This is a genomic window from Roseovarius sp. YIN77, from assembly GCF_057219155.1.
This window is the reverse complement of the sequence record NZ_JBXVVI010000001.1, coordinates 285,844-343,514: the sequence shown is the minus strand read 5'-3', so window position 1 is coordinate 343,514 and position 57,671 is coordinate 285,844. Positions and strand designations below refer to the sequence as shown.

General features: G+C 52.6%; 52 protein-coding genes and 2 tRNA genes (2 of these 54 only partly in view). 24 read left to right on the top strand and 30 right to left on the bottom strand.

Annotated features, from left to right (window positions below; translation table 11 throughout):
• The 3 genes from plsX to AC2D8P_RS01640 form a co-directional block, all read right to left on the bottom strand.
• On the bottom strand, window positions 1–141 hold the 5' end (the start) of the coding sequence (gene plsX / locus AC2D8P_RS01650; RefSeq protein WP_484699877.1) for a phosphate acyltransferase PlsX. Its footprint begins 981 nt before the window's first position; only the first 141 of its 1,122 coding nucleotides appear in the window; its start codon is at window positions 139–141; the stop codon falls past the left edge of the window.
• Between the two features lie 46 nt (window positions 142–187).
• Window positions 188–397: a 50S ribosomal protein L32 gene (rpmF, locus tag AC2D8P_RS01645; protein WP_484699876.1), complete on the bottom strand. Its 210-nt coding sequence runs from the start codon at window positions 395–397 to the stop codon at window positions 188–190.
• A gap of 169 nt (window positions 398–566) precedes the next feature.
• Window positions 567–1,115, bottom strand: coding sequence for a YceD family protein (locus AC2D8P_RS01640; RefSeq protein WP_484699875.1), 549 nt, complete (start codon window positions 1,113–1,115; stop codon window positions 567–569).
• Window positions 1,116–1,201: 86 nt separating this feature from the next.
• On the opposite strand from AC2D8P_RS01640, the gene AC2D8P_RS01635 reads away from it, so the two are divergent.
• The 3 genes from AC2D8P_RS01635 (at window position 1,202) to AC2D8P_RS01625 (ending at window position 4,401) form a co-directional block, all read left to right on the top strand.
• Window positions 1,202–1,660, top strand: a complete 459-nt coding sequence (locus AC2D8P_RS01635; protein ID WP_484699873.1) for an outer membrane protein assembly factor BamE — start codon at window positions 1,202–1,204, stop codon at window positions 1,658–1,660.
• Window positions 1,661–1,768: 108 nt separating this feature from the next.
• A complete protein-coding gene (locus tag AC2D8P_RS01630) occupies window positions 1,769–2,524 on the top strand; it encodes a GNAT family N-acetyltransferase (RefSeq protein ID WP_484699872.1) in 756 nt (251 codons plus the stop codon).
• A 59-nt stretch (window positions 2,525–2,583) separates the two neighbouring features.
• Window positions 2,584–4,401 carry an ABC-F family ATP-binding cassette domain-containing protein gene (locus tag AC2D8P_RS01625; RefSeq protein ID WP_484699870.1) on the top strand — a complete coding sequence of 606 codons (1,818 nt, stop codon included), beginning with the start codon at window positions 2,584–2,586 and terminating at the stop codon, window positions 4,399–4,401.
• 4 nt (window positions 4,402–4,405) lie between these two features.
• Here AC2D8P_RS01625 and AC2D8P_RS01620 read toward each other — a convergent pair whose 3' ends face one another.
• Window positions 4,406–6,874, bottom strand: coding sequence for a penicillin acylase family protein (locus AC2D8P_RS01620; RefSeq protein ID WP_484699868.1), 2,469 nt, complete (start codon window positions 6,872–6,874; stop codon window positions 4,406–4,408).
• 82 nt (window positions 6,875–6,956) lie between these two features.
• Between AC2D8P_RS01620 and AC2D8P_RS01615 the strand changes: the two genes are divergently transcribed.
• Complete coding sequence (locus tag AC2D8P_RS01615) at window positions 6,957–7,829, top strand: NAD(P)-dependent oxidoreductase (protein WP_484699867.1); 873 nt, start codon at window positions 6,957–6,959, stop codon at window positions 7,827–7,829.
• A 55-nt stretch (window positions 7,830–7,884) separates the two neighbouring features.
• Here AC2D8P_RS01615 and AC2D8P_RS01610 read toward each other — a convergent pair whose 3' ends face one another.
• Together AC2D8P_RS01610 and hemB are read right to left on the bottom strand one after the other, a co-directional pair.
• Window positions 7,885–8,442: a lipid-binding SYLF domain-containing protein gene (locus AC2D8P_RS01610; protein WP_484699866.1), complete on the bottom strand. Its 558-nt coding sequence runs from the start codon at window positions 8,440–8,442 to the stop codon at window positions 7,885–7,887.
• A gap of 144 nt (window positions 8,443–8,586) precedes the next feature.
• Window positions 8,587–9,585 carry a porphobilinogen synthase gene (hemB, locus tag AC2D8P_RS01605; RefSeq protein ID WP_484699864.1) on the bottom strand — a complete coding sequence of 333 codons (999 nt, stop codon included), beginning with the start codon at window positions 9,583–9,585 and terminating at the stop codon, window positions 8,587–8,589.
• Between the two features lie 226 nt (window positions 9,586–9,811).
• On the opposite strand from hemB, the gene AC2D8P_RS01600 reads away from it, so the two are divergent.
• On the top strand, window positions 9,812–10,222 hold the full coding sequence (locus AC2D8P_RS01600; protein WP_484699863.1) for a component of SufBCD complex: 411 nt from the start codon (window positions 9,812–9,814) through the stop codon (window positions 10,220–10,222).
• Window positions 10,223–10,234: 12 nt separating this feature from the next.
• On the top strand, window positions 10,235–13,687 hold the full coding sequence (gene mfd / locus AC2D8P_RS01595; RefSeq protein WP_484699862.1) for a transcription-repair coupling factor: 3,453 nt from the start codon (window positions 10,235–10,237) through the stop codon (window positions 13,685–13,687).
• Window positions 13,688–13,735: 48 nt separating this feature from the next.
• Here mfd and AC2D8P_RS01590 read toward each other — a convergent pair whose 3' ends face one another.
• From AC2D8P_RS01590 to AC2D8P_RS01580, 3 genes are read right to left on the bottom strand one after another with little or no spacing between them, the layout of a single operon-like run.
• A complete protein-coding gene (locus AC2D8P_RS01590; RefSeq protein WP_484699860.1) occupies window positions 13,736–14,962 on the bottom strand; it encodes a multidrug effflux MFS transporter in 1,227 nt (408 codons plus the stop codon).
• Between the two features lie 56 nt (window positions 14,963–15,018).
• On the bottom strand, window positions 15,019–15,663 hold the full coding sequence (locus AC2D8P_RS01585) for a DsbA family oxidoreductase (RefSeq protein WP_484699859.1): 645 nt from the start codon (window positions 15,661–15,663) through the stop codon (window positions 15,019–15,021).
• Window positions 15,650–17,131: a class I adenylate-forming enzyme family protein gene (locus AC2D8P_RS01580; RefSeq protein ID WP_484700578.1), complete on the bottom strand. Its 1,482-nt coding sequence runs from the start codon at window positions 17,129–17,131 to the stop codon at window positions 15,650–15,652. Before AC2D8P_RS01580 ends, AC2D8P_RS01585 begins: the two co-directional genes overlap by 14 nt.
• A gap of 119 nt (window positions 17,132–17,250) precedes the next feature.
• Between AC2D8P_RS01580 and AC2D8P_RS01575 the strand changes: the two genes are divergently transcribed.
• Window positions 17,251–17,865, top strand: coding sequence for a helix-turn-helix domain-containing protein (locus tag AC2D8P_RS01575; protein ID WP_484699857.1), 615 nt, complete (start codon window positions 17,251–17,253; stop codon window positions 17,863–17,865).
• 2 nt (window positions 17,866–17,867) lie between these two features.
• Here AC2D8P_RS01575 and AC2D8P_RS01570 read toward each other — a convergent pair whose 3' ends face one another.
• Window positions 17,868–19,631 carry an extracellular solute-binding protein gene (locus AC2D8P_RS01570; protein WP_484699855.1) on the bottom strand — a complete coding sequence of 588 codons (1,764 nt, stop codon included), beginning with the start codon at window positions 19,629–19,631 and terminating at the stop codon, window positions 17,868–17,870.
• 344 nt (window positions 19,632–19,975) lie between these two features.
• Here AC2D8P_RS01570 and AC2D8P_RS01565 point away from each other — a divergent pair, with 344 nt between their 5' ends.
• A complete protein-coding gene (locus tag AC2D8P_RS01565; RefSeq protein WP_484699854.1) occupies window positions 19,976–20,749 on the top strand; it encodes a 3-hydroxybutyrate dehydrogenase in 774 nt (257 codons plus the stop codon).
• A 7-nt stretch (window positions 20,750–20,756) separates the two neighbouring features.
• Here the strand turns inward: AC2D8P_RS01565 and AC2D8P_RS01560 are convergent, their stop codons facing one another.
• The 4 genes from AC2D8P_RS01560 to AC2D8P_RS01545 all read right to left on the bottom strand — a co-directional run bounded on the left by AC2D8P_RS01560 (window position 20,757) and on the right by AC2D8P_RS01545 (window position 23,751).
• On the bottom strand, window positions 20,757–21,473 hold the full coding sequence (locus AC2D8P_RS01560; protein WP_484699852.1) for a DUF502 domain-containing protein: 717 nt from the start codon (window positions 21,471–21,473) through the stop codon (window positions 20,757–20,759).
• Window positions 21,474–21,552: 79 nt separating this feature from the next.
• Window positions 21,553–22,464 carry a pseudouridine-5'-phosphate glycosidase gene (locus AC2D8P_RS01555; RefSeq protein WP_484699850.1) on the bottom strand — a complete coding sequence of 304 codons (912 nt, stop codon included), beginning with the start codon at window positions 22,462–22,464 and terminating at the stop codon, window positions 21,553–21,555.
• A complete protein-coding gene (locus AC2D8P_RS01550) occupies window positions 22,461–23,354 on the bottom strand; it encodes a PfkB family carbohydrate kinase (RefSeq protein WP_484700576.1) in 894 nt (297 codons plus the stop codon). The genes AC2D8P_RS01555 and AC2D8P_RS01550 overlap by 4 nt, the downstream gene beginning before the upstream one ends.
• 55 nt (window positions 23,355–23,409) lie before the next feature.
• Entirely contained in the window at window positions 23,410–23,751 is a 342-nt protein-coding gene (locus tag AC2D8P_RS01545; protein ID WP_484699848.1) for a cupin domain-containing protein, read from the bottom strand.
• Window positions 23,752–23,980: 229 nt separating this feature from the next.
• Here AC2D8P_RS01545 and rpsB point away from each other — a divergent pair, with 229 nt between their 5' ends.
• Together rpsB and tsf are read left to right on the top strand one after the other, a co-directional pair.
• Window positions 23,981–24,751 carry a 30S ribosomal protein S2 gene (gene rpsB / locus AC2D8P_RS01540; RefSeq protein WP_484699846.1) on the top strand — a complete coding sequence of 257 codons (771 nt, stop codon included), beginning with the start codon at window positions 23,981–23,983 and terminating at the stop codon, window positions 24,749–24,751.
• Window positions 24,752–24,826: 75 nt separating this feature from the next.
• Window positions 24,827–25,702, top strand: a complete 876-nt coding sequence (gene tsf, locus AC2D8P_RS01535) for a translation elongation factor Ts (protein ID WP_484699844.1) — start codon at window positions 24,827–24,829, stop codon at window positions 25,700–25,702.
• A gap of 322 nt (window positions 25,703–26,024) precedes the next feature.
• Here tsf and AC2D8P_RS01530 read toward each other — a convergent pair whose 3' ends face one another.
• Window positions 26,025–26,714: a helix-turn-helix transcriptional regulator gene (locus AC2D8P_RS01530; RefSeq protein ID WP_484699842.1), complete on the bottom strand. Its 690-nt coding sequence runs from the start codon at window positions 26,712–26,714 to the stop codon at window positions 26,025–26,027.
• A 331-nt stretch (window positions 26,715–27,045) separates the two neighbouring features.
• Here AC2D8P_RS01530 and AC2D8P_RS01525 point away from each other — a divergent pair, with 331 nt between their 5' ends.
• From AC2D8P_RS01525 to AC2D8P_RS01510, 4 genes are all read left to right on the top strand, one after another.
• Window positions 27,046–27,342: a virulence factor gene (locus tag AC2D8P_RS01525; protein ID WP_484699841.1), complete on the top strand. Its 297-nt coding sequence runs from the start codon at window positions 27,046–27,048 to the stop codon at window positions 27,340–27,342.
• 24 nt (window positions 27,343–27,366) lie between these two features.
• The gene (locus tag AC2D8P_RS01520) at window positions 27,367–28,299 is read left to right on the top strand and encodes a methylenetetrahydrofolate reductase (RefSeq protein ID WP_484699840.1); all 933 of its coding nucleotides are present in this window, start codon (window positions 27,367–27,369) and stop codon (window positions 28,297–28,299) included.
• Window positions 28,300–28,331: 32 nt separating this feature from the next.
• Window positions 28,332–29,285: a methyltetrahydrofolate cobalamin methyltransferase gene (locus tag AC2D8P_RS01515; RefSeq protein WP_484699838.1), complete on the top strand. Its 954-nt coding sequence runs from the start codon at window positions 28,332–28,334 to the stop codon at window positions 29,283–29,285.
• 130 nt (window positions 29,286–29,415) lie between these two features.
• On the top strand, window positions 29,416–30,030 hold the full coding sequence (locus AC2D8P_RS01510) for a DUF6778 family protein (RefSeq protein WP_484699836.1): 615 nt from the start codon (window positions 29,416–29,418) through the stop codon (window positions 30,028–30,030).
• Between the two features lie 88 nt (window positions 30,031–30,118).
• Here AC2D8P_RS01510 and AC2D8P_RS01505 read toward each other — a convergent pair whose 3' ends face one another.
• Window positions 30,119–30,670, bottom strand: a complete 552-nt coding sequence (locus AC2D8P_RS01505; RefSeq protein ID WP_484699835.1) for a cytochrome P460 family protein — start codon at window positions 30,668–30,670, stop codon at window positions 30,119–30,121.
• A gap of 155 nt (window positions 30,671–30,825) precedes the next feature.
• Here AC2D8P_RS01505 and AC2D8P_RS01500 point away from each other — a divergent pair, with 155 nt between their 5' ends.
• The 4 genes from AC2D8P_RS01500 (at window position 30,826) to AC2D8P_RS01485 (ending at window position 34,198) form a co-directional block, all read left to right on the top strand.
• Window positions 30,826–31,551 carry a c-type cytochrome gene (locus AC2D8P_RS01500; protein WP_484699833.1) on the top strand — a complete coding sequence of 242 codons (726 nt, stop codon included), beginning with the start codon at window positions 30,826–30,828 and terminating at the stop codon, window positions 31,549–31,551.
• Between the two features lie 138 nt (window positions 31,552–31,689).
• Entirely contained in the window at window positions 31,690–33,741 is a 2,052-nt protein-coding gene (locus AC2D8P_RS01495) for an ASKHA domain-containing protein (protein WP_484699831.1), read from the top strand.
• 68 nt (window positions 33,742–33,809) lie between these two features.
• Window positions 33,810–33,883, top strand: a tRNA-Gly gene (locus tag AC2D8P_RS01490).
• 102 nt (window positions 33,884–33,985) lie between these two features.
• Window positions 33,986–34,198 carry a hypothetical protein gene (locus AC2D8P_RS01485; RefSeq protein ID WP_484699829.1) on the top strand — a complete coding sequence of 71 codons (213 nt, stop codon included), beginning with the start codon at window positions 33,986–33,988 and terminating at the stop codon, window positions 34,196–34,198.
• Window positions 34,199–34,209: 11 nt separating this feature from the next.
• Here the strand turns inward: AC2D8P_RS01485 and pgi are convergent, their stop codons facing one another.
• The 6 genes from pgi to AC2D8P_RS01455 all read right to left on the bottom strand — a co-directional run bounded on the left by pgi (window position 34,210) and on the right by AC2D8P_RS01455 (window position 40,410).
• A complete protein-coding gene (pgi, locus tag AC2D8P_RS01480) occupies window positions 34,210–35,820 on the bottom strand; it encodes a glucose-6-phosphate isomerase (protein WP_484699827.1) in 1,611 nt (536 codons plus the stop codon).
• Window positions 35,820–36,494: a 6-phosphogluconolactonase gene (gene pgl, locus AC2D8P_RS01475; protein WP_484699825.1), complete on the bottom strand. Its 675-nt coding sequence runs from the start codon at window positions 36,492–36,494 to the stop codon at window positions 35,820–35,822. Before pgl ends, pgi begins: the two co-directional genes overlap by 1 nt.
• Entirely contained in the window at window positions 36,491–37,945 is a 1,455-nt protein-coding gene (gene zwf, locus AC2D8P_RS01470) for a glucose-6-phosphate dehydrogenase (RefSeq protein WP_484699823.1), read from the bottom strand. Before zwf ends, pgl begins: the two co-directional genes overlap by 4 nt.
• 153 nt (window positions 37,946–38,098) lie before the next feature.
• Window positions 38,099–38,683, bottom strand: coding sequence for an HNH endonuclease (locus tag AC2D8P_RS01465; RefSeq protein WP_484699821.1), 585 nt, complete (start codon window positions 38,681–38,683; stop codon window positions 38,099–38,101).
• Window positions 38,684–39,115: 432 nt separating this feature from the next.
• A complete protein-coding gene (locus tag AC2D8P_RS01460; protein WP_484699819.1) occupies window positions 39,116–39,784 on the bottom strand; it encodes an alpha/beta hydrolase in 669 nt (222 codons plus the stop codon).
• Complete coding sequence (locus tag AC2D8P_RS01455) at window positions 39,781–40,410, bottom strand: DNA-3-methyladenine glycosylase family protein (protein WP_484699817.1); 630 nt, start codon at window positions 40,408–40,410, stop codon at window positions 39,781–39,783. Before AC2D8P_RS01455 ends, AC2D8P_RS01460 begins: the two co-directional genes overlap by 4 nt.
• 103 nt (window positions 40,411–40,513) lie before the next feature.
• Here AC2D8P_RS01455 and AC2D8P_RS01450 point away from each other — a divergent pair, with 103 nt between their 5' ends.
• Window positions 40,514–41,743 carry an MFS transporter gene (locus tag AC2D8P_RS01450; RefSeq protein ID WP_484699815.1) on the top strand — a complete coding sequence of 410 codons (1,230 nt, stop codon included), beginning with the start codon at window positions 40,514–40,516 and terminating at the stop codon, window positions 41,741–41,743.
• Here the strand turns inward: AC2D8P_RS01450 and AC2D8P_RS01445 are convergent, their stop codons facing one another.
• From AC2D8P_RS01445 to cysS, 3 genes are read right to left on the bottom strand one after another with little or no spacing between them, the layout of a single operon-like run.
• Complete coding sequence (locus AC2D8P_RS01445; protein WP_484699813.1) at window positions 41,744–42,508, bottom strand: squalene/phytoene synthase family protein; 765 nt, start codon at window positions 42,506–42,508, stop codon at window positions 41,744–41,746.
• Window positions 42,505–44,124 carry a citramalate synthase gene (cimA, locus tag AC2D8P_RS01440; RefSeq protein WP_484699811.1) on the bottom strand — a complete coding sequence of 540 codons (1,620 nt, stop codon included), beginning with the start codon at window positions 44,122–44,124 and terminating at the stop codon, window positions 42,505–42,507. Before cimA ends, AC2D8P_RS01445 begins: the two co-directional genes overlap by 4 nt.
• Window positions 44,121–45,521, bottom strand: a complete 1,401-nt coding sequence (gene cysS / locus AC2D8P_RS01435) for a cysteine--tRNA ligase (protein WP_484699809.1) — start codon at window positions 45,519–45,521, stop codon at window positions 44,121–44,123. The genes cimA and cysS overlap by 4 nt, the downstream gene beginning before the upstream one ends.
• A gap of 224 nt (window positions 45,522–45,745) precedes the next feature.
• On the opposite strand from cysS, the gene AC2D8P_RS01430 reads away from it, so the two are divergent.
• The gene (locus AC2D8P_RS01430) at window positions 45,746–46,564 is read left to right on the top strand and encodes an isocitrate lyase/PEP mutase family protein (RefSeq protein WP_484699807.1); all 819 of its coding nucleotides are present in this window, start codon (window positions 45,746–45,748) and stop codon (window positions 46,562–46,564) included.
• Here AC2D8P_RS01430 and AC2D8P_RS01425 read toward each other — a convergent pair whose 3' ends face one another.
• Window positions 46,565–48,982, bottom strand: coding sequence for a GcvT family protein (locus AC2D8P_RS01425; RefSeq protein ID WP_484699805.1), 2,418 nt, complete (start codon window positions 48,980–48,982; stop codon window positions 46,565–46,567). It abuts the gene before it with no gap.
• Window positions 48,983–49,194: 212 nt separating this feature from the next.
• Here AC2D8P_RS01425 and AC2D8P_RS01420 point away from each other — a divergent pair, with 212 nt between their 5' ends.
• Together AC2D8P_RS01420 and argE are read left to right on the top strand one after the other, a co-directional pair.
• Complete coding sequence (locus tag AC2D8P_RS01420; protein ID WP_484699803.1) at window positions 49,195–51,606, top strand: GcvT family protein; 2,412 nt, start codon at window positions 49,195–49,197, stop codon at window positions 51,604–51,606.
• Between the two features lie 65 nt (window positions 51,607–51,671).
• Entirely contained in the window at window positions 51,672–52,835 is a 1,164-nt protein-coding gene (argE, locus tag AC2D8P_RS01415; protein WP_484699801.1) for an acetylornithine deacetylase, read from the top strand.
• A 208-nt stretch (window positions 52,836–53,043) separates the two neighbouring features.
• On the opposite strand, the gene AC2D8P_RS01410 is transcribed toward argE, so the two are convergent.
• The 4 genes from AC2D8P_RS01410 to AC2D8P_RS01395 all read right to left on the bottom strand — a co-directional run bounded on the left by AC2D8P_RS01410 (window position 53,044) and on the right by AC2D8P_RS01395 (window position 56,484).
• Window positions 53,044–53,295, bottom strand: a complete 252-nt coding sequence (locus tag AC2D8P_RS01410) for a type II toxin-antitoxin system HicB family antitoxin (RefSeq protein WP_484699799.1) — start codon at window positions 53,293–53,295, stop codon at window positions 53,044–53,046.
• 18 nt (window positions 53,296–53,313) lie between these two features.
• Window positions 53,314–54,012 (bottom strand): MAE_28990/MAE_18760 family HEPN-like nuclease, encoded by a 699-nt coding sequence (locus tag AC2D8P_RS01405; RefSeq protein ID WP_484699797.1) that lies wholly within the window; start codon window positions 54,010–54,012, stop codon window positions 53,314–53,316.
• Between the two features lies 1 nt (window position 54,013).
• Window positions 54,014–55,087 (bottom strand): GmrSD restriction endonuclease domain-containing protein, encoded by a 1,074-nt coding sequence (locus tag AC2D8P_RS01400; RefSeq protein ID WP_484699795.1) that lies wholly within the window; start codon window positions 55,085–55,087, stop codon window positions 54,014–54,016.
• Between the two features lie 1,310 nt (window positions 55,088–56,397).
• Window positions 56,398–56,484, bottom strand: a tRNA-Leu gene (locus AC2D8P_RS01395).
• Window positions 56,485–56,985: 501 nt separating this feature from the next.
• On the opposite strand from AC2D8P_RS01395, the gene AC2D8P_RS01390 reads away from it, so the two are divergent.
• Together AC2D8P_RS01390 and AC2D8P_RS01385 are read left to right on the top strand one after the other, a co-directional pair.
• A complete protein-coding gene (locus tag AC2D8P_RS01390; protein WP_484699792.1) occupies window positions 56,986–57,564 on the top strand; it encodes a YqaA family protein in 579 nt (192 codons plus the stop codon).
• Window positions 57,561–57,671, top strand: the beginning of a protein-coding gene (locus AC2D8P_RS01385) for a disulfide bond formation protein B (protein WP_484699790.1). 357 nt of this gene lie beyond the right edge of the window; the window shows 111 of its 468 coding nt (coding positions 1–111); the start codon lies at window positions 57,561–57,563; its stop codon lies off the right edge, out of view. Before AC2D8P_RS01390 ends, AC2D8P_RS01385 begins: the two co-directional genes overlap by 4 nt.

The following is a 57,671-nucleotide window of genomic DNA, read 5'->3' as shown; positions in this document are numbered from 1 at the left end:
GATATTCGGGTTCTTGGCCTGGGACTTTGCCAGGCCAGAGACAACAGCAGAGGGGCCGAGATCGCCACCCATTGCATCGACAGAGATGATTACGCGCCCGGCGGGTGTGTGTTCAGTCTCGTGCGATGTATCTGCTACCATATCAGGTTTTGTCAGATCAGAGAATTAATCCGAGATCCGAAGACGCTTATGCAGCGTCTTCGTCATCCAGATCGATTTCATCAGCCTGCGCAACAACCTCGCGGTCGTCGTAATGACCACAGGATGCACAAACGTGATGCGAGCGTTTCAGCTCGCCACAGTTTGGGCATTCAGCCGGGTTACCGGCGACGAGTGCGTCATGCGAACGGCGCTGATTGCGGCGCGACTTCGTTACTTTGTTTTGCTGGACAGCCATGTCTCAACCTCGATTTGCGAGGGGCCAATCTTGCTAAGCCCCTGATTTCCTTTGACGACCCGCCGAAAAATATACGATATCCCGCAGGCGAATTGTATCTGTAAACGAGGGCGGGAAAATACTCAGATTCCAGCCCTGTGCAAGCCCTTTCTTGGCCCATTGTAACGGATTACTCACCCTTTCCCAATTTGTCGCGCAACGCGGCCAAAGATGCAAATGGTTTTGCGTCTTCGTCTGTCATTGCCTCTTGGTCAGGTTCGGTAAAATAACGGTTTTCCAGCGTTACATTTTCGGCCCGAGGATAGTCGGGCAGGGCAAGGGCCAAAGCCTCAAACATCACGAGGCCGACGTCGATAAATTCCTGCAAAAGATCGACGGTGTCGTCTTCGGGCATCTCAACTTCTTCTTCGGTTGGCTCCCCCAGGGTTCGAACAAATTTGCGATCGACCTTGGTATCCAAACGCGTCACGACGGGTTCAAGCGTAACCACGCAATTTTGCACAACCGTGGCCCCAAGATTGGCGGTCAGCTGCCAATCAGATTTACCAGCCGGGGATAAGGCCCCCTGAAATCGCAGTTTTCTGACCCCGGGAATGCCCAAGTCCGCTGCAATCGCTTCCCGCGTTGCATCGTCAGGTTCCAGCAGAAACTGCTTGGCCTTTCGCCCGGGCAGATCCGCAACCCGGTACGGGCATGAATAGATTGGGAGATCGGGCATTTGTGGCCAGTTCCTTCCTTGAACCGAAAGCAATCCTTCTATAATCGGATTAGAAGGCAATGGTGAGAGTGGCAAGAGGCTGTGCAATGTTAAACTATTCTAGCGTCCGAAAATTCATTGCCTTTGTTATGCTATCCGCATTCCTGACGGCATGTTCCGCAACGGTCAGAACCCATGGCTACGTTCCTTTGGACTCTGATCTGAAGAATGTGATCGTCGGCGTGGACACCCAGACAACTCTGGAAGATACGATCGGCCTGCCAACAGCAACCGGCATTTTGCAGGAAAGCGATTGGTATTATGTCGAAAGCGAATGGCGTCGGTTTGCCTGGAAAGCCCCCAAAGAAGTGAACCGAGAGGTCGTGGCCATTCGATTCGATGACGACGGTGTTGTGGAAAATATCGAACGTTTCGGATTGGAGGATGGCCGGGTCGTCGTATTGTCGCGCCGCGTCACCGACAGCAATATCCGAGGAATCGGCTTCTTGCGTCAGCTTCTGGGCAATATTGGTGTCATTAATACTGACGAGCTGTTTGGCAATTAATCATCATGTGACGCAGCGTTTTGTTGTGGGCGGGCTTCAACTGTCACCAGACTGACATAGATATCTTCTACGTTCGAGTTTGGGCTTATGGCGGCGCGGAGCACAGAAATGATTCTGCTTCACAAAGGACAGTATGTGGCGCGGTTGGCGGAAACCGCCAGTGATTTGCGCCAAGCGCAGGAACTGCGGTTCAAGTGCTTTTTCCCCGATGAATTTAAGGGTGGCGAGATAGGGCTCGATCAGGATGTCTACGACGGCCTTTGTCAGCATATCTTGATAGAGCACACGGAAAGCGCAGAGATTGTTTGCTGCTTTCGGTTAATGCACTTGGAAAATGGTCGGAATATAGATCAATGTTATTCGGCCCAGTATTACGAGTTGGGCAATTTGAAAAACATGGATGACCCCGTCGTTGAAATGGGGCGGTTCTGCATTGATCCGGACCACCATGATCCAGATATCTTGCGTATCGCCTGGGCCGCGACGACCCTGTATGTCGATCAGGTCAAAGCCAGCCTGTTGTTTGGCTGTTCATCCTTCAAAGGAATGCGTACGGAAACCTATACGGATGCTTTCGCACTGCTGAGGGATCGATATCTGGCGCCGAAAAACTGGATGCCCAAGGTGAAAGCCCCGAAAGTGTTCCGGTTTGCCCAACATTTACGAAAAAAACCGGATATGAAACAGGCGATGAAGGTTATGCCGCCGCTTTTGAAAAGCTATCTGTTGATGGGTGGGTGGGTCAGCAACCACGCGGTGGTGGATCCAAAGATGAACACCTTGCATGTCTTTACGGGGTTGGAGGTCAAGGCGATCTCTGCAAGCCGAAAACGGCTTTTGCGCAGTATCGCGACGCAGGGATGATTCCGGCTGTTTACTGCTAAGGATTGACCAGCGGTAAAATGGGATGTAGCCCGCGTTTCATGGCACGCACTCCTTTGCTTCAAATCACCAATATTTCGCTGACTTTCGGGGGCGACCCGATCTTCTCGGGCCTCGATTTCGTTGTGCAACCCGGCGATCGTGTGGCCCTTGTCGGGCGTAACGGGTCCGGCAAATCGACACTGATGAAGATCATGGCAGGGTTGGTTGAACCGGACAAAGGGGACAGGATTCTCTCGCCCGGTGTAACTGTCGGATATATGCAGCAACATCCTGATTTGTCCGGATTTCAGACACTTGGCGAATTTTCTTCAAGTGAGCTGCCAGAGGGGGAAGATTACCGTGTCGCCATAGCCGCCGAAGGGTTGAAGTTTAATCCTGACACGCCGGTCAGTACTGCCTCAGGCGGTGAACGCCGCAGGGCTGCTTTGGCAAAGCTATTAGCCGAAGCACCTGAACTGATGTTGTTGGACGAACCCACCAACCATTTGGATATCGAAGCCATCCAATGGTTAGAGGATCAGCTGAAAAATACAAAATCCGGCTTTATCCTGATCAGCCACGACCGGGCGTTTTTAAACACACTGACACGCGCAATGTTGTGGGTGGATCGCGGGCAGGTGCGCCGCAAGGAAAGTGGTTTTGACCAATTTGAAGCCTGGCGCGACAAGATGTGGCAGGAAGAAGATGACCAGCGTCACAAGTTAAATCGCAAGATCAAGGCAGAGGCGCGTTGGGCGGTTGAGGGCATCAGTGCCCGGCGAAAACGCAATCAGGGGCGTTTGCGGGCGCTTCAGGACATGCGGCAGGAACGCGCACAGCAGATAAAGCGTCAGGGTGCGGCGGCCATGGCGTTGGAGGCGGCCCCAAAGTCGGGGCGTTTGGTTGTTGAGGCAAATTCGATCAGCAAAACATTCAACGACACACCAATTCTGAAACCCTTTAGCATCCGCATAAATAGGGGCGATCGGGTTGGCATTGTTGGGCCGAATGGGTCTGGGAAGACGACACTGCTAAAAATGCTGATCGGAGAGCTTGAACCCGATGCGGGCAGCATCCGTTTGGGAACCAATCTTGATCTGTCCTATTTCGACCAAAACCGCGCCAAACTAGATCCGGATATGAGCTTGTGGGAAAGCCTGACAGGGGACCCGGATATGCGTGTTTCCGGTCAGGCCGATCAGATCATGGTGCGCGGCACACCCAAACACGTGGTTGGGTATTTGAAAGAATTTTTGTTTGACGATCAACAGGCCCGCGCCCCGGTCCGGTCCCTGTCAGGTGGGGAAAAGGCGCGTTTGCTGTTGGCCAAGTTGATGGCAAAGCCGTCAAATCTGTTGATTCTTGATGAACCAACAAATGATTTGGATGTTGAAACGCTAGACCTGCTGCAGGACCTGTTGGGGGAATATGACGGCACCGTAATCCTTGTCAGCCATGATCGTGATTTTCTGGACCGCGCTGTCGCCACCACCATCGCGATGGAGGGGCAGGGCGCCGCCACGGTCTATGCCGGCGGATGGAGCGATTATCAGGCCCAGAGACCAAAAGCAGAAACGCCTGGGCCAACCCCAACTGTTCAGGGCAAACCCAAGGCTCAGACCGCGAAACAAACGACAAAGCTAAGTTTCAAAGATCAACATCGTCTGGAACAATTGCCTTCGGTCATCGAAAGATTAGAGATAGAGATCCAGAAACTGGAAACACTGTTGGGCGATCCGGATTTGTTTGCGCGGGAACCTGCGAAGTTCAGCAAGGCCAGCGATGCTCTGCTACAACGGCAATCGGCCTTGTCTGATGCAGAGACAGAGTGGCTGGAACTGGAAGAAAAAGCTGCCGCTTTGCAAAGCAGCGGCTAAGCGTTCATTCTGCCCCAGCCGGGGTTAAAACGTTGATCCCCGCAGCGGCAGCACGGGCCAGTTCCGGGTCAAGCGACATCGGGATGTATTCGCCCCGGCGCCACAGTTCCGATTGATCGTCATAATAGCGCGACAACGGATGGCCCGATTGACCGGTGGCGATGATAAAAACAGAGCTGTCGGGGTCTGCCATATCATAGACACCTCGATACCCGGCCGCGTGAATGTTTACAAAGGGATCCTGATCAGTCGCAGCAGTTTGCCCGCGCATCAGCGTGTTGTCCCCACCACTGGTCGATTGGCGGATGTTTACAAACCAGCTGAGCAAGGGAATTTCGCCTAGAACCTCGTGATTATGGGCGGCATTATGCGCGTCACCCCAACGCAGTGCTTCTAACCTTGTGCCATAGGTTTCCTCGATCCACAGCAACGCATCGTCCAACGATAGGCTGGCCATTGTGGCACAGGTTTCTACCGGGGTTGACTGGATGACGTCGCACCAGGCAGAGGCCCCGTCAACGTCGCGGAAGACCCGTTCAATGAACAACGGCTCGACATGGGTGATGCTGTTGGACAATGGGCCCAGATCATCGCGGATCAGGCGTTTTTGCAAGGCGCGCATCCAGGCGGAATAAATCAGGGGTTCCGGCAAATGTTCGTTCATTTCGCCATTCCATTCTGCCAGCATGGCGAGCGCTTGTTGGCGTCGTCCTTCATGCGTGTCGCCCGGCGCAGATTCCCCAGTGAACCACAGGTCAGCGGCGATCAGAGGCAAAAGCGTGCGCGCAGAGGTGCTGATCGTGTCCAATTGCGCCTCGATAAAACTATCACGTGTATGGACTTGCCGCGATTGCATCAAATGTCGCCAGCGCTGAATACGTTGCGTGTCGCCCCATTTGAAACTCATGTGATAGGGAAAGGGCCGATGGATGACTTTGTTGTTGGTATTGCCGAGAATCCCACCTACGGGATCCACAAATTCAGGGTTGCTGTTGTATCGCAACCGACCGCTCCAGCGGTTTTCCGTCAGCCATCCGGGGCTTGGCAGGCGCCCCTGGCTTTGATGTCGCGCAGACCGCTGAGGAAATGCGCCCAAAGTCTTCATCGCGATGCGGGTCTTGTCGACAAACACCACATTGACCGAGGGCGCAATCACACCGTCGCCAGCAGCAATTGACTCCTTGATGCTGTTTGACCGCATCTGTTTTAAAACGGCGCTGACGGTGGTGTCGTTTGGCGACAGGGCGGTCCATGAAATGGTCATCACGTGCCCGCCAGGAGTTATCTGGTTCAAACCATAAAGATCTGCGGGAAGGACGGGGCCATTTTCCGTCCATCTTAGGGTAATCTTGATGGGTTCTGCATCTTTGATCTGAATGACCGAGTCGCGTGTTTCGAATTCGCGGAAACCGGTCGGGGTTCGGTAGGTATTCGGATTGTCCCTCCCCAGCTCTTCGATATGAAGATCAAGATTGTCCAGATATGACGCCGTCAAACCCCAGGCCATTGTGTCGCTGCGCCCGGACAATATCAAAGGCGAGCCTGGGATCGTGCTACCAATCATGCCCCGATCACCCATCTGCAGACGCGCGAGATACCAAATCGACGGGGCTGTCAGGCCTAAATGCGGATCATTGGCCAGCAAAGCCCCCGAAGTCGTGGATCGTTTTGCACCTGCAGCCCAAACATTTGACGCCCCGGCGAATGCATATGTTTTCAATGGGTTCAATGGCGACGTGTCAGTGGGTATTGCAGCAAAACTTGGGCGGGTTCCCGGAACGATAGAGGCATATTCAGGCAGTTCCGCCACACCAGACCCCGGCGCCATGGGCAGGATATCTGCCAACCGCTCACGCGGCAGGGCAAGCGACAGGCGGGCACGCAAAATCTCGCCCTCCAGATGCGGCGTTAATCGCAATGACATCAATTTGACGATGGCGATGGAATCTGCGGGCTGCCATGCGTTTATCTGCCCACCGTACAAAAATAACTCAGGCGCGCCGCGTCCTCTGGCCCCTTCGTTCACCTGATCGATCCAGGCATTCACCCCAGCCGCATAGGCGTTCAAAAATCGGATGGCGGTTTCGTCCTGTGCGGCCACGGATTGGCGGGCGGTTGTGTATAAATCCAATCGGCGTAGGGTTTCGTCGATCTTGATGGTACGCGGGCCAAACAGTTCGGACTGGCGCCCCTGTGCCGTGCGGCGCAACATTGTCATCTGCCACAAACGATCCTGCGCATGGGCAAAGCCCAAACCAAAAAACGCATCTTCGTCATTTTGCGCAAAGATATGCGGAACGGCGGTATTGGAGCGCACGATTTCAACGGCGCTTTCGATGCCTGAAACCGTATAATCCTGATCGTAGTCAGGGATCGAACGGGAGGCGAGATAATAGACAAGCCCAGCGCTGAGCCCCACCAACAGGATCGCGCCAAGAAATAACCAGGTTAACCAACGAAATAACTGCGCCACATGGACCCCCGTGGTTGACGCCAAATCTTCGTACCTTCATTACGGGTGTTGAGAAAAATTCGCAATCGGATGGGTGGAGCAGATGAAGAAACTCGCATTTTTAGGCCTTGGCGTTATGGGATTTCCGATGGCTGGGCATCTGCAAAAGGCCGGATATTCAGTAACTGTTTACAATCGCACCTCGGCAAAGGCAGAAAACTGGGTGGCGCAACATGGCGGTGCGTGGGCTTCCACCCCCAAAGAGGCGGCACAAGGGGCTGATATCGTTTTTTCATGTGTCGGTAATGATGATGATCTGCGTTCTGTCTGCACTGGCGAGGATGGGGCCTTTGCCGGTATGAAAAGCGGTGCGATACTTGTGGATCACACCACCGTGTCTGATGCCGTCACCAAGGAACTGTACGACATTGCCAAGGGGCAAGGGTTGTCGTTTATTGATGCGCCGATTTCCGGTGGTCAGGCCGGTGCCGAAAATGCTGTTCTGTCGATCATGTGCGGCGGGGATGAAGATGTGTTCGCCCAAGCCGAGCCAGTGATGAACACCTATGCCCGCATTTGCCGCAGAATCGGCGAAAGCGGCGCCGGACAGCTGACCAAAATGTGCAATCAGATTGCTATTGCTGGTCTGGTTCAGGGCCTGTCAGAGGCATTGCATTTTGCCGAGAAGGCCGGGTTGGATGGCCGGTCAGTGGTGGAGGTGATCAGCCAGGGTGCGGCTGGCAGCTGGCAGATGGCAAACCGCTATGAAACCATGATTGACGATCATTTTGAACACGGCTTTGCCGTGGATTGGATGCGCAAGGATTTGGGTATTTGCCTGTCTTCCGCCGATGTAAACGGGGCCAGCCTACCTGTTACGGCTTTGGTAGATCAGTTTTATAAAGACGTGCAGAAAATGGGCGGTGGGCGTTGGGATACATCCAGCCTGTTCAAAAGGTTGCGTGCCTTGGATTAAGAAAAGAAAGGGCGGCCAAATTGGCCGCCCATCGCATTCGAATTCCTGTTCCGATTTACGGGATGATACGGGTGTATTTGGTGCCCTCAAGCGTGGCGCCCACATGCAGACCCGCCTGACCAAAGATGACGGCAATCACAGGTGACAAAACGTTTGTCGTATCGGCGCTGATGTTACCGCCCTGATCAATAGCAACATATTCGATGTCCCCGCCGGCGGCCCAACCAGCGCTGGCCCGGAAATCATTCATTGCCTCTTCGGTCATGAAAAACAAAACATGGGCGAATTGCTGTGCGCCGATTTGCAGGCCGATACTGGCAGAGGCTGCAGAATAATAATCAACGCTGATATTATTGATTTGCAATGCGCCACGGCCATAGGACCCACCCAGACCAAATCCGGCCTCTGTGATCAGCGGCATCACCAGAACACCCGCGGCCTTGCTGGCCAGATCGCGTGTGCCGGGATAGTTTTCATACATATGGGAAAGGGTTGCGGCGACGCGGGCGTCGATCTCTGCTCCACCCAGACTGCCAACACCGTTTCCGCATGCTGATAACATGGTGAGTGCACCCGCACTGACGAGGATACCGCGACGTGAAATACTGCTCATAATTTTGTACCTTATTTGCCTGACTTACAGATCTCTTTGGATCTTTGCGCAGAGTTTACGACATATCGTTTCCAATGTCATGCCAATTGCGCCAGCAAGGGCGCGCTCGGCAACATAAATCCAAGTTCAATGCAAATTTTGTGATCAGCCATTGAGCAGTGTGGCAACATCCGGGGCAAAATAGGTTAGAACCCCATCACAGCCAGCACGCTTGAAGGCAATCAGGCTTTCCAGCATGGCCTTTTTCCCGTCGATCCAGCCATTTGCGGCGGCGGCCTGAATCATCGCGTATTCGCCCGAGACTTGATAGGCAAATGTCGGGGCGCCAAATTCATCCTTCACCCGTCGGCAGATATCCAGATAGGGCATACCGGGTTTAACCATTACCATATCGGCGCCCTCTGACAGATCGCGGGCGATCATGCGCAACGCCTCATCCGAATTGGCCGGGTCCATCTGATAGGTGGATTTATCACCCGTCAATGCGCCAGTGGCCCCAACAGCATCGCGGAACGGTCCATAAAAGGCGCTGGCGTATTTGGCGGCATAAGACATGATCGACACATTGGTGTGATTGTTGCTTTCTAATGCCTCCCGAATGGCCAGAATGCGCCCATCCATCATGTCCGAGGGGCCAAGGATATCCGCACCGGCCTGCGCCTGAGCCAACGCCTGTTTGACCAGCGCGTCGACGGTTTCGTCATTCACGACCTCGCCACCCCTGACAATGCCGTCATGTCCCAGTGCATTATATGGATCCAACGCGATATCCGTCATGACCAGAATATCCGGCACAGCGTCTTTGATGGCGCGGGTCGCACGGTTTGACAGATTGTCTGGATTCCACGCCTCTTCGCAGGTTTCGGTTTTAAGCGCAGGATCTGTATACGGAAACAGGCAAATCGCTGGGATTCCCAATGATTGTGCATGCTTTGCCAGTTCAGGTAAAAGATCGACAGAAAGCCTTTCAACCCCGGGCATCGATGGAACGGTTTGCCGTTCTGACACACCATCACAGACAAATACTGGCCAGATCAGATCGGACGGGGTCAACGTATGTTCGCTCACCAGCGCCCGAATGGCAGGTTTGCGCCGCAAGCGTCGCGGGCGCGACAATGGGAATTTACCAAGGGTAGGGCGCATTTGTGACCTCTTTCCGCGATGTGCATGCGTTGCACGGATTGCGCTTTTACGTAAGCTGGCATATCGGTGAAAGACGCGCAATTAAGTAAGCTGAATTTTTGAGGAGAAGCGGTTGGACTGGCGACTGATCGTATTTGAGACGATCGATATGCGATCATTCTCAAACCTGTGGTACTGGATTGCGCTTACCGTGATGTGGTCATCTCTTAGCCATTGGGTGATGGGAGTGCCTTATGATCTGGTGCTCAGGGCACGCCGCGATGGTGGGCAGACGATGGAAGATCTGGAAACCCTGACGCGCGTAAACTGCAATCGTTTTCTTTTCATGGTTCGGGTGTCCGGGCCTTGGATTATGGGGTTGAGTTTCTTCACACTCACGAGCTTGGTGATTTTGGGTTTTGTGTACGAAATGGAATTTGCGCAGGCCGTTTTTTTGCTTGCGTTTCCGATGTTGCTCGTCGGTCTGTTGTGCTTGAGGTCCGCCTTGGAACTCGAAGCGCACCCAAAAGAGGGAATAGCGCTGTGTAATCGGCTAAGGCTTCATCGCATCATGACTCAGTTAATCGGCGTTGTGTCCGTCTTTACCACCGCGATGTGGGGCGTCTATCAGAACCTGAATCTTGGCGCTTTGGGCTGATAGGGATTTCAAATGTCTCAAACCCGATTAATCGCCGGAGGCGTACCCGAAGGATTTGATGCCCGATTTATCTTGAAAGAACTGGAAAAAACCGGTGGTCCTGTTGTGCATATCGCGCGGGATGACAAGCGGATGGCGGCCATGGCTGCCGCGATGCGGTTTTTTGACCCCGATTTGCAGGTGCGTCAGTTTCCCGGTTGGGATTGTTTGCCCTATGACCGGGTATCGCCCAACCCAGATATCTCCGCCCAGCGCATGTCGCTTTTGTCAGAGATAGCCGGGCGTACGCCCCGTGGAAAAGATGATCGGACGTTATATCTGACGACCCTGAACGCCGCGACGCAAAAACTGCCTGCGCGAACGGTGTTGAAAGGCGCGGTCTGGTCAGCGCGGGTAGGCGAGCGCATTAACGAAGATCAGCTGCGTACCTTCTTGGTGCGGATGGGGTATGTGCAAACTCCCACTGTGATGGAATCTGGTGATTTTGCCATTCGCGGCGGTATCATCGATGTATTCCCACCTGGCCATGACAGCCCGATCCGGTTGGATTTGTTTGGCGATGTTCTGGATGGCGCCCGACGGTTTGACCCTGCCACACAAAGAACAACCGAAAAATTGGACAATGTTGAACTGACGCCTGTGTCAGAGGTTATACTGGATCAGCCTGCAATCACCCGGTTTCGGCAGAACTATCGTATCGCCTTTGGCGCGGCGGGAAGTGATGATCCCCTCTATGAGGCCGTCAGTGCAGGCCGAAAGATACAAGGCGTCGAACATTGGCTGCCATTTTTTCATGAAGATCTCGAAACTCTGTTCGATTATCTTCCGGATGCGACGGTCGTCTTGGATGATCAGGTCACGCCGCAACGTTTGGCCCGGTGGGCATCTATCGACGATCAATACGAAACCCGCACTGTCGCAATGCAGTCGCGAAACCGACTGGATACAGTCTACAAACCTGTGCCGCCTGATCAGCTGTATTTGAATGACAAAGCTTGGGAAGCGGCGATTACCGACAAACGCGTTATCCAATTGTCGACCCTGCCGCAGTCAACCGGGTTTGGTGTCATTGATGCCGGTGGTCGAATTGGGCGCAATTTTGCCCCGGAACGGCAGCAAGAAAGCATCAGCCTGTTTGGCGCGCTCAAGGATCACATCTTAAGCCAAAACAAAAACGGGCCAGTGATCATTGCCAGCTATTCCGACGGTGCGCGGGAACGCCTGCATAGCTTGCTGACGGATGAAGGTTTGAAATCAACGCATCTGATTGACGATTATCGGGATGTTCCTGACGCTGCCGGGGGTGTTTATCTGGCAGTTTGGCCGCTGGATCACGGTTTTACCGATGCGGCCCTGACAGTGATTTCAGAACAGGATGTGCTGGGGGATCGTCTGGTCCGCCCGGTCAAACGCAAACGCCGCGCAGAAAACTTCCTGACAGAGGCGCAGAGCCTATCGACCGGTGATCTGGTCGTGCATGTCGATCATGGTGTTGGCCGCTTCAAAGGGTTGGAAACGGTTTCAGCGATGGGTGCCCCCCACGAATGTATCGCGCTGGAATATGCAGGCGGTGATCGCCTGTTCCTGCCCGTGGAAAACATCGAACTGCTCACCAAGTTTGGACATGACGAAGGGTTGCTGGATCGTTTGGGCGGCGGGGCCTGGCAGGCGAAAAAGGCCAAGCTGAAGGAGCGCATTCGTCAGATCGCTGACAAGCTGATCCGAATTGCCGCTGAACGTGCCCTAAGATCGGGACAGATCATGGAACCCCCTGATGGCATCTGGGAGGCGTTCTCTGCACGCTTTCCTTATCAGGAAACCGACGATCAACTTTCGGCGATCGAGGATGTTTTGGGCGATCTTGCCTCTGGCCAGCCGATGGATCGCCTAATTTGCGGTGACGTCGGCTTTGGCAAAACAGAGGTCGCAATGCGCGCGGCTTTTATCGCCGCTATGTCCGGGGTGCAGGTGGCGGTGGTCGCGCCAACGACTTTGCTGTCGCGCCAACATTACAACAGCTTTGCCGAGCGCTTTCGTGGCTTCCCGGTCGAGGTGCGACAACTGTCGCGTTTTGTCGGCCAGAAAGAGGCGTCAGCCACACGGGCAGGATTGGCAGACGGAACGGTGGATATAGTCATCGGTACCCATGCTGTTTTGGCGAAAAACATCCGCTTCAAATCGCTGGGTCTATTGATCATCGACGAAGAACAACATTTTGGCGTGTCGCACAAAGAACGCCTGAAGCAACTAAGGTCGAACGTTCATGTTCTGACCCTGACAGCAACGCCAATTCCGCGGACGCTGCAGCTGTCGCTGTCGGGTGTGCGGGATCTGTCCATCATCGGCACCCCGCCGATCGATCGCCTGTCGATCCGTACCTATATCTCGGAGTTTGACGCCGTCACGATCAGAGAGGCGCTGTTGCGCGAACATTATCGCGGCGGGCAGAGCTTTTACGTCGTTCCCCGGATCAAAGATCTGCGAGAGATTGAGGAATTTCTGGAAAGCCACGTGCCTGAAATCAGCTTTGTTACAGCGCACGGTCAGCTGGCAGCGGGCGATCTGGATGAACGTATGAACGCGTTTTATGATGGCAAATATGATGTGTTGCTGGCGACAACGATTGTCGAATCCGGTCTGGATATCCCAACTGCCAACACCATGGTGGTGCACCGGGCCGATATGTTCGGATTGGCGCAATTGTATCAAATCCGGGGCAGGGTAGGGCGATCAAAAACCCGCGCCTATGCCTATCTGACGACAAAGCCGCGCACGCCCCTGACGCCAAATGCTGAAAAGCGTCTGCGTGTTCTGGGAAGTTTGGATACGCTCGGGGCTGGCTTTACGCTGGCCAGCCAAGATTTGGATATTCGAGGTGCGGGCAACATCATCGGAGAAGAGCAATCCGGCCAGATGCGTGAAGTTGGCTATGAGCTTTACCAAACAATGTTGGAAGAGGCTGTTGCCAAAATTCGCGCCGGTGAAATGGAAGGATTGCCAGATGATGATCAATGGTCCCCGCAAATCAATCTGGGCGTGCCCGTTCTGATCCCAGAAAATTACGTGCCCGATCTTGATGTGCGACTGGGGCTTTACCGGCGCCTGTCAAACCTGACGACGAAAGTTGAACTAGAAGGTTTTGCCGCCGAACTGATCGATCGTTTTGGAAAGTTGCCGAAAGAAGTGAATACATTGCTGCTGGTCGTGCGGATCAAGGCCATGTGCAAGCGGGCCGGAATTGCCAAACTGGATGGTGGGCCCAAGGGGGCTACGATCCAGTTTCACAATGATAAGTTCGTAAATCCTGCGGGATTGGTGGAATTCATTCAGGATCAAAGAGAACTGGCCAAGGTGCGCGATAACAAAATCATCGTGCGACGCGATTGGAAAAAAGCCAGCGACAAGATCAAGGGTGCGTTTGCCATCGCGCGCGATCTGGCAGAGAAAGCTGTGCAGAAGAAATAGTAATACTCCGAGCAGTTAACGGATGTGCGGGATCACAAAGTTACGTGATCAAAACTCTTCATGCTCTATGGCGCGACGTTCCAGATGGCGTATCCGGTAGACCAGCAAACACCCGATGCCGCAACACACAGCGATGCCGATTGTCAGGGGCAAAGGGGAGCCGTTGAAGGCAAGCCCGATTGGAACGGCGATAGCAACAGACAGCACATTGGACACCCCCCCGATAATTGAGGCCGCCATTCCGGCAATATGACCCATTGGTTCCATCGCCAAAGCGTTTAAGTTGCCAATGGTCAGCCCGATCATGAAAAAGACCGACGTGGACCAGAAAAAGTAAGAATACAAATGCCACCCATCGGGGATCAAATTCCACGTAATGCTGATGGCCATAGCCGTAGATAACACCAACTGCCCGCCCAATGCGAAGGAAACCAACACACGCATGCCCAGCCGTTCCACAAGCACCGCGTTGATAAGGCTGGAACTGGCGGCAATAACGGCCGTCAACCCAAACCACAGGTGAAATGTTTCCCGTTGATCAAAGACAACATCGTAGATCTGCTGAGTGGATGACAAAAGCGCCATCAGCATGCCGAAAACCAGCGTAATGACCAATGTGCAGACCAAAAACATCTCATTCCGCATCGCATCCAAAAACGTGACCTGCATGTAGGATAATCGGAACGGGATACGCGAATTTTCAGGCAAAGTTTCGGGCTGGCGCACCATCAACCAAAATGTTGTCAGACAAGCGAATACCACGAAGGAAACGAAAATCATGCGCCAATCGAAATAGTGCATGATCAACGCCCCGACAGAGGGGGCAATGGCGGGTACCAGGGAAAACACAAGCATGGTGAACGACATAAGCTTTGCCATTTTGCGGCCGTGATACAAATCCCGGATGATTGCCATGCCGATAACACGTGGCCCGGCCACACCGAGCCCTTGTAAAACCCGCGCGATCAACATCAGCTCTAGTGTCTTGGCGGCCCAGGCCAGAACCGACGCCGCGATGTAAAGAACGGCCCCAACAAACAACACCGGTTTTCGACCAAATGAGTCTGACAAGGGGCCGGTGAAGAACGTTCCAACGCCCATCCCCAGGATAAAACTGGTGATAATCAGCTGAGCCTTATTCAAATTCCCGGGGGACAGTTCGGCGCGGATTTCAGGCAATGCAGGCAGCATCGCATCAATAGAAAACGCGATCATGGCAAATAGCATTGCCATCAATGTCACAAATTCAAAGGTGGGTAGTCTGCGAATGTTCATGACGCAGTAAGATCCCAAAATCTTTAAGTTGAAATGTACGCCTTAAACCCACGCGTTCAGGTGTCGTGATTTATTTGTTCTGTAAGCTCTTTAATGACCTTTTGCCACAGTTCCGGGGGTTGCGCACCGGTGATGACATGCTGATTTGCTATTACGAAACACGGCACGCCTGTCACACCTCGTTCTCGCGCATGTGCATCACGCGCCCGTATGTCATCAAAGTCGGCATCCCCTGACAGAAGATGGGCAATCATTGCACGATCCAGTCCGGCCTCTCCGGCGACATTTACAAGCACGTCAATATCCCCCAAATCGCGCCCATCTTTGAAATACGCGCGAAACATGGCTGACACGACTGGTGTTTGGCGGCCTTCCAACCCGGCCCAATGGATCAGTCGATGCGCATTCATCGTGTTTGGTGTTGTTTTGATTTCTTCAAAATCAATCTCCAGCCCCGCCTTTACAGCGTGCTCCGCAATCTGGGAATAAACGCGAATTGCGTTGTCCTTGCCGCCAAATTTCCATTCTAGATAGGCGCGACGATCCATGCCTTCTGCATGCATGTCCGGGTTTAATTGAAACGGATGCCATTCTATCGAAAACGGGTGATCTGGTGCCGCTTCCAGTGCCCGGTCCAGATAGGCCTTTCCGATGTAACACCACGGGCAGATCGGATCGGAGATTATATCAAGTTTTATCATCATGTTCCTTGGCTATCCGGCGCAGTTCCTGACGCTGTATTTTGCCGTTTGCGTTTCGCGGCAATTGGTCAAGACGAATATACAGTCGTGGATGCTTATATGGTGCAAGCTTGTTGGTTATTTTGTTTCGTATTTGAATTTCATCCAAGTCAAAAGCCGAAACATAGAATGCAGAAATCACCTTTACGTCAGCCTTGATCTCCACCTCGGTGACGGCACAATCGTCAATTCCGTCGCAGGACAGCAGGGCTTTCTCAACCTCGCGCGGCGACAGACGAATGCCGCCGGGGTTCATCATATCGTCTGACCGACCCTCGTAAATCACGTATCCTTCATCCGTGATGTGTCCCAAATCTCCGGTCAGAAACCATCTGTTGGTGATCGGTTTGGATGGCTTTTCATCTTTGCTTAGGTACCCGAGCATAAGGCCGGGATCATCTTCGTGTATGGCGATTGTTCCAGTTTCGCCCAAAGCCACCGATTTCCCCGCCTCATCAAGGATGGCAATCCGGCGCCCGGGTTGCGGATAACCGATACTATCGGGGGGCGACGGGCGGGCAGGGCAACTGGATATAAATGTGGAACATTCCGACATGCCAAAGGCCTCGTAAACCGGTGTGCCGGTGGCAGATCCCCAACGATTTCTGATGGTTTCCGGCATCTTTTCACCCGCGGATAATCCATGTCGCAAGCTGGGGCAGGTGATGTTGCCATCGTTTTTCAGAAGCTTTCTGTAGATGGCGGGGGCGGCGGCAAACAAGGTGGCTTTGCTTTGGATGATCAAAGGCGCCAAATCTTCCGGTTTGCTGCCGGGTTCCGGGATGATTGCGGTTGCCCCGATCGACCAGGGATCCATCAATCCGGTGCCCAAGGTGAAGGTCCAGTTAAATGCCCCGGCATGAAACATCCTGTCGGTTTGTCGTAATCCATACCAACCGTCCCACATTAGGCGTCTTGCCCGGATTACGCGGTGGGCATGACACACGGCGCGTGGTTTGCCCGATGACCCGGACGTGTAGACAATATAAGCCAGCCTGTCTGGATCACCCATCTGATAATTGGGGAGGGCCAGATGAGCACATTCAGCGAGTTGCTGATCTGTTAAGGTTTCGACCCCCAAAGATCGCCCCTGTTCTGGCGTTCGAAGTGAAGACACCATCAGAGCTGGGGAAAGTTCCTCTACTATGTTTTTCAATTCTGCATCCGTGAGGGCAGCAGAGGTGACCACAGGAACCAGATCAGCCGCAAGGCAAGCAAGAAAAGTGATGGGAAAGGCCGCGATGTTGCCAAGTGATAATATGATCTTGTCACCTGGTTGACACCCCCGGCCAAGCAAAGACGAAGAAGTTGTTAAAACAGCTGTCTCAAGATCCGAGTACGTCCAGTCTTGTTGCACGCTTTTGCCAACAATCTGCAAGGCGATCTTGTCCGGCAAATCTTTTGCATGGCACAAAACAGTGGCCGCCATGTTCATATATGTGGACGGTTTGTACGCCAATGTACCCAATCCCCGCGTTAACATCGCAATTGGGTAAACTCACAATCACTGAGTTGCAAGAAGCACAATTTGCTGCATATAAGCAGGGTATGGACAAGACTAGCCTGATAAAAATTGCCCGCGAGAATGGAGAAGCCGCCTCTGTCGAGGCGCTGAACCTTGGTCAACGCGTTCGTGAATTGCGAAAAGCGCAAGGGTGGACTTTGGAGCAAGCCTCCAAACAAGCAGGTCTGGCGCGCTCGACACTATCAAAGATCGAAAATGAGCAGATGTCACCGACATTTGACGCGCTTAGAAAGCTGGCAACCGGGTTTCAGATTTCTGTGCCTCAGCTGTTTACGCCACCGTCAAAGGATCAAGTGGTTGGTCGCATGGATGTGACAAAGGCGGGCGAGGGCAAGACAATGCCAACGTCAACCTACGAACACGACCTGCTGGCGTCTAACCTGTCCAAAAAGCACATGCTGCCCTATCGCACCCGTGTACGGGCGCGTTCCACGGATGAATTTGATGGCTGGGTGCGCCACGATGGCGAAGAATTTTTGTATGTTCTGACGGGCGAAGTCCGGCTTTATACAGAGTTTTATGCCCCAATGGACATGAAACGAGGCGACAGCGCCTATTATGACGCCACCATGGGGCACAACGTCATTTCAACCAGTCAGGATGATGCCACGATCCTGTGGGTAACATCGCTGTTCTGAGCTCACTCTTCCCACCACCAGACATCCGGGTGAAACCCGATCCAATCACCATAGATTGGCAAATCCGGTGAAAAGTGAAGGTGTCTGGAATGCGCGATACGTGACACAGGGCTGTACCATATCGGAACAACGTAACGACCAGTCGTAAGCACGCGATCCAATGCGCGTGTTGCGTTCAGAAACTCATCCGTCGATTTTGCAGATAACAAAGTGGCAATCATCGCATCCACAGCGGGGGATTGAACCCCCATCCAATTGCGCGAACCGGGCTGTTGGGCAGAGTCACTTCCCCAATATAGATATTGTTCGTTCCCAGGGCTTAACGACACACCCCGGGAATAATAAGCCATATCAAAATCGTAGTTCTGCGTTCTTTCCTTGTACTGCGCGGAATCGATCACCGTGATCTCGGCAGAAATGCCCGCACGTGCCAGGGCTGCGGAGTAGATATCGATAATCGACTGCACCTCGCTGGAGCCTGTCTGCAGCACGATTTCAAACCGCAAAGGCTCTCCATTGCTGTTTCGCATCAAGCCGTCTGTCAGTTCCCATCCTGCAGATGACAACTGTTTTAACGCACGGCTAAGATCACGCCTGTTGCGTTCTGATTTTTGACCGGCGGGCAGGGTATAAGTATCCAACGCATCTGGCGTTAGGTCACCCGCGAAGGGGGTAAGCAGATTTCTAACCGCTTCAGATGCAGGCCCATCGTTCATCGACAGCAGGGAGTTTGAAAAATAGGACGTGATGCGCGGGGCACTTCCGCCATTTAACGTCGCATTGATAAATTCGTAGTTGAACAAATGGATCATTGCATCGCGAACGCGCCAATCCTGAAAAACAGGGCGACGGGTGTTCATCACCAACCCGGTGATGCCTGTTGGGCGTTCATGGGGAAATTCGCTTTTTACAACCTCACCAGATGTGACAAGGTCGAAATCATACCGCGTATCCCATTTCACCTGATTGGTTTCACGAAGCGTCGTGATCTCCCCGGCTTTGAAGGCCTCGAACATGACATCCGCATCGGTAAAAAACTCCAACCTGATTTCATCCAGGTTGTTTGTGCCTTGTCGAAATGGCAGATCGCGACCCCAATAATTGGGATTGCGCGTCAGTGTCACAAACCGCCCCGGATCAAAATCGCTGATCACATAGGGGGCCGTGGACAGAGGGATATTGTTCAGCCCACTATTGGTGAAATCCACATCCTGCCATTGGTCCTTTTTCAGAATTGGGCGCAGGCCAAATATCAGGGCCAGTTCTGGTTCTGGTTCGTGAAAGGTAAACCGGATACTGCGTTCACCGGTGATCTCTGCTGAACGTACTTTTTCCCATGACCTCAGATATCTGGGATGGCCTTGGGTGCCCAATGTTTCATAAGACCATAAAACATCTTCGATGGTTACGGGGGTGCCATCGGAAAACTCCGCTTCTTTACGCAGAACGAATTCAACCCATTCCCGATTCGGCCCAGTCTCTACCGTTTCGGCCAACAACCCGTAGAGCGAGAATGGTTCATCCCAGTTTCGCCCCATCAGGCTTTCATATGCCAGATAGCGAAGCTGCCAGGGAACGCGCCCTTTCAATATGTGAGGGTTCAGAGAATCAAAGCTCCCCACCTCGCCCGTCACAATGCGCCCACCCGTGGGTGCATTGGGGTTCACATAAGGTAGAGACACAAAATCAGGTGGTAGGGAAGGGTCCCCATACATAGCTATGCCGTGCATAGGCTGGGCCTGCACATCCAGGGCAGGGACAAACATTAATGCTGCAACGAAGAACAATCCTATAGATCGGAGTATTTTTGAATTCATGGCTGCAACAATCCTGCTCTTATTTTTATGGTTCTGGCGGCCATGCTACCCATGGTTTTGTGCTAATTCAAACTTTTAGCTTGGAAGGCGCAAGCAGTTTGCGTATAAAGAGGGCACTGCTCGATAGGTTTCTTGCCTGTATGAAACCTGCCTCAATAACTCAACGCCGGCTTCGTGCCGGCGTTTTTTTTGTGCTTGGTGTTTGTTCTCTTGTCGCGGTTCCTCAATCGGCTCTGGCCATTGTTTCTGCAATTCTTATAGTTCGCTCAGAGAGTAATTCGGGCAGGCGAGATATGGAACTGAGTGGAAAGACAGCCGTTGTAACAGGGTCAACTTCTGGTATCGGACTGGGGGTCGCGACCGCCTTGGCAAAGTCCGGCGCCAATGTGGTTTTGAATTCATTTACCGACGCCCCTGATGATCACAACCTCGCACGCTCTTTATCCGATCAATATGGGGTCAGCGCACGATATATCCAGGCAGATATGTCTGACGGCGTTGCCTGCCGTGCGCTGATAGAACAGGCTGGTGCTTGCGATATCTTGGTCAATAATGCTGGTATTCAGTACGTGGCCCCGATTGACGAATTTCCCGTCGAAAAATGGGACGCGATTATCGCGATCAACATGAGCTCTGCATTTCATACTACTGCTGCGGCACTGCCGATGATGCGCGCGGCGGGGTGGGGGCGTGTGATCAACATTGCGTCGGCCCATGGATTGACAGCGTCACCATACAAATCGGCCTATATTTCCGCAAAACACGGGGTCGTAGGCATGACAAAAACCGTGGCGCTGGAAACCGCCGAAGAGCCAATCACATGCAACGCCATTTGCCCGGCCTATGTTTTGACCCCATTGGTCGAAAAACAGATCCCGAACACGATGAAAGAGTACCAAATGGAACGGGACGAGGTGATCCGAAACGTGTTGCTCGCACGTCAGCCATCAAAGGAATTTGTGACCATCGAACAGGTTGCGGGTACTTCGCTGTTCTTATGTTCAGAGGCCGCAGATCAGATCACAGGCACAACGATCAGTGTCGATGGGGGGTGGACCGCTCTGTGATGATTGATCAGTCTTTTGTGGGCTTGGTCTGTTCCAGCTTTGCCTCTAAGGCAGCCGCAGCATCCTGACCATTTGGATAGACAAGACCTGCTGAAATAACCAGCTTGGCCGCATCCTCGACAGTCATTTTCAGGACGACAATATCAGATCTTGGGACAAACAACAGAAAACCAGATGTCGGGTTTGGTGTGGTTGGCAAAAAGACCGATACGATATCTTCATCGCGTGGAATTCGACCAGAGATTTCGCCTTTGGCATTGGTAGAGATGAATGCGATCGCCCACAGGCCTTTTCGGGGATACTCGATCAGACAAGCATGTTCAAAACTGGTTTCGGACTGGCTGAAAACTGTTTCAGCGATTTGTTTCAGGCCACCATATACAGAACGGACAACAGGCATCCGCTGCACCAGTGATTCCGCATAGCTGAGCAACGATCGGCCCATCAGGCCCTTGGCCATCCAGCCGACAAAAATCGTGAATATCAGGAAGATCGCAACGCCGACACCGCGCAGATTGATACCGATGTAATGTTCGGGGCGGAATTTCCACGGGATCAGCGGCAGTACCCAACTATCAATCCAACCGGTGAGCGTCCAGATCAACCACCCGGTCAGAAAGATCGGCAGTATAACTACGAGACCGGTCAAGAAACTCGCACGAAGCCCCGCAAACTTGCTGCGCTTCTTCGGAGGGTCCAGTTTTTCCAGATCTTCGAGTTTCATTTAGTCATTGACCATTTCATGACCGCCAGCGGTCTGTTGCATGGCAATATGGTTATTCCGGCAGAATTGTCTACCGTTGTTATTTTTTAAGCGCGCAAGCAATCTGGGCACCCAATCGGGCATTGTTCAGAACCAACGCTATGTTGGCGTCCAGAGATCGCCCTTCGGTCAGTTCGAACAATCGCGACAGCAGAAATGGTGTGACCTCTTTGGCAGAGATATTCTGTTCTTCGGCCTCGTATATCGCTTGATCGATGAAAGGTTTCAGCGTTTCAGCCGAAATTTCATCCGCCTTTGGGATCGGGTTGGCGATCAGGTGACCCGCCTTCAACCCCAGTCGGTATTGCATCTGTATTGCGTCGGCAATCTGATCGGGGGCATCGATGCGCAACGGGGCTGGCAAGCCTGAGGACCGAGACCAAAAAGCGGGAAATTCGTCCTGTTCCACACAGATCACCGGCACGCCGAGTGTTTCCAGCACTTCCATTGTTTTTGGTAGGTCCAAAATTGCCTTGGCCCCGGCAGCGACGACGGCGACCGGGGTTTGTGACAATTCATGCAAATCGGCAGAGATGTCGAAACTTTGGTCGGCACCTTTGTGAACACCGCCAATTCCACCGGTGGCAAAAACCTGAATACCGGCAAGGTGGGCACAGATCATTGTGGCTGCGACGGTCGTGGCGCCGGTGCGGCCTGACGCGATGCAGGCGGCCAGATCTGCGCGAGACAGCTTTGCAACATTCTGCGACTGGCCCAATGCGTCCAGCTCGTCAAGGCTTAGGCCGACATGAACAGCGCCGTTCATGATCGCAATCGTTGCCGGAACTGCCCCGTTGTCGCGAATGGCTGCCTCTACCATCCGCGCGGTTTGGACGTTTTGGGGATAGGGCATCCCATGGGTGATGATCGTGCTTTCCAAAGCCACAATCGGCTGGCCCGATTGTCGCGCTTTGGCCACGTCTTCGGAATATACGAAGGGTAAATCGGTCATTGTGGTGTATCCCCGGATACGTAATTTGCCGCGGCACGAAGCGCGGCGGATAAGGCTTGTTCTGGTTCGTCACCGTGAAGAACGGCCGCGATATGGGCAGCCATAAACGTATCACCCGCCCCGGTGACACGTGTCACCAGAACCTCAGGTGGGCGAAGCGACAACACAGTATGTTTTGATGCAATTACGGCCTCTGCACCGCCATTTGTCACCAACGCCTCTGTCGCGCCTTTTTCGACCAACGCGGTTGCCGCGTTTGCAGCATGGCTGAACTCGTGATTGCAGATCAATCCAGCCTCTTCCAGATTGACGTACAGCGTTACATTGGGATGCCGGAAGAGGGGGCGCAGTCGTTCCGCCTTGCCGGGCGACGCTGGTGCCACGCATAGATGCGCCATTGAAAACAGGTGTGAACTAGCGATCTCATCCAGCAAAGCCTCTGTCAGATTGCCGTCCAGCGCGATTGTTCCTGTATATGGGTTGCCCTCCGATCCCAAAGTGCCATCCGATAGGGGTCGCAAGATTTTCGCCCCGGCGGCCTCTAAACTGTGGGCGTCTGCAATGGCCGCGATCAGGCCATTGGCCCCTTCAACAGCCATATAGATGTCTGTTGGTAAGTCATCGGATCGAAAAACATGATCCGTGACCATTCCCATACGCTCTGCGGAAGAGAGCAGTTCATACCCTTGTTCGTCTTTCCCAACCGCAGACAACAATATCGGGCGCAAATCAAACCGGGTCAGGGTCATCGCAATGTTCATCGCCACTCCACCAGGAATACGCGTGATCCGACCCGGAACATCCGATCCCACCCGCATATGGCTGGCGGTTCGGCCGATCACATCCCACAGGACAGAACCGATACAGAGGATTTCAGCTTGATTTTTCATGGGCGCCATTAGAGGTAATCCGAGTCCGATCGCAAGCCTCTATCTAAAATCTGACCTATGACGTCGATTTTAAAGGATAGCGATCCGGCTCTTCGAACACGTCAAAAACGACCGAACCCGCCGGTATTTTCGCCGAATGTATGGCACCTGATGGAATTGTATAGCTATCCCCTGGCAGATAGGTCGTTGTCTTGCCTTCTATCGTCATTTCAAGACTGCCCACCAATACCGTGCCCCATTGGCCCTTGTGATGATGAGGTGGGAGTTCAACATCCTGATGGATGCTGAAAAACACGGCCAATCCTTGATCCGAACGGATCACGTTTGTGGTGACAATATCATCGGAAAAGGGGAGCTGAAGCGCCGGAAGTGCAGCAATGAAATCAGGTAAAGACATTAATGGCCTCAATCGTTCTGTAAATTTGTGTCCGTTCTAACGGCATACATGGCATTTTCATTTAAAAACACCGTCGTGTTTGGCTTGCATAGCCGAACATAGTGCGCTAAAGCGCGCGCACTTCACAGGCGAAGTTTGGGCCAGAGGGGGAGACATCCCCGATGGTCCGCCGGTTGGGCAACTGCCCTTGATAGCTTCGCCAAGGCGCAAACCGGAAAGGAACATGGACATGGCGCTCCCTGATTTTACTATGCGTCAGCTGCTTGAAGCTGGCGTTCACTTTGGTCACCAAACCCAACGCTGGAACCCGCGTATGGGTCAGTTTATCTACGGTGATCGTAACGGCATTCACATCATCGATCTGACACAAACCGTCCCAATGCTGGACGCAGCGTTGAATGTGATCCGCGAAACCGTCGCCAAAGGCGGCCGCATTCTGTTCGTCGGCACCAAGCGTCAGGCCTCCAAGCCCGTTGCTGAAGCCGCTGAAAAAAGCGCGCAATATTACATGAACCACCGCTGGTTGGGTGGCACGCTGACCAACTGGAAAACCGTTTCCAACTCTATCAACCGTCTGAAATCGATTGATGAGCAAATGGCAAACGGCGCCGAAGGCCTGACCAAGAAAGAGCGTTTGGGCATGGAGCGTGAACACGCCAAACTGCAAGCTTCCCTGGGCGGGATCGCTGAAATGGGTGGTGTGCCGGACCTGCTGTTCGTCATCGACGTGAACAAAGAAGACCTGGCAATTGCCGAAGCCAAGAAACTGGGTATTCCAGTTGTGGCTGTGGTTGATACCAACTGTGCCCCCGATGGTATCGATTACATCATCCCGGGCAACGACGATGCAGCACGCGCGATCAGCCTCTATTGTGATCTGGCAGCCCGCGCCGCCCTGGACGGCATGAGCGCACAACTGGGTGCGGCTGGCGTTGATCTGGGTGCAATGGAAGAAGCCCCGGTTGAAGAAGCCGTTGCAGAAGAAGCAGCAGCTGAATAATCAGCCGCGTTTCACGAATTTGACATGGGGCAGGGCAGACCTGCCCCAACATTTACGAAATATCAGGAGGCCAAAATGGCTATTACTGCTGCATTGGTAAAACAGCTGCGCGATTCAACTGGCGCAGGCATGATGGACGCAAAAAAAGCACTGACCGAAACCGATGGTGACATGGAGGCCGCTGTTGACTGGCTGCGCACCAAAGGTCTGGCAAAGGCTGCCAAAAAGGCTGGCCGTACCGCTGCTGAAGGCCTGGTTTCTGTTGCTGTTGATGGTGGTCGCGGTGTGGCCGTCGAAGTGAACTCTGAAACTGACTTCGTTGGTAAGAACGCCGAATTCCAAGGGATGGTTTCAAACATCACCAAAGCTGCTTTGGGTGTCGCGGATGTGGACGCTCTGGCTGCCGCTGATCTGGGTGGCAAAACCGTATCTGAAACCATCACAGACAAGATCGCGACCATTGGCGAAAACATGAGCCTGCGTCGTATGTCTGCGGTCGAGGGTGACGCTGTTGTGTCTTATATCCACAACCCGGTTACCACCGACATGGGCAAGATCGCCGTGTTGGTTGCCCTGAAAGGTGCCGACAATGGTATCGGCAAACAAATCGCGATGCACGTTGCGGCCGCTAACCCGCAATCGCTGTCTGCCGACGATCTGGATCCAGCCGTTGTTGAGCGTGAGAAAAATGTTCTGACTGAGCAAGCACGTGAATCCGGCAAGCCTGAGCAAGTCATCGAGAAGATGATCGAAGGCCGGATGAAAAAGTTTCTGGCAGAAGTCACTCTGTTGGGCCAAGCCTTTGTCATCAACCCTGATCAGACTGTTGCAGAAGCTGCTGCAGAAGCAGGCGTTGAAGTTGCCGGTTTTGTTCGTCTGGAACTGGGAGAAGGCATTGAAAAGAAAGAAGAAGATTTCGCAGCAGAAGTCGCTAAGGTCGCCCAAGGCTAATATCTTCTTATAGCGAGAAAAAAAATACGGTGCGGGTGGTAACACCCGCACCGTTTTTGTTTTGCCTCTGAAATGGGGATGAGAGAGGCTAAACAGTGATCGTCAGGTGCCCGACACAATACCCAGACACCTGACATGTCGCTCTAAACGACAGGAGCAGAACAAGATTTGAAATCGCAATCCGAACCGTCCCCTTGTTCCCAGGCATAAAGCCACCACTCACGGAACACTTTCATCTTTGCAAAATTACGTAAGGTAAGCCAAGTAAGGAAATCCTTACCTGAAAGCGAATTTTGCAACAAAGCTTCACGTTATCGTGAACTTAACTATCTAAAGTAAATATTTGATTTAGCAGCGATGCCTTCAATATGGCCTGTGCGGTTGTATCAACGTTCAAAATATCGCGGGCCAATCGCAGGTGTTTTTCGACGGTGGCCGGTGTTAGCCCCATAATCTTTGCCGCATCCGCAGTTGTTTTCCCATCGCTCACCCACTCAAGCACCTCAACTTGCCGTTTCGTGAGTTTACGCGTGTCTGTGGCATAGGGCAGGGATGTCAGTTTCAAGTTGGCGACCTGCCAGATCAGTTCGATTTCGTCGCCATGTTCTGCCCAAATGTCGTCCACCTGGTCCTGCGTCAGCCCACCGCGACCTGTTAGGGACAGGATTGACCGTGTCCGGTGAGATGTCGAATGAAAACTAATTGTATATCCTGCATAGATATCAAATTTCACATTTAATTCAATTATTTCCAGCTCTTTCTTCTTCAAGATGCCTTGCTCAGCACGGCCTCGGACCCAGGACCAGCTCATGGCGCCGGAATTTTCATTTGCCCAACGCATCATGGGAGAATGATAATACAGCTTTTCTCCGAGAAATTTATCCAGATACTCTGCATCATGATTGGACAAAACCAAATTGTCCTCAAAATCACCAAACGACTTTTCGGTGCGAAATCGTGTGTATCCAAAGATGACGCGATCGAAGCCATATTGCGTCATTTTTTCTGTCAACAACGCCCAAGCGCATTCCAGATCGCGAGATTTAACAAGATTTAGCAGGAACTCTGTCAGCATCTGGTATGTAAAAACGACTATTGTTACTCGGGAGCTATAATTAAGTATCTATTAAGGTTGCGACATGTCGAGAGTTTTCTTTTATTTGGTGTGGCGTAGGTATAATCTCTGTTTTTAACATAATATAGATTATGCGTATATCGTTTACCTGTGTACCTGCGCCCTTACTCATTTCGTTTGCGTCGTTGATCATGTATTGAATGTCGAAAATTGGCGACGGACAGACGCTGAAATTCAGTAGAAACGCAGGAACGATAAGGATTCTAACATGCCAGACGTAACTATAGTGTACTGGCGGGACATTCCCGCGCAGGTCATCGTTGGTAAAGGGCGTCGGGGAACGAAATTGCCCCTCCCCGAACGGTTTGAACAAGCAATCGATCGCGCCGCCATGAAGGTGAATGCGAAAGATTCTGACGCCTATCTTGCTGAATGGCGCAAAGCAGCACCGTTTTCGGTTGATGGCGACCCCAGTGAAATCGCCACAGCAGAAGTAGAACGTATCGTGACTGAATATGATCAGGAACGTATCAAACAACTAATCGCAAACGACGGCTGGGCATAGCCCACAGGATTAAAGGACGCTGTCATGGCCCTGTTGAGTTTCAAAAAGAAAACCGCTGACGAAGCTGAAAAGACCGTATCACCCGAGGTCGAGGCCTTCCTGAAAGGTTATTCGATTGAGGTGATGCCGCGCACCGCCGAAAAAGTCGAAGATTTTCGCGATCTTCTGCCCGCCGGAACCCGTGTCTATATCGCACATATCGAGGGCACGCCGATCGAAGAGATGGTCGCCACTGCGAAACGCATCGCGGCCGAGGGATTTTCGGTCATGCCGCATTTTCCCTCTCGTATCATCAAAGACGCGGCAACGCTGGAAGATTGGATCAATCGCTATCAAGGCGAAGCTGGCGTTGATCAGGCGCTTCTTCTTGCTGGTGGCGTCGACAAACCGCATGGGGATTTCCACTCTTCTATGCAGCTTATGGAAACCGGACTGTTTGATAAACATGGCTTCAAGCGTCTGCATGTAGCCGGCCACCCCGAAGGCAACAAAGATATCGATCCGGATGGGTCAGACAAAAACGTCATGGATGCAATTCGTTGGAAGCAAAAGTTCAACGAAACAACTGATGCCGAAATGGCCATGGCAACCCAGTTTTGTTTCGAGGCAAAGCCAGTGATTGCGTGGGCTGACGCCCTGAAAGACGCAGGCGTCGATATGCCAATTCACATTGGTGTCGCTGGCCCTGCCAAACTGCAGACGCTGATCAAGTTTTCGATCGCCTGTGGTGTCGGTGCATCGCTTCGTGTATTGCAGAAACGAGCCAAGGACGTAACAAAACTGCTGCTGCCCTTTGAGCCTGATCAGTTCATTTCGGATCTTGCTGCCCATAAGGCTGCAAACCCGGATTTCAACATCGAGAAGGTTCATTTCTTCCCGCTGGGAGGCATTAAAACCAATGCCAACTGGGCAATCGCAAATGGCGGTGACTCCACCGTTCCGGCAAACAAAAACTAGACGCGCAACGCGCTATATTTAGAGGGATCAAGATGACCCGCACAGTCGTCGAAAGCAAAACCAAAACCGCCATCATCGGGTTTGACGAACCATTCTGCGTGATTGGCGAACGGATCAACCCGACAGGTCGCAAAAAGCTGGCCGCTGAACTTGAGGCAGGCGATTTCTCGACTGTCGAGAAAGACGCGCTGGAACAAGTCGCCTGCGGTGCGACCATGTTGGATATCAACGCTGGTGTTGTTTACAACTCCAACCCCAACCCGAACGAAACAGAGCCGCCACTGATGACCAAAGTGGTCAACATCGTGCAAGGTCTTGTCGATATTCCACTTTGTATCGACAGCTCGGTTCCCGGCGCGTTGGAAGCAGGCCTGAAAGCAGCTGAGGGTCGCCCTCTTCTGAACTCTGTCACTGGTGAAGAAGATCGCCTGGAACTGGTTCTGCCACTGGTCAAGAAATACAACGTTCCCGTTGTGGCGATTTCCAACGACGACACTGGTATCTCTGAAGACCCGGATGTGCGTTTTGAAGTTGCCAAGAAAATCGTTCAGCGCGCTGCTGATTTTGGCATTCCGGCCCATGACATTGTGGTTGACCCGCTGGTTATGCCAGTTGGTGCGATGTCTACGGCTGGTCTGCAGGTTTTCGCGCTTGTTCGCCGCCTGCGTGAGGAACTAGGCGTAAACACCACTTGCGGTGCGTCTAACATTTCCTTCGGCCTGCCGAACCGTCACGGTATCAACGCAGCCTTCTTGCCGATGGCCATTCAGGCCGGCATGACTTCTGCGATCATGAACCCTGTGCGTCAGGTGGAAATGGAAGCAATCAAAGCCGCCAACTTCCTGATGAACTGTGATGCAAACGGTGGCAACTGGATCAAGTTCGCCAAAGTATTAGAAGCAACCAGCGAAGGGGCGTCCTTCGCCGAGGCATCGAAAGCGGTTCGCGCAGCAACCGGAACAGGCCGCCGCCGTCGTCGCGCTTGATCCCTGCCCCCTCACCGTACACAAAGGCCGCCTTTTGGCGGCCTTTTTATTAACGCGTGACGTCTAATGGTTGGGTCTGTAAATAGTAGTCACTTGGGTAATCCAGAAACGCACGAGCAGGAAGAGGCACATGACCCCATTAAAAACGGCAATCTTTATTTGCCTATTCCCAATTCTGGCTGGATGCGTCGCAACGGAATGGGAAACATCGTATCGAGTCATCGTTACGCGCGAACAGGCAGAAACCTGGCGTGTTGCCGAGATCGACGTGCAGGTGCCAGAGTATTTATCTGTGACAGAGGCTAATAGCTATGCTCCCGACGCTGATATTCTATGGATGGGAGAACCTGAGGGAGATCGGCGACAGCAGGTCGACGATATCATTACAGAGGCCGCGACCAAAGGATCATCGGGGCTTTACGGCCGTCAGCAAGTTCGGCTGGATATTATTGTCATGCAATTTCACGGAATTACGGAAAGAGCACGGACGAAACTAACCAATTCAGGTGTCCATAACATTATGTTTTCCATGCAGATTTTTGATCAAAGTTCCGGGGAACCCCTGACAGAGCTTGATGTGGTTCACGCGGATCTGGAGGCCTGGTCCGGTGCCCGTTCCGCGTTGGAAATCGAGCAAGGAAATGATCAAAAGACCCGCGTTACACAACATATCAGCGAAGTCGTCGCAGCTTGGCTTGCGGCCGGCCCGGATGTTCGGCGAACATTTAAACGGATTGGTCGGTAAGGTCCGCCGAAAATAGAAAAGCCGCCAAAACTGGCGGCTTTTCCTTCCCCTGGATTAAGGGCGGGTGCACCTACCGCCCAATGTCCAGTCAGTTTACGTTATCAGAGGTAAACACATAGTCATCACCCGGTGCTGCGGAATGGCAGGCAATACAGCCCTGATCAGCCCCCTTGGCGACCCGACCGGCAAGCTCCATCCCTTTGGGGTTTTTGTCTAATGACCCGTCGGGCAGATATTTGGCCCAGAACCAATCCATATTGTCAGGATCATAACCCTCTTCACGTTTGAACATGACGGTGACGGCCCCCAGATGTGTTTCCGGATCGGACAGAACCTGTTCTGCCGTGACGCCCTCAGGCCCATAGTTTCGTTTGATAATCAGGTCACCAACATGTCCGTTGATCGTGGCCTGCGTATAAAATGTTTCCAGCATCATCCCGTGTGGGGCAAGCCCTTCGTAGGGGAAGGAATGAATGACGCCATCTCCGCCTGCAAGGTGATTTGATGTCATGAATTGCCATAGCTCTGCAGCGTCGGAAGTATCGTCTGGATTTCCAAAAGGAGCATCCTGCGCAAACACTCCCCCTGCCCCGAGCACCGATCCGATTATCGCCAGTTTGAACAGTTGATTTACCCGCATCAGATTTCTCCTATCTAAATCTGTTTTCATGATGAGTGCGAGTTTAGAGATTTATTGGTAACTGGGTCTCACGCTTTCATCACCATTTGGTGAGCACACTCGCATTGTTGCGTTCAATGTCTACACTCCGGATAAATCAGTTAACGGAGCCTTTAATGCGAGTCGCAGCTATACTCTTATCTTCTCTATGTTTTTCGTCGATCATGGGTATGTCCCATGCGCAGGATGCTGAAGCTGGCGAAAGCGTGTTTCGCAAATGCGCGGCCTGTCATGAAGTCGGAGAAGACGCACGCAATCGGGTCGGACCCGCCCTGACCGATATTGTTGGCCGTGTTGCAGGTACGGCGGCGGACTATCGATACTCGAAATATCTGCTCGCCGCGGGCGAACAAGGGCTGATGTGGGACGCATCAAATATGTTTGAATATCTCGCCGATCCATCGGGCTATCTGAAAGAGTTTTTGGACGATCCGCGGGCCAAAGCAAAAATGACATTCCGACTGCGGGACGAAGATGACCGAAGAAACGTTATCGCTTATCTTGCAAGCTTTGCACCTGATGATGCGGATGACGATACGGCATCACACATGGTCGAGGACACAGGTGTCATGGTTGGGATCCAGGATCAGGGCCTGTGCGTCACCAATGGGTCTGTTCACAGTCATTTCTTTGCCGCCGAAACCAAGGATATTGGCCGGGTTACCAGTATGTTGGAACCCGGTGAAACGCTTTGCGCTGGGGGCGTGTCAGAGGGATTTATCAGCGTATTTGAGGAGACTGAGGGGTTTGAGGGGTGCTCTCGTTTGGTGCCTGCGTCTGGCCGCGACACCTTGTTGAAATATGCCGATTTTGATCGCTGCGCATGGGCCTCTAACTCCTGAAATTCCGTCAAATTTTGACATTAAATGCAATTTATGACTGTCTCTGACGGAGATGGACATTCCAGTGCCGTTCGTAGCCATTGCGCTTTGTCTCCGCTTCCCTAAAAGGAAGGGAGAAAGCGCGAAAGGTTACGATAGATGGCTGAACAAGATCCGCTCGTCATTTTCACTCCCTCCGGCAAACGTGGCCGGTTCCCCTCTGGCACGCCAGTACTGACCGCGGCGCGACAATTGGGCGTGGATCTGGATTCAGTTTGCGGCGGGCGCGGCATTTGTTCAAAGTGCCAAATCACCCCATCCTATGGTGAATTTCCAAAACACGGCGTGACCGTCGAACAGGATGCATTGTCCGAATGGAACTCGGTCGAACAGCGTTATGATGATAAACGCGGCCTGAAAAAGGGCCGCCGCCTGGGTTGTCAGGCCACCGTTCAGAGCGACATCGTGATCGATGTGCCTGAAGAAAGCCAAGTGCACAGACAAGTTGTCCGTAAACGGGCAGAAGCGCGCGACATCACGATGAACCCTTCGACCCGGCTGTATTATGTCGAAGTTGAACAGCCCGATATGCACGAACCATCCGGTGATCTGGAGCGTTTGGTTCAGGCCTTGGATGAACAGTGGGAGTTGAAGAATGTCAAAGCGGATCTTCATATCCTGCATGTGCTTCAGCCAGTGCTGCGCAAAGGTGACTGGAAAGTAACTGTTGCAATCCACCATGGTGACGAACGTCATCAGCCCAAGATCATGCATATCTGGCCTGGATATTACGAGGGCAGCATCTATGGTCTGGCCGTTGATCTTGGGTCGACAACCATTGCCGCCCACTTGTGTGATCTGGGCTCAGGAGAGGTCGTGGCCTCTTCGGGCATCATGAACCCACAGATCCGCTTTGGTGAGGATTTGATGAGCCGCGTCAGCTATTCGATGATGAACACAGGCGGCGCCAAGGAAATGACAAAGGCCGTGCGTGAAGGGATGAACGCCCTCTTCACGCAAATCGCAACCGATGCAGGTATCGACAAAGAATTGATTGTCGACGCGGTATTTGTCTGCAACCCGGTCATGCACCATCTGTTTCTGGGCATCGACCCGTTCGAACTCGGGCAGGCCCCTTTCGCATTGGCAACATCAAATTCATTGGCGCTGCGCGCTGAAGAGCTTGATCTGATTATCCACCCGGGCGCTCGCATCTATCTGCTTCCGTGTATCGCTGGCCATGTTGGGGCTGATGCCGCTGCCGTCGCCTTGTCAGAAGCCCCGGATAAATCAGAGGACCTGGTTCTGGTCGTCGATGTCGGAACCAACGCTGAAATTCTGCTGGGCAATAAGGAAAAGGTTCTCGCCTGTTCCTCCCCCACCGGTCCGGCGTTTGAGGGCGCGCAGATCAGCTCTGGGCAACGGGCCGCCCCCGGTGCCATTGAACACGTCGAAATAGACCCGATCACCAAAGAGCCCCGGTTCCGCATTATCGGTTGTGATCTTTGGTCTGATGAGGATGGATTTGCCGAGAAGATGGCCGCCACAGGGATCACCGGGATCTGCGGATCTGGCATTATCGAGATTATTGCCGAAATGCGCATGGCCGGGATCGTTGATGCCTCTGGGCTAATTGGATCCGCCGAACAGGTCGGAACCCCTCGCTGCATTCAGGACGGTCGAACCAATGCCTATCTCGTGTGGGATGGTTCCGCCCAAGGGGGTCCGACCATCACAGTCACAAACCCGGATATTCGGGCGATCCAGATGGCCAAGGCCGCGCTTTATTCCGGTGCACGTTTGCTGATGGATAAGTTTGGCGTCGACACGGTCGATCGGATTGTTCTGGCCGGTGCGTTTGGGGCCCATATTTCTGCCAAACACGCAACTGTTTTGGGGATGATCCCAGACTGCGATCTGAGCAAGGTCACCAGTGCCGGGAACGCCGCAGGTACCGGTGCCCGCATCGCTCTTTTGAACTCAAAGACCCGAGGAGAAATCGAAGAAACCGTTCGACGCATTTTGAAAATCGAAACCGCTGTAGAACCACGTTTTCAGGAACATTTCGTCAATGCCTCGGCCATTCCGAACTCTTTTGAACCCTTCCCGATCCTTGAAAGCATCGTGAGTTTGCCGAATGTAAACTTCAATTCCGGAAATGATGGGGATGACGCAGAAGGCGGCCGCCGCCGTCGTCGTCGCAGGGGCTAATCCACGGCCCCTGCCCTAATCGGTCTTGACGCTTCTTGGGCATTGACCTACTCCACCGGGGCAAGAGCGCGGGTATGGTGAAAAGGTATCACGCGAGCTTCCCAAGCTTAAGTTACGGGTTCAATTCCCGTTACCCGCTCCAATTTCTCGATACCGTCCAGATGTCATAAGGCAGGTCAAATTCCTGCCTTAGTTGCTTGATAGGTCATACCAATCTTAAGCTGCTAATTGATAGGGAACTCCGGTGACCTCTAGAAATCTGTCGGAAAAACGGGCTGTATTGATGAGTTTGTGGAGAGACCTTGGCGACATGCCAAAGTCTGGGCGCGTGCTGCTGCCACAAACTGCCGCCGCTGTTGCGCAACGCCTGAAATCGGGTGGCAGCCATCAACAGGGTCCTGACAAAAACAAGGCAAGGGATGATATCGATCCCGCATCCGACGCGTTTCGTCTGTAGTTCCGTAAAACTTACGTCTTCGCTGCCCGCAGATAACTCAACAGCAATTGTGTGGATCCGTCTTTGTGCTCTGCCGACTGCGCGCCTGCCACCAGTGGTTCCATTTCGCTGGCCAGAACTTTGCCCAGCTCAACCCCCCACTGGTCAAAGGAGTTGATCCCAAGCATCACCCCCTCCACAAACACCCGGTGTTCATAAAGCGCGATGATCTGACCCAATACAAACGGTGTCAGCTTTGGATACATCAGGGTCGTGGACGGGCGGTTCCCCGGAAATACCCGATGCCGGGCCTGACGCTCTAGCTCTTCGCCGTCCAGTCCGGCCTCCAACATCAGCTGGCGGGCGGCTTCCAAATTTCTGCCCCGCATCAATGCCTCTGATTGGGCAAGGCAATTGGCCACCAGCAATCGGTGTTGATGGTCCAGTTCCGGCTCATGCCCTGCTGCCCCTACCAGAAATTCACACGGGATAATGGCCGTTCCCTGATGGATCAGCTGGTAGAACGCATGCTGGCCGTTGGTTCCAGGCTCCCCCCAGACCATTGGCCCAGAGGCAACCGATAGCGCCTCACCATTCATCGCAACGCTTTTGCCGTTTGATTCCATCTCTAACTGCTGCAAATAGGCGGGCAACCGTGACAGGCGTTGCTCATAGGGCAAAACCGCCCGCGTGCCATGACCACAGCCCTGATGGTGCCACAGGCCGACCAGCGCCAACATGACCGGCATGTTTTTATTAAGTGGCGCAGATCGGAAATGACTGTCCATCGCCTGCCCGCCCTGCAGAAACTGGCGGAACCGTTCAGGCCCGATGGCTATCATCAGCGGCAGGCCAATTGGCCCCCACATGGAATACCGACCGCCGACCCAATCCTCGAACCCAAAGACCCGATCAACGGGGATGCCGAATTCGGCGGTTTTATCTTCCGCCGTAGACAAGGCTGCAAATTGTGATGCCGGGTCAGCAACGGACCCTGCCATCCAGTCACGCGCTGTTTTGGCATTTGTCATAGTCTCGATCGTGGTGAATGTTTTTGACGCCACGATGATCAGCGTCGTCGTCGGATCAAGGCCTGATAGTGTGTCGTGAATATCCGCCCCATCAACATTAGAGACGAAATGGCACCGGGGCCCGTCATGATAGGGCGCCAACGCCAGAACCCCCATTGCCGGCCCCAAATCAGAACCACCAATGCCGATGTTCACTACATCGGTGATTGTACCGCCCTGCCCCGAAAACGTGCCCGATTTGATCGCTTTGGCAAAATCTTCCATGCGGCCCAGTGTGGCTAGCACACCGGGCATGACGTCCTCGCCGTCCACAAACACAGGCGCGCCATCCAGATTTCGCAAAGCGATATGCAGAACCGCGCGTCCTTCGGTTTCGTTTATCTTTTGCCCCTGAAACATCGCGTCACGACGACCAGCCACATCGCCATCGCGCACCATCTCGATTAATGTATCAATTTCAGGTGCTTCTAACGCAGATTTCGAGTAATCAAACAGCAAACCATCCGCCGCAACAGAGAGCTCTTTCGCGCGATTCTGATCCGAAAACAGATCAGAGATTTGTTTGGATTTGCCTGCCTCGCCCAATTCGCGAAGTTTATTCCAATCAATCATCAGGGTGCCCAATGAATTGTCATGCCGCGCAACAGTGCGGATATTGGTGCGATCAACGGATCATTGATCTTTGCCGCTTTCATCAAAGCGTCCCGTTTTTCCTGACCAGAAATCACCAGATGGGCGTTTATAGCGCCTTTTAAAACTGGCATCGTCAGGCTGACCCGCGGTTCAGGTGCCCCGGGCGCGCGCATCGGCAAAACAATCGGGGCATGGGCGTCCAGCGCTTCCTCAAGCTTATCGGCACCGGGGAACAGAGAGGCGGTATGCATATCCGCCCCCATCCCCAGCAGTAAAAGGTCAATTGGCAGTTTTGGTCCGATCTCTTTTCTGATTGCGGGCAAAGCCTCCTCTGGTTGTTCGGTCTCTGCATACAAGGGCACATAATTTGCGCTGGCGGCGTGATTTGTCAGAAAATGATGGCGCAACAGGCGGGTATTTGACCGTTCATGCGATTCTGGCACCCATCGTTCATCCGTCAGCATAACGTCAACCCGGTCCCAGGCCAGATCAGCCGCACAAAGATCGTCAAACAACGGCCCTGGCGTGCTGCCGCCCGGCACCGCGAATGTCGCGCGATCCTTGTGCATCAGAATGGAATTCAGCTCTCCCGCCAAAACGTTGGCCAGATCGATCATCATCATTTCCTGATCGACATATTCGACGATGTTCATATCCGCATCTCCCGCCATTTGCGTCCGTCGCGATGTAGCAGCATCAGCGCATCGTCAGGTCCTGAACTGCCTGGATCGTACTTTTTAGGCTCATCGCCGCGATCTTCCCAACCCTCGATAATTGGATCGGTCCATGCCCAGGCTGCCTCTACCTCGTCACCGCGCATAAACAGGGTTTGATTGCCACGAATAACATCCATGATCAAACGCTCGTAAGCATCTGGAATATCAGCTCCTTTTGGCCCCAAAGCCTCTGCAAAACTCATATCCAATGGAACCTCGATCAGGCGCATGCCGCCCGGACCCGGTTCCTTGATTGTGACCCTTAGATTCATCCCCTCATCGGGTTGCAGACGAATAACCAAGACATTTCCGGTTGGCGTATCCTGCAGGCCAAATATCGAATGCGGCGGATCTTTGAACACAACCGCGATCTCGGATTCGCGGACACGCAGCCGCTTTCCGGTGCGTAAGTAAAACGGAGTGCCCTTCCAGCGCCAGTTGGAAACATGGCACCGCATGGCAATAAAGCTCTCGGTCTTGCTATCAGCGTTTCCGGCCTCGTCACGATAAGATTTGGTGCCTTCCCCTGCCAGATATTGACCGCGTACAATCTCATCCGGCTTAACCGGATCAAGTGCACGGATCACCTTGAGCTTTTCGTCCCTGACAGAATCCGGTTCAAAATGGCTGGGCGGTTCCATCGCGATCAGACATAAAAGCTGCATCAGGTGGTTCTGCACCATATCGCGCATGGCGCCAGACCGGTCATAATATTCACCGCGCCCATCAACCCCGACGGTTTCAGATACGGTTATCTGGATGTGATCGACATATTGGGAATTCCACAAAGGCTCAAACAGGATATTGCCGAACCGAACCGCCATCAGGTTTTGAACCGTCTCTTTCCCAAGATAGTGATCAATCCGGTAAATTTGCGTTTCGTCAAAAGAATGCGCCAGAACCTTGTTCAGGTCTCGTGCTGTTTTCAGGTCCCTGCCAAAGGGCTTTTCAACCACGATTCTGGTTTCTTCGGTGACCAGACCATGTTTATGTAAACGTTCCGCAATCGGGCCAAACATTCGCGGACTGACAGAGAAATAAAATGCCCGGACCTTATCATCACGCAGTTTACCCTTCAGCCCAGACCAGCCCTTATCCCCCAGCGCGTCCAATGACACATAGCTGATGTGATCGATGAAATCATCCAACGTGGTCACATCAACCTTGTTTATCGGCACATGATCCGTAATCGACTGCCGCACAAAGTCATGAAATTCTTCAACGCTCCAATCGCTTCGGGCGGCACCGATGATACTGGTGCCTTCCGGGATTTGTGCTGCAAGATAGCGACGAAACAAGGCCGGGAAAATTTTGCGTCTGGCAAGATCACCGGTTCCGCCAATAATGACCAGATCAAAGTCACTGACTGGGATTATTCTGGAAACCATTCATCGCTCCTTTGGGACGGCATCTCGGGATATGATAGCGCTAACAGTTGTTGAAATACGGTTGAACAGCGCCAAAGTCCAGTAAGAAATAAGCCACAGTCTTCATGCTGTGAATATGACATGCCTGAATAGATTGTCTAAATTTAATTCTGATCAGGCTTCCAATTCGGCATCCCAATACAGAAAATCAACCCAGCTTTCATGTTGGAAGTTGGGTGGGAATTTTCGCCCCATATTCTGCAACTCCCCAACCGATGGCGCTCGGGGTGGTTTGCGAAGGCTCATATGCGCCTGACGCAATGATTTCGAACCTTTCCTCAGGTTGCACTTCGAACAGGCCGCTACCACATTTTCCCAGCTTGTTACGCCGCCAGAGGCCCGCGGCACCACGTGATCAAAAGTCAGATCACCATGTGCGCCACAATATTGGCATTCGAAGGCATCGCGCAAAAACAGGTTGAACCGGGTAAAGGCCACGCGTCTTTTGGGTTTGATGTATTCTTTCAACACCACGACAGAGGGTATTTTCATCTCCAGGCTTGGGCTGTGAACCACCTGGTCATACTCCGCGATAATATCCACACGTTCTAGAAACGCTGCCTTGATCGCATCCTGCCAGGGCCATAACGACAACGGATAATAGGATAGCGGACGGTAATCCGCATTCAAAACCAATGCCGGGTTTCGCCGCAAGTTTTGCGGATCATAAGTGAAGTGGGTTCTGAAATCTCCGTCCATTACTGTGACTCCATGCTCGCCCTGCCTGCCTTTTATCATTCAGGGCGGGACGACCCGCCCCAGTATGTAAACAACTATATATGGCGTTCAACATCTGACAAGCCCCATCATATGTGTGTGTTTGTCACTGTTGTGCAAAGAATTCATGACAGGAATGTGATGAATTTGCCGACACACATGGCTTCTGCGCAATGTTTCATGGCAAATACCGATCAATAAACACGCGCCGTTCCCGAAATTCCATCGGTACTTGAAGCTGAAATTATAACAAATGTTTAGAATTCTGCAGAGCGGATCTTGGGCGTAAAATTCAATTTAAAGATCATCATCGGGGCCGAAAACCGGCATGAACCGATCCCAATCAGCCCGGTGATTCTGTTGGTTTCGCCCCTGAACAAACTGCCCTTGTCATTGAAAACACGCCGTTCTTGATCAGTCAGACATGCCCAGCCGTTGCCGCATAAAGGTCAGTGCTACACTCAGCCCATCCGGCGCAATCCCGTGTGCGGTGCCTTGCATGATATGGGCATAAACATCAAAACCCGCCGCGCCCAATGTTTCTGCCGCCTGGTTCAAGGATTGCGGCGGTACCACATCATCCTGGTCACCATGTATCAGCAAAACAGGTGGTTTGTTGATTGTTTCATCTTCCAACAGCTCTGGCGCAATTAAGCGGCCTGAAAACCCGACAACGCCTGCCAGTTCTTCCTCCCATCTGGGGGCCACATGCAGCGCCATCATGGTGCCCTGCGAAAACCCGAACAGGATCGTATTTTCTGCGGCGATCCCCTCAGCCGCCATGGTTTGTTCAAGCCAGGCGTTCAGATCGCTTTCAGCCTCAACCATTCCGGCACGGGCGACTTCCTCAGAAGAGCCATCAATCCATGGGATCGGAAACCATTGATAGCCAAATGGGTTGGCCACGCTTTTTTCTGGTGCATCGGGGGCCATAAACACAGTGTCGGGCATATGAGGGGACAAGGGATCAGCCAATCCCAACAGATCGTTACCATCCGCACCATAGCCATGCAGCAATACAACCAGATGCTTGCCCTGCCCTGTTTCCGGCCCTTTCCGAGCGCTCTTTAATTCACGAGTCATCTGATCCCTTCCCGTTCTTTTGCCACCCGGTAGTAGGCCCAAAGTGTTCTGGCCGCAACGGATCTCCATGGGGACCAGGACAGCGCCATTTCACGAATTTCTTTTTCTGTCGGGCGTTTTTCCAGGCCGTACAAAATGCGCGCAGCTTCCTGCAGGGCCAAATCACCCGGGGCAAACACATCTGCGCGGCCCAGACAGAACATAGCGTAAATCTCTGCGGTCCAGCGGCCGATGCCCGGCACCTCGATCAGGGTGGACATCACCTCTGCAACGGGTTTCGAGCGCAGGGATTTATAGTCAATCCGCGCAGCAGCCAATGCCCGTGCATATCGAATTTTCTGCGATGACAGGCCACAGGCCCGTAACTCTTCGTCCGTTGCCCACATGATTTTCCGTGGCCCGGTCAGACCAGCGGCCTTCATCCGACCCCAAATCGCGTTTGCCGCAGCCACAGAGATTTGTTGACTGACAATCGCATCCAAAAGTGCCGCAAACCCATCTTTGCGCAGGCGCAATGGTAATGGCCCGGTTTGATCCAAAGCATAGGCCATGCGTGGGCAGGTCTGGCGCAACCAATCGGCCCCCTCACTCACACATTCCCCGGATTTAACGATGCGCTCTTCCATCTCATTCGCCTATCATCCTGAACCGCGTTGGAAAAGCCTTGCCGGAATCCAACGCCAAGAATTCGCACTTTCATCCGGTCATTCAACGGTCTAGGCATCAGATATGAACGCTGCAAGAAACGACATTGATCCCACCCCGAACAGAGCGGTTAAAAACGCGATCGTTCTGACGATTGCACAGGCGGTTTTGGGCGCACAGATGTCGATCCTGTTTCTGGTTGCTGTTCTGTCCGGGCAGTCCCTTGCCGACAATATCTGCTTTGCCACCTTGCCGGTAACGATGACGATCCTGGGCTCTGCTCTCAGTGCCAGGCCGATGTCATGGTTCATGCAACGCCAAGGGCGCATTGCGGGTTTCATGGTCGGATGCGCGGGCGGAACTGCCGGGGCCGCACTGGGGGCGTATGCGGTCTATTCCAGTTCATTCGCTTTGCTTCTTTGCGGTTCGTTTTTGTCGGGCATCTATTTGTCCTCTCAAGGATTTTTCAAATTCGCCGCCACGGACGCCGCCACTGAAAAGTTTCGCCCAATTGCGATATCTATGGTGATGAGCGGTGGTTTGGCTGCCGCCATTATGGGCGCCCAATTGGCCAAAGCGACCATGTTCGCCCTACCCATCCCGTTTCTGGCGACCTACCTTTGTATTGCGGTGATCAATATCGTCGGCGCAGCGATTTTCCTGTTTCTGGATATTCCGACGCCAACTGCAACTGAGAAGGGCGACCTCCAGCATGGCAATCGTTGGCACATCCTTAAAAAACCTCAAATCATCGTTGCCATTATCTGCGCGTCTGTTTCCTTTGGCCTGATGAACTTGATCATGTCGGCAACTCCGCTGGCCGTGGTCGGCTGCGGATACGGCGAAGACGCAGCAGCCGACGTTATACTGGCCCATGTTTTGGCAATGTATCTGCCGTCCTTCTTTACCGGGTTTTTGATTGCCCGATTTGGCAGCGAAAAGATTATCGCCATAGGGTTATTGATTTTGGCGTCAGCGGGGGCATCTGCAATCAGTGGCGTTGAACTGAGCCGGTTTTACGCTGCGTTGATCTTGTTGGGGGTCGGTTGGAATTTTGGCGTGATCGGGGCCACCACAATGTTGACCAACGCCCAGGATAAGGACGCGCAGGGTTTCGTTCAGGGCATCAACGAGATGGTTGTTTTCAGCGTTGTTGCCGTTGCCTCCGTGACGTCAGGCGTTTTGATGAATTGCACCGGGAGTGATGTTGTTCAGGGGTGGACGACCGTCAACATGGCGATGGTACCACTCTTGGTATTGGCTGGGGGATCCTTGATCTGGTTGGTGCTAAAACCCACAGAAGATGCAGCGTAATTAGGCGCGACCTGTCATAGATTTTAGTATCAACGACATACGGCGCCGAAATTCGCTTGGGTACAAACTACCCGATGCGACCCGCCCGGGATCACGGATAGCGGCCTTTAAAGTCGCCTCGGCCAACCACCCGGAACGAAGGGCAGATAGGGCATGTTTAGGAAGTGTCACAGATTTTGCAGCCCTCAATCGAGCTATTGCCTCTTTGGCCAGATCGCGAATGGCATCTTGCCTGCCATCCACCAAAGGCACGCGATTTGCCGCCTCCAACGCCGGAATGGCCACAAACCAGTTTGCGATACCCGCAGCGTATCCAAAATCCGCCGCCACATCATCCGCCTCTGGCCCCAGGCAGCGCACGGACAGCTTCATCAGATTGCCCGACGTTTCGTTGATATGGGACTTGAACACATCTGCGCTGTCAAAGGGATCGCGCCCGATATCCCATCGCCGCGCATCTATCATTTTGTGCATCATTGCCAGGGGCAGCGCCCGGTCCTGCGCCAATTTTGACAGAGGCTCCGCCACCTCATGCGCACGGGGCGGCTTGCCCTCGGCGATCTCGTCCAGAACATCGCGCCAAAACTGTAGTCGCATTTCGGCGATCATCGGTTCCGCACTGACCCAGGGCGCGCGAGCGACCTCTAGGTTAAAGGCGTAAAGAACGAACAGATTGCCGCGCTGTTCAGGGGGCGCCGTCATGGCCGATAGAAACCGGTCAGGATCGCCCGTGCGAACCTTTTCTGCGCAGAGCGCGATGGTCACGAGGGCGCCCCGTCTGCCAGCAATTTCCAATGGATAGCCTCTAGCAGTGCCTCAAAACTGGCATCCACGATGTTGGGTGACACGCCAACGGTGGACCAACGGCGCCCCTGCCCGTCCTCGCTGTCAATAACAACGCGCGTCACGGCCTCGGTACCGCCATCGGTGATCCGAACCTTGAAATCGACCAGACGCATATCCTGAATGTAGCTTTGGTATTTGCCCAGATCCTTGGCCAGTGCATTTGACAAAGCGTTCACCGGACCACGATCATTGCCAAGCTCATCCAGGCTTTCAGACACCGACAACATCTTTTCGTTGCCGATTTTCACGACCACGACCGCCTCTGACAGGCTGACGACCTTGTTGTACTTGTTCTTCCGCCGCTCGACGGTGACCTTATAGCGCTTGACCTCAAAGTATTCGGGCATCAGGCCCAGTTCACGCCGCGCCAGCAGCTCGAATGACGCCTGCGCCGTGTCGTAGGAATAGCCCTGATCCTCCCGCTCCTTGATCTGATCCAGAATGCGCGTCAACGCCGGGTGATCGGGCGCAACCTCTAGCCCGGCATCCGCCAGACGCTTGCGCAGGTTCGACTGCCCCGCCTGATTAGACATCGGCACGATACGTGCATTCCCAACGCATGCCGGATCCACATGTTCATACGTGGATGGGTCCTTCAGAATGGCGCTGGCATGCAGTCCGGCCTTGTGGGCAAAGGCCGACGCCCCCACATAGGCCGCCTGCCGCAATGGCACACGGTTCAGAATATCATCCAGCATTCGGCTGGCCCGGGTCAGGGTCGACAGCGCATCGGTACTGATCCCGGTGTCGAACCGATCCGCATAGCGGGGTTTCAGTAATAAGGTCGGGATCAACGCGGTCAGATTGGCATTGCCGCACCGTTCCCCCAGCCCGTTCAATGTACCATGAATCTGGCGTGCACCGGCCTCCACCGCCGCAAGGCTACAGGCCACCGCACATTCGGTATCGTCATGGGTGTGAATGCCCAGCCGGTCACCGGGAATGCCTGCAGCGATCACCGCGCGGGTGATGTCATGAACTTCACCGGGCATGGTACCACCGTTGGTGTCGCATAGCACAATCCAGCGCGCGCCCGCATCCAATGCGGCTTTCAGACAGTCAATCGCATATCTCGGATTGTCCTTGTAGCCGTCAAAGAAATGTTCTGCGTCAAACAAGGCCTCTCGCCCCTGCGCCACCAGATGGGCCACAGATTTGACGATGTTCTCGACATTCTCTTCCAGCGTGATCCCCAGCGCCTTAGTCACATGGTAATCATGGGTCTTACCAACCAGACATACGGCTGGCGTCCCGGCATTCAGAACCGCCGCCAAAACCTCGTCATTCTCTGCCGACCGCCCTGCCCGCTTGGTCATGCCAAAGGCGGTGAACGTCGCGCGGGTTTTGGGGGCGACATCGAAAAAGGCGCTGTCCGTCGGGTTCGCCCCGGGCCAGCCGCCCTCTATATAATCGAGCCCCAACGCATCCAGCGTTTCGGCAATGCGGATTTTTTCGGCTGTGGAGAACTGCACGCCCTGCGTCTGCTGCCCATCACGCAACGTGGTGTCGTAAAGATAGAGGCGTTCTTTGGTCATTTGAGCGCCTCTAGTTTGGCAGGGTCGAACCCAGTTGACGGTATTAACCCGACCCCCGCTTTGCTCATGCGAACTTCAATACCTGCTTCAATCAGGGAGTTCTTTAAAGAGTCCACAGCTGAGAAATCTTTGGTTGCAAAGGCTTCTTCACGAAGAACGGCCAGTTCCTTTTCCCAGTCAGACAAGTCAACTTCTGGGAATGGGTCCCAACCACCCAGTTCGGGTGTCAATAAGCCCAAGAGTTGTGCACCTCGTAAAAGCGCCCCTGCCTTTTCTTCCTTCGCGTATTGGCGCAAAAAGTACATCGCACTGCTAAAATTAAGATCGTCACAAAGACTATTCAGAAATGCAGGGGGCATTTCCTCTTGCGGTTCTACCCCTTCGCATAATGCGCGCCATTTACGCAAAGTCCGTTCCGCTTCTTGCCGTCGTTTCTCCGTCCAGTTCATCGGCTTCCGATAGTCGGTGCTCAGCAACACAAACCGGATCACCTCGCCTGGATAACCCTGTTCCAGCAAATCGCGCACGGTAAAGAAGTTGCCCAAGCTTTTGGACATCTTCTTGCCCTCGACCTGCAACATCTCATTGTGCAGCCAGTAACGGGCAAATTCGCCATGCGGGTGGGCGCATTTTGATTGCGCGATTTCATTTTCATGATGCGGGAACTGCAAATCATTCCCACCGCCATGAATGTCGAACGTGTCACCCAACAACTCATAGCTCATAGCAGAACATTCAATATGCCAACCCGGACGACCACGCCCCCAGGGGCTGTTCCAGCCCGGCAGATCGTCGGTCGATGGTTTCCACAACACGAAATCCATTGGATCACGCTTGTTATCGGCAACTTCGACCCGCGCGCCAGCGATCATATCATCAACCGACCGACCAGAGAGCTGGCCATAATCCTCGTAGCTCTTTACCGAAAACAAAACATGCCCCGCACCATCGGGATAGGCATGTCCCTTCTCGATCAACGCCTCAATCATCGTGATCATGGGGCCAATGAATTCCGTGGCACGCGGCATCTCGTCGGGCTCCATCGCGCCAAGCGCGCCCATATCATCCAAATACCACTGAATGGTTTCCTCGGTCCGCTCATGAACCAATTCTTCCAGCGAACGCGGATCACCCGCCTCTTTGCGCGATTGCGCCGTGGCATTAATCTTGTCGTCTACATCGGTGAAATTGCGCACATATTTCACATGGTCCGCGCCATAGACATGGCGCAACAGGCGATAAAGCACATCGAACACCACCACAGGCCGGGCATTGCCCAGATGCGCCCGGTCATAAACCGTTGGCCCACAGACATACATCCGAACATCCTTTGGATCGATCGGGGTAAAGACCTCTTTTTTCCGGGTCTTGGTGTTGTGCAGTTTTATCTCGACCATGGGTCCCTCTCGCAGGCGGTTGCCGCGGGCATATCAAGTTCAGATTGGTTAGGAAACAGAAAGAACGGCCCGCGTGACGTATGTCAGCAGGTAATGCAGCAGATAATGATGCGTAGTGTTCTCATGGGCGCGACCATAGATCGTGATGTGCGTCATGACAATTGCCCATTTGACAGATCACCTGACCTGTGTTCGCTTTGCACAAACTGAGCAGGGATTAGATCATGACCAAAGATATCGGCGCCGCGTTCCGCGCGCTTCACCAACCGGGAAATCCCTTTATTCTGGCCAATGCCTGGGACATCGGCAGCGCCAAGATGCTGGCCGCGATGGGCGCGCAGGCCATAGCCACGTCATCCGCTGCGCATGCCTTTACACTGGGCCGCCCTGATATGGGGCATGTGACCCGGGACGAGGCATTGGCCCATGCACAAGATCTGGTGGCCGCCGTTGATGTGCCCGTATCAGGTGATTTTGAAAACGGATTTGGGGATGATCCCGACACCTGCGCCGAAACGGTTCGGCTGGCGGCAGAGGTCGGTCTTGCGGGCATATCGATAGAGGACACTGCCCTGCCCTCCGCCACGCCTTACGAGGCTGACTTGGCGATCGAACGCATCCGCGCCGCCAGTGCCGCTGCACGTGCCCTGCCGCAAGACTTCGTTCTGGTCGCCCGCGCCGACGGCATCATGAACGGGCAATATGATCTGGCAGAGGCACTGCGCCGACTGAAAGGGTTCGAGGCCGCAGGCGCAGATTGTCTCTACGCCCCGATCCCCGACAGTTTTGAAGATCTTGCGCGTATCTGCTCCGCAACAACCTTGCCTGTGAATGCCCTGGCCGCAGGGCCTTATACCAACTACAACCGGGTGAATTTCGCCCGCATAGGCGTGGCGCGTATCTCTCTGGGTTCTGCTTTGGCGGGGACCATCCACAGGGTAATCCACGATGCGGCGCAGGCGATGTTTGATCAGGGCGATTTCTCGCCCCTCTCTCATTCCATTTCTAGCGATATCATCGACACGATGCTGATGGACGACTGATCAGGCACGCAGGCGTTCCCCTTTCGGGTCAAAGGGCGGCTCTGCCAGAACCAGCGCCTTGTGCGGCAGGCCTAGGATGGACACTTCTACCTCCTGCCCGGGCTCAACACCTTTCAGAAAACACAGGGCCAGGGATTTTTCGACCGTATAGCCATAAGTGCCGGACGTGACCCGACCCACCGGCGTGCCATCGGGCAGAAAGATCGGCTCCCCCCCCGTCGCATCGGCATTGTACGGTGTTTCCAACACCTCGATGATCGATAATTTTTCGCGTGCCGGTTTGGCCATGGTCTCTGCCACCGCCGTTTTGTTCAGGAACGCCTTGTCCATCTTGCACAGCCGCTCCAGCCCCACCTCTTGCGGCCAGTATTCCGGGCTGTATTCGCGCGACCAACTGCCATAACCCTTTTCAACCCGCAGCGACATCAGCGCCCGCGCGCCAACTGGCACGGCGTCCACCTCTTTACCGGCGTCAAGCAATGCCTGATAAAGCCGCACTTGATCTTCCTGATCACAATGAAGCTCCCACCCCAGATCACCGGTGAAGGACACGCGCAGGGCAACAACCTCGACCCCTGCCACCTGAATGCGTTTGGACCGCATGAAAGGGAAATCAGCCGTGTCCAAACTGTCATTGGTCAACCGCTGCAACAAAGCCCGTGATTGTGGCCCGGCCACATTGAACCCACACATGCGATCAGTGCGGCTTTCAAATACTGTGCCCTCTGGCAAGGGGACTGACCGGAAGAACCGGCTGTGATAGCGTTCCGACATCCCGCCACCGATGATCATGAACTCTTCTTCGGCCAGACGCGTGACGGTGAAATCCCCCGCAACACCGCCCCGAACCCCAATCAGGGGCGTCAGACAAGACCGACCCACCACCTTGGGCATCGTGTTGGCCATGACCTGGTTCAACCAATCCTCGGCCCCCGGCCCGGTTACGAAATACTTCGCAAAGTTGGAAATATCGATGATGCCGGCGGTTTCCCGCAGCTTGCGGCACTCTGCCCCGACCGGTTCGAACCAGTTCTGGCGGGTAAAGCCCAGCGTTTCATGCGCTTCCTCAGCCGATCCCGCGAACCATTGCGGATGTTCCCATCCATAGTTCAGCCCAAAAACCGCGCCCATTTCCTTTTGCAGCTCATAAATGGGGCGCACACGGCACGGGCGCCCGGCTTCGCGTTCCTCGTTCGGATAGTGGATGGCAAACCGTTTGGCATACTGATCCTGCACCCGTGCCTTGGTAAATTTCTTATCTGCCCACGCCCCGAACCGCGCCAGATCCCAAGGGAACATATCCAGGCTGGATTCCCCTTCAACAATCCATTCCGCAGACAGTTTGCCCAGCCCGCCGGATTGCGAAAATCCCGGAATGATGCCGTTACAGCAGAAATAATTCGACAATTCCGGCACCGGTCCAAACAATGCATTTGAATCGGGCGACCAAATCATCGGCCCGTTGATCGTGCGCTTGATGCCGGACATGCCCACTGCAGGCACCCGTTCAATCGCGCGCATCATGTTTTCCTCGATCCGTTCCAGATCGTCGGGAAACAGTTCGTGGCCAAAACCGGGGGGCGTGCCATCCTCTGCCCAAAAACGCATATCCCGTTCATAGGCCCCGACCAGCAGACCATTGCCCTCTTGGCGCAAATAATATTCCCCATCCCTGTCGGCGACGGATGGCAGGCGACGATCCATAGCATCGATCTCTGCAATCGTTTCGGTGACAAAATACTGATGCTCTGTTGGCATCAATGGCAGCTCGACCCCTGCCATGGCAGCCACTTCACGCGCCCACAGCCCCCCGGCATTCACCACCCATTCACAGGTGATGTCACCCTTGTCTGTCCGTACAACCCAGCCACCATCAGGTTGTTGTTCAGCGCCAATCACCGGGGTAAAGCGCAAAATCTCTGCCCCCATCGCCCGGGCGCCAGCCGCATAGGCCATGGTTACGCCAGATGGATCAACGTTGCCGCCATCCGGTTCATACATGATGCAGCGGATGCCATCGAAATTGACCAGTGGATGCAGGCGTTCGGCCTCATCCCGATTAATCTCGTGAAAGTTTAACCCATAGAGTTTCGCCTTCGCCGCCTGCAGGCGCAGCTGATGTTCACGGTTTTCGGTTTGCGCCAGATACAGACTACCGGGTTGAAATACACCACAGCCCTGCCCGGTTTCGGCTTCCAGCTCTTTATACAGGTTCATCGTATAGTTCTGGATGCGGGTAATATTGTTGTTGTCGTGCAGGCCATGAATGTTGGCTGCCGCGTGCCAGGTCGACCCGGATGTCAACTCATCCCGTTCCAAAAGGACGCAATCCGTCCACCCCAGTTTTGCAAGATGGTAGAGAATAGAGCAGCCGACAAGGCCACCTCCGATGACAACGACTTGAGCGTGAGAGCGCATGAGAGTTACTCGATTTGGTTGCTTTCCATAATAACTGCGCCTTGCCACACTCAAATAAATGCCATTTCACGACATCAGATCGCATCACAGCGTCAGATGCTTTAATTTCTCGACATAAGTGTCGAGATACATTTGCGACAAACTTTGACGCATTCACACATGCCAGAAATTTACACTCATACACTCTATCCCCAAGACAGAAGGAGACCATGATGAAATCCCATACCAGAGTTTGTGTCATTGGCGGTGGTGTTGTCGGATGTTCAGTTCTGTATCACCTGACGAAACTCGGGTGGTCGGATGTTGTCCTTTTGGAGCGTTCTGAATTGACGTCCGGCTCCACCTGGCACGCCGCAGGCGGATTTCATACGCTGAATGGCGATACGAACATGGCGGCCCTGCAAGGCTATACCATCCGACTATACAAGGAACTGGAAGAGTTAACCGGCATGTCCTGCGGCCTGCACCATGTGGGCGGCGTTACATTGGCTGATACGCCCGAACGCATGGATATGTTGAAAGCAGAACGCGCCAAGCACCGCTATATGGGCCTGCATACCGAAATTCTGGGACCAGAAGAGATCGCAAAAATCGCACCAGTCACCAATGTCGACGGTGTTTTGGGTGGGCTTTATGATCCGCTTGATGGGCATCTCGATCCCTCCGGCACCACCCATGCCTATGCCAAGGGTGCCCGGATGCAGGGGGCGGAAATTTACCTCCACACCAAGGTTCTGGAAACCAACCCACAACCGGATGGCAGTTGGAAGGTCGTGACCGACAAAGGCACGATCACCACAGAACATGTGGTTAATGCCGGTGGCCTTTGGGCGCGAGAGGTTGGCGCAATGGCGGGGGCCTATATGCCGCTGTTGCCGATGGAACATCAGTATTTGGTCACCGACGCAATACCGATGATATACAGCCGCGATACAGAACACCCCCATGTCATGGATCCTGGTGGCGAAAGTTATCTGCGGCAAGAGGGTCAAGGCCTGTGCATTGGCTTTTACGAAAAGACCTGTAAACCCTGGTCCGTCGATGGCACCCCCTGGGATTTCGGCCATGAATTATTGCCAGATGACCTTGATAAAATTACAGATTCTATAGAATTCGCTTATCGGCGTTTCCCGGTATTGGCAGAGGCCGGCGTGAAATCCGTCATTCACGGCCCCTTCACTTTTGCCCCCGACGGCAACCCCTTGGTCGGACCGGTTCCCGGACTACGCAACTATTGGTCTGCCTGCGGCGTCATGGCCGGTTTCAGCCAAGGCGGCGGTGTCGGCCTGACCCTTGCCCAATGGATGATAGAGGGCGAACCCGAACGCGATGTTTTCGCAATGGATATAGCACGTTACGGGAAATGGATCACGCCGGGATACACAGTTCCAAAGGTCATTGAAAACTACCAAAATCGGTTTTCCGTCGTCTACCCGAACGAAGAACTACCCGCGGCCCGGCCCTTCCAGACCACCCCAATGTACGACATCTGGGATCAAATGGGCGCAGTCTTTGGCCAGCAGTTCGGGCTAGAGGTTCCCAATTACTTCGCCCAAGGTGACGAACCCCGCTACGAAACCCCCACTTTTCGCCGTTCCAACGCATGGGAGGCGACGAGAAGAGAGGTGAAAGCCGTCCGCGAAGCCGTTGGAATCAATGAGGTTCAGAACTTTGGCAAGTTTTCCGTCACTGGCAAGAATGCTCGCGCCTGGCTCGACCGGATCATGGCCGGTCGCATCCCTAAACCGGGGCGGTTAAGCCTGACACCGATGTTGTCGCCCAAAGGCCGGTTGATCGGGGATTTCACCATCTCTTGCCTGTCTGATACCGAGTTTCAGCTAACGGCCTCCTACGGATCACAGGCCTATCATGAACGTTGGTTCCGGCAAAATCTGGACGAAGAGGTATTGTTGGAAAACATCTCTGACCGCCGAACCGGGTTTCAGATCGCCGGTCCCAAGGCTCGTGAGGTCTTGTCGGCAGTCACCCGTGCGGAAGTCTCTGAAATGCGCTTTCTTGACGTGCGCCGGATGACCATCGGCATGTGCGACTGCATTGTTCAACGGGTTAGCTATACCGGTGATCTGGGATATGAGATCTACACCGATGCCATGAGTCAACGATCCCTGTGGCACGTTTTATGGGCAGAGGGACAAAAACACGGCATGCGGCCCTTTGGCATGCGCGCCATGATGAGCCTGCGGTTGGATAAGTTTTTCGGATCCTGGCTATCTGAGTTTTCTCCCGATTACACAGCCGCTGAAACCGGGCTTGATCGCTTCATCTCTTTCAAAAAAGGTGTTGATTTCATTGGGAGAACAGCAGCAGAGGTTGAACGAAATTCAGGATCATCCCGAACACTTGTCGCCTTTGAGGTGGACGCCGACGACGCCGACGTGATTGCCTATGAACCCGTCTGGATTGATGGAGAGGTCAAAGGATTCTGTACTTCCGGCGGCTATTCGCATTATGCCGAAAAATCCATTGCACTGGCATTGATCCCAACCGAGCTTGCCAAATCTGAACTGACCGTTCAGATCGAAATTCTGGGCGACATGTGCAATGCGCGCCTGCTGTCATCTCCCCTGTTTGATGCCGATGGCGCACGTATGCGTGGCGTGTAACAAAATGAACATTGTTCTTGCCTGTCTGACACGCGGCGATAGCATATCGTTTGAGGGAGCTTGGCATGTCTGACACAACTGAACGCACTATCGAAATTCTATCCCAGTTGGTTGGATTCGACAGCCTGTCAGGCCGCCCGACGCATGGGATAGTGGGCTATATTCAGAATTATCTGAACGAATGCGGGGTAGAATGTTCCCTCAGTTATGACGAGGCAGGCGAACGGGCCAATGTTTTTGCCACGATCGGGCCAGAAATTGACGGCGGGGTCATTCTTAACGGCCATACCGATGTGGTTCCGGTTGACGGACAAACATGGGCAAGCGATCCGTTTGCCCTGACCCAACGCGGCAGCCGTCTATATGGCCGTGGCGCCGTGGATATGAAAGGGTTCCTTGCCTGCGTTCTGGCCTCTGTGCCGCGTTTTCAGTCAGCCGAATTGAAAAGGCCAATTCACATCGCCTTCACCTATGACGAGGAAACCGGCGGATTTGGTGTACCCGTGCTTTTGAACAGCCTCGCGGGGGTGCCGTTTCGACCGAGTATCACAATCGTCGGGGAACCGACAGATATGAAGATCATCACTGGGCACAAGGGCGGCTATGAAATGCGAACAGAGATCACAGGGCTTGCCGTGCATTCTTGTGATCCACGCCAAGGCGTCAATGCGATCTCTGCCGCGATGAAGCTGATCACGAAGATTGAAAGCATGAATGAAGAGCGAGCGGCAAATCCCCAAATTAATTCACCTTTTGATCCACCCTATCCGACATTTAATGTCGGCACGATCGAAGGCGGCGCAGCCCGCAACGCGACAGCTGGCTGGTGCAATTTCAATTGGGAATACCGCACTATGCCGGGCGAAAATGGCGCAGATGTCATCGCGGAAATCGAAGCCTTCGCAGCAAATGAAATCTTGCCGCAGATGAAGGCGGTGTCCGAAGAGGCGGAAATTCGCATCCTCACTGAAACCGCGGTCCCGCCCCTAAACAACCGCAATGCCGCTTTGGCGACTGAGTTGGTCAGCTCCGTGACTGGAATCAACGACACCGGAGTCGTTTCATTTGGCACAGACGCCGGATATTTCAGTGATGCAGAAATTTCGACGGTGGTCTTTGGCCCCGGCAGTATCAGCCGCGCCCACAAGGCCGACGAATATATAGAAATCGACGAATTGAATCAGGGCTTGGATTTTCTGGGTAAACTATCAAATAAATTGTCACAGTGATCGGTATTCATGTGCCGGAGATAACGCGAAACACGTTGCGTAAATTCATAATATAATTGAAAATTATTTGGTGCCCGAGGAGCGTCACATATATTGTTTAGTTTCAAATAGATAATGGGTACAATCGTAATTTATTCGTAATTATTTTTGTTTATTTTGGCCAAAATATAACAATATATCTACGATAAATACTTAGCCAAATTGATGACTAAGCAGGAAGCGGCACCCAAACTAAATAAGCGCCATTTTCCAACTCGCTGCGAAACTCTGCCTCAATTACTTCCTGAGCTTTCGGATTCGGTATTGGATGGCCATCTACAAAGAAGTCCTTGAGGGCCGCGCTAGCGTTTTTAATCAAATCCGCTTCCTGATCCGCTGCGGCAAAACAATCAGGCACGTCTGGAAACGACAATCCGAACGAAGAGTCTACATCGTGATGTACGATCGCTATAAAACACATTTCGCCCCCCATTAAATTTTAGCGAATACTACAGATGTTTATCTTGCACCAAGACGAAAAGAGATCATCTGTTGTACGGCAAAACAGCTTAACCAATGGAATAGTTTCGAGCAAATCGTTGGGAGTTTTCGAAACCAACGGATCACCGTGCGCAATCTTATTTCTTACATCAACAATGTGATCAATAAGGTTTTTCGCAGGCAGATAGTCACCCTTCAGTTTTGCACACAAATCTTTTTTGAATTCCAAGTATCCAAATCGATTAACGTAAGACGCAATTTTTTGAAACGAGGGTGATGAAAAGCTCTTGTTGAACCTGTCTTCAGAAATCGGTTCGGGGTGAGCGCCAGTTTGTTCCCAAAGTGGCAGATCCCGATCAATAAACTTTACAATTTTTGCCGCCAGCTTTTCTGCATCTGAGGTGTTCTTGATTTCTGAAATTATATCATGTGAAGCATGAAAAGAAATAAGGTTCGAAATTTTCGACCTGCATACATTGTTTTCAAATATTCTGGTTAATGTTAATTCTCCAATCTCTTTTGTGAATCCTTCGATATGACTAGACAACAATACGACCGCACCTCGACAAAGCGCGTTGATTTCCTTTGAATGCTTCGTGGCATTCTGGCGTTCTAGTTTTCTTGCCATGTGAAGGAGCACTTCAACTTCACCAAGGCGATCAACCAGCGCCGAATAAGCTACTGTATATCTAGGCAAGTTATTCGTTCACCCAAGAAAAATGTTGTTCCCAGAGCTTAAAGCGCCGTTCCGTTCTTTTTTTGTGATCGACTGCTCGCGAAATTAAGTCCTCAAACTCTTCATCTTTGAGAAGTTTGTAGTACGTTGAGCGAAACTGATCGCGATGCTCGACTGCCATCTCAGGCGTTAGCTTAGAAGAGATATTAGAAACGAGATCAAACAGGGATTTATTAATAGGCTTACTCTCTGGGCGGCGAAAGCATTCGTTTGGGGGGAATAATATGCCTGAGATCGCAATCATATGTTCCCAATCTCTGTCGAATTCCGCCAATTCGTCGTACGTGAGCTTCCGCCCTTTCTCAGCAGCTTCATTCAACCAATTTTTTAAAGGAGTTCGATAAGTATCTAATCCTAAACGATTAAAGGCAAAGTACCTCAAGATTGTCTCTTCGCCTCGCATACGTTTGTCAGGAGATTTTCTACCTAATATCTTCAACCAATTAGGGCGTTCAGCAATCTCCCTAAGTAAATCATTTAGAGATCCTCGATAAAGGCAGTTGCGAAGTTCTTGTGCATTCAATGTTGAAGTGTTTGAGTTTAGGCGTTCAAAAATGTCAAATTTAACATCGGGGTGAGATTTATTTGTGATCATTACACATCTGATTGTGTGCGTCTTGATTTGCCTTTGAATCTTCGTAGGCAATTTATGAAAACGTAAACCATTCAATTCTTTTGCTATGGATAGCGAAGACAAAGAGAACTGATTGTCCATATAGCGATGGATAGATTCTAACCGTTGTTGACCATCAATAACATCAAGCTCAAACTCTTCATTCTGAGATAGGTAGCATGGTGGTATCGGGACATTAAGTATTATCGACTCAATTAGGCGTGACGCGGTGGCGTTAGACCAAACATACCCTCGCTGAAACGACGGCCTAAGCACAATATCGTTACTTTTGATTTGTTCCATCAACGACCCAACTACCAAATCGTAATTCTGCGTAACCACGTCCCGATTTGGAGGAAATGTTGCGTCTGGATCAGCAATGTCCGAGTCTTTTTCAGTTTCTAGAATTTCATCGGTTACCAATGTGTAGTCCTGCCCTGAAATGTTTCTCTTTTTTTAGCACTTACCCTCAATTGAGGAGCGCTAATCTCATATTTCGCAATACACTCTATTGAGTTGTGGGCAATGCGCAATACTCGTTAAACAAGTTAAGCGAGCGATCGTAATTTATTCGTAATCGGTCAGTAGTTTTATTTTAGCCTATTAAGTTATATCTTTGTAAATATTTGTTATTATTCATAGAATTTGACTTCCGGTTCACAATGGCAAATACTACCATAATTCCGTAAGTAATTGTTATTATTGTATTATATTGAATAGTGGTGCCCGAGGAGAGACTCGAACTCTCACGATGTTACCATCGGGGGATTTTGAAACCTGTCGGATGATAGAAAACCCTTTATTTAGTACGGTGTATGGTTGTCAAAATGGCACAATGGCACAATGGCACGAGATTTGGCACGAGTATGGCACAAGCAATTTTTGTACCTTTGCAGACGACAAATACTGAATCTCAGATTACTTGAATCTCCCTCGTTCAATGCTAAAAATTATTTGAACTTTCGGCGGTATTTAATTGAACACAAACTGACATTTGTATTAGTAAGGCTCGTCGAGTTCTAACAATTTTTAGGTGTATGATAGGCATGAGACTAAGTGCAATAAGTGGTATTTTCCTGGCAATTTTCGTTTCAACGTCGCACGCCCAACAAAGTTTACCTGCGACAGGTTCCTGCGAACATATTCTAAAGTTATCAGAGCTAGAGATTAGCACATCCGTCCAATGGACAGGCACTAGTGCCACAGTGTTCGCACGAGGTCAAAAATTCGCTGGAGAAGTTGTTGGCTTACGTCCGTTTGACACGTCTTTCAAACTATCAATACTTTATGAAGACAGTATTTCCGGTCCGACAGAGATGGTGATCTTTCAAAGCCCGTCTTCTTCCGCATATCGCATGGCGATCGTAAGTTATGAATATCTACAACGTGGTGATCGAGTTATTAAATCTGTTATGGGGTTTGAAGATGCTACCTGCGTAGTCATCAGGTGAAATCTATTGCATTGCTAAATGGAATTAACCAACAAGCAAGTTATCGTTGAGTGTGTAAGAACAACAACTTCAACGCACTTTCGCAAAGTATCTTTCATCATATTTTATTAATGTTTCTTTGTGCCCTTTCCCGGACTCGAACTGGGTCGCATATGCAAGCATGAGATATTAAAGACCTTGATATTACAAAAAGCTTTATCTCTATACGTATGCTCTTGGCACAATGGTACAATGGTACAATGGTACAATGGCACGTTGGCGCAAGGATTTCATTTGAGTTTATGGTGCGGGTGGTGGGACTCGAACCCACACTTCCTTGCGGAAACTGGATTTTGAATCCAGCGCGTCTACCGGTTCCGCCACACCCGCCATTACGAGCACTCATTGTCATAAATTGAAAATGATGAAAAGCCCATTGTTGTAGACTTGAGATACTTTTTTCTTTGTATCTCAACCCCGCCCGAAAAACACCGGCACTTAAAGTGCAGCAATTTACGATTGGATGCCTAAAGGCTCAATTTAGTCCGGGGGATTACTAAATTTTCAACCTAAAAAGAATTCACTCGAAACGATTGTAAGTCTATGAAATTATATTGATATTTCGACCATTACGATAGCGAACAGACTTTTTGTTTTGGCACACAGTCTTTAAGCCAAAATCCGCCTTCGTAAGCTGTTGATTATAATAAGAATTATTTTTGATGACACACGCACGATTTTGAATCCCCTGCGTCTACCATTCCGCCACTCGGGCCACCGGGTTGTCATTTAGCGTCCCTTTTTACCGCCGTCCACTGCAAAATGAACCAAATGATGATCTGACTTGACGATTGTCCAGCAGCATGTTGCATGGGGCAAAAGGAATTTTGAATGATCAAGCCGCTCTATGATTGGACCTTGTCGCTCGCCGCCTCACCGCGCGCACTCTGGGCATTGGCAATCATTTCTTTTGTAGAGGCATCATTCTTTCCCATCCCCCCAGATATCCTGATGATCCCGATGATCATTGCCGCGCCACACAGGGCGTGGCGCATCGCCTCCGTTGCATTGGCAGCATCGGTTTTGGGTGGTTTGGCAGGTTATGCGATTGGCGCCGGATTTTTCGAAACTATCGGGCGCCCGGTACTGGAATTTTATGGCAAGGATGCCCATTTTGCTGAATTCAGCACACGCTACAATGAATGGGGGGCTTGGGCCGTTTTGATCGCAGGGATTACACCCTTTCCATTCAAGGTTATCACGATCCTGTCGGGTACCACTGGATTGTCCTTGCCGATATTCATTTTTGCCTCAATCATTGCGCGCGGACTTCGGTTTTTTATTGTGGCCGGCCTTTTGTGGAAGTTTGGTGAACCCATCAGAAACTTCATTGAAAAACGGTTGGGGCTGGTATTTACCACCTTCATGGTTTTGCTTATCGGCGGCTTTTTCTTGGTGAAATACATATGACACGCAAGCAATTGATCATTATTGCCTTTTCTGGTTCCGCCACCCTGTTGATTGGGGCACTTGGTTTTCAGTATCTGGGCGGATTAGCACCATGCAAAATGTGCATC

Coding starts and splice junctions, on each gene's coding strand:
- AC2D8P_RS01585 (WP_484699859.1), bottom strand. CDS start 15,663: ATGATAAAACTTGATATAATCTCCGATCCGATCTGCCCGTGGTGTTAC.
- AC2D8P_RS01630 (WP_484699872.1), top strand. CDS start 1,769: ATGATTCTGCTTCACAAAGGACAGTATGTGGCGCGGTTGGCGGAAACC.
- AC2D8P_RS01505 (WP_484699835.1), bottom strand. CDS start 30,670: ATGCGGGTAAATCAACTGTTCAAACTGGCGATAATCGGATCGGTGCTC.
- AC2D8P_RS01575 (WP_484699857.1), top strand. CDS start 17,251: ATGGACAAGACTAGCCTGATAAAAATTGCCCGCGAGAATGGAGAAGCC.
- AC2D8P_RS01570 (WP_484699855.1), bottom strand. CDS start 19,631: ATGTTTGTCCCTGCCCTGGATGTGCAGGCCCAGCCTATGCACGGCATA.
- AC2D8P_RS01590 (WP_484699860.1), bottom strand. CDS start 14,962: ATGAACATTCGCAGACTACCCACCTTTGAATTTGTGACATTGATGGCA.
- rpsB (WP_484699846.1), top strand. CDS start 23,981: ATGGCGCTCCCTGATTTTACTATGCGTCAGCTGCTTGAAGCTGGCGTT.
- tsf (WP_484699844.1), top strand. CDS start 24,827: ATGGCTATTACTGCTGCATTGGTAAAACAGCTGCGCGATTCAACTGGC.
- AC2D8P_RS01495 (WP_484699831.1), top strand. CDS start 31,690: ATGGCTGAACAAGATCCGCTCGTCATTTTCACTCCCTCCGGCAAACGT.
- AC2D8P_RS01580 (WP_484700578.1), bottom strand. CDS start 17,131: ATGGCGGCCACTGTTTTGTGCCATGCAAAAGATTTGCCGGACAAGATC.
- zwf (WP_484699823.1), bottom strand. CDS start 37,945: ATGGTTTCCAGAATAATCCCAGTCAGTGACTTTGATCTGGTCATTATT.
- AC2D8P_RS01615 (WP_484699867.1), top strand. CDS start 6,957: ATGAAGAAACTCGCATTTTTAGGCCTTGGCGTTATGGGATTTCCGATG.
- AC2D8P_RS01390 (WP_484699792.1), top strand. CDS start 56,986: ATGATCAAGCCGCTCTATGATTGGACCTTGTCGCTCGCCGCCTCACCG.
- AC2D8P_RS01525 (WP_484699841.1), top strand. CDS start 27,046: ATGCCAGACGTAACTATAGTGTACTGGCGGGACATTCCCGCGCAGGTC.
- AC2D8P_RS01610 (WP_484699866.1), bottom strand. CDS start 8,442: ATGAGCAGTATTTCACGTCGCGGTATCCTCGTCAGTGCGGGTGCACTC.
- AC2D8P_RS01465 (WP_484699821.1), bottom strand. CDS start 38,683: ATGGACGGAGATTTCAGAACCCACTTCACTTATGATCCGCAAAACTTG.
- hemB (WP_484699864.1), bottom strand. CDS start 9,585: ATGCGCCCTACCCTTGGTAAATTCCCATTGTCGCGCCCGCGACGCTTG.
- pgi (WP_484699827.1), bottom strand. CDS start 35,820: ATGATTGATTGGAATAAACTTCGCGAATTGGGCGAGGCAGGCAAATCC.
- AC2D8P_RS01410 (WP_484699799.1), bottom strand. CDS start 53,295: ATGTGTTTTATAGCGATCGTACATCACGATGTAGACTCTTCGTTCGGA.
- AC2D8P_RS01555 (WP_484699850.1), bottom strand. CDS start 22,464: ATGACCGATTTACCCTTCGTATATTCCGAAGACGTGGCCAAAGCGCGA.
- AC2D8P_RS01565 (WP_484699854.1), top strand. CDS start 19,976: ATGGAACTGAGTGGAAAGACAGCCGTTGTAACAGGGTCAACTTCTGGT.
- AC2D8P_RS01420 (WP_484699803.1), top strand. CDS start 49,195: ATGAAATCCCATACCAGAGTTTGTGTCATTGGCGGTGGTGTTGTCGGA.
- AC2D8P_RS01425 (WP_484699805.1), bottom strand. CDS start 48,982: ATGCGCTCTCACGCTCAAGTCGTTGTCATCGGAGGTGGCCTTGTCGGC.
- cysS (WP_484699809.1), bottom strand. CDS start 45,521: ATGGTCGAGATAAAACTGCACAACACCAAGACCCGGAAAAAAGAGGTC.
- AC2D8P_RS01500 (WP_484699833.1), top strand. CDS start 30,826: ATGCGAGTCGCAGCTATACTCTTATCTTCTCTATGTTTTTCGTCGATC.
- AC2D8P_RS01455 (WP_484699817.1), bottom strand. CDS start 40,410: ATGGAAGAGCGCATCGTTAAATCCGGGGAATGTGTGAGTGAGGGGGCC.
- cimA (WP_484699811.1), bottom strand. CDS start 44,124: ATGACCAAAGAACGCCTCTATCTTTACGACACCACGTTGCGTGATGGG.
- AC2D8P_RS01460 (WP_484699819.1), bottom strand. CDS start 39,784: ATGACTCGTGAATTAAAGAGCGCTCGGAAAGGGCCGGAAACAGGGCAG.
- AC2D8P_RS01545 (WP_484699848.1), bottom strand. CDS start 23,751: ATGTCTTTACCTGATTTCATTGCTGCACTTCCGGCGCTTCAGCTCCCC.
- AC2D8P_RS01510 (WP_484699836.1), top strand. CDS start 29,416: ATGACCCCATTAAAAACGGCAATCTTTATTTGCCTATTCCCAATTCTG.
- AC2D8P_RS01450 (WP_484699815.1), top strand. CDS start 40,514: ATGAACGCTGCAAGAAACGACATTGATCCCACCCCGAACAGAGCGGTT.
- AC2D8P_RS01560 (WP_484699852.1), bottom strand. CDS start 21,473: ATGAAACTCGAAGATCTGGAAAAACTGGACCCTCCGAAGAAGCGCAGC.
- rpmF (WP_484699876.1), bottom strand. CDS start 397: ATGGCTGTCCAGCAAAACAAAGTAACGAAGTCGCGCCGCAATCAGCGC.
- AC2D8P_RS01635 (WP_484699873.1), top strand. CDS start 1,202: ATGTTAAACTATTCTAGCGTCCGAAAATTCATTGCCTTTGTTATGCTA.
- AC2D8P_RS01640 (WP_484699875.1), bottom strand. CDS start 1,115: ATGCCCGATCTCCCAATCTATTCATGCCCGTACCGGGTTGCGGATCTG.
- pgl (WP_484699825.1), bottom strand. CDS start 36,494: ATGAACATCGTCGAATATGTCGATCAGGAAATGATGATGATCGATCTG.
- AC2D8P_RS01515 (WP_484699838.1), top strand. CDS start 28,332: ATGACCCGCACAGTCGTCGAAAGCAAAACCAAAACCGCCATCATCGGG.
- AC2D8P_RS01625 (WP_484699870.1), top strand. CDS start 2,584: ATGGCACGCACTCCTTTGCTTCAAATCACCAATATTTCGCTGACTTTC.
- mfd (WP_484699862.1), top strand. CDS start 10,235: ATGTCTCAAACCCGATTAATCGCCGGAGGCGTACCCGAAGGATTTGAT.
- AC2D8P_RS01430 (WP_484699807.1), top strand. CDS start 45,746: ATGACCAAAGATATCGGCGCCGCGTTCCGCGCGCTTCACCAACCGGGA.
- AC2D8P_RS01520 (WP_484699840.1), top strand. CDS start 27,367: ATGGCCCTGTTGAGTTTCAAAAAGAAAACCGCTGACGAAGCTGAAAAG.
- argE (WP_484699801.1), top strand. CDS start 51,672: ATGTCTGACACAACTGAACGCACTATCGAAATTCTATCCCAGTTGGTT.
- AC2D8P_RS01550 (WP_484700576.1), bottom strand. CDS start 23,354: ATGAAAAATCAAGCTGAAATCCTCTGTATCGGTTCTGTCCTGTGGGAT.